The 42,623-nt window shown below is 50.2% G+C and carries 43 protein-coding genes; 4 read left to right on the top strand and 39 right to left on the bottom strand.

The window, feature by feature from the left end; translation table 11 throughout:
* The 27 genes from KBS54_03140 to KBS54_03270 form a co-directional block, all read right to left on the bottom strand.
* The coding region (locus tag KBS54_03140; GenBank protein ID MBQ0055124.1) for an ABC transporter permease at window positions 1–959 on the bottom strand (959 nt) is incomplete at its 3' end.
* A complete protein-coding gene (locus tag KBS54_03145; protein ID MBQ0055125.1) occupies window positions 956–1,948 on the bottom strand; it encodes an ABC transporter ATP-binding protein in 993 nt (330 codons plus the stop codon). The genes KBS54_03140 and KBS54_03145, both read right to left, overlap by 4 nt.
* Entirely contained in the window at window positions 1,945–2,877 is a 933-nt protein-coding gene (locus tag KBS54_03150; GenBank protein MBQ0055126.1) for an ABC transporter ATP-binding protein, read from the bottom strand. The genes KBS54_03145 and KBS54_03150 overlap by 4 nt, the downstream gene beginning before the upstream one ends.
* Window position 2,878: 1 nt before the next feature.
* Window positions 2,879–3,868, bottom strand: a complete 990-nt coding sequence (locus KBS54_03155) for an efflux RND transporter periplasmic adaptor subunit (protein MBQ0055127.1) — start codon at window positions 3,866–3,868, stop codon at window positions 2,879–2,881.
* Between the two features lie 230 nt (window positions 3,869–4,098).
* A complete protein-coding gene (locus tag KBS54_03160; GenBank protein ID MBQ0055128.1) occupies window positions 4,099–5,055 on the bottom strand; it encodes a magnesium transporter CorA family protein in 957 nt (318 codons plus the stop codon).
* 373 nt (window positions 5,056–5,428) lie between these two features.
* Complete coding sequence (locus KBS54_03165; GenBank protein ID MBQ0055129.1) at window positions 5,429–6,115, bottom strand: OmpH family outer membrane protein; 687 nt, start codon at window positions 6,113–6,115, stop codon at window positions 5,429–5,431.
* A 71-nt stretch (window positions 6,116–6,186) separates the two neighbouring features.
* Window positions 6,187–7,446 (bottom strand): nickel-dependent lactate racemase, encoded by a 1,260-nt coding sequence (gene larA, locus KBS54_03170; GenBank protein MBQ0055130.1) that lies wholly within the window; start codon window positions 7,444–7,446, stop codon window positions 6,187–6,189.
* Between the two features lie 97 nt (window positions 7,447–7,543).
* A complete protein-coding gene (locus tag KBS54_03175) occupies window positions 7,544–8,584 on the bottom strand; it encodes a 2-keto-3-deoxygluconate permease (protein MBQ0055131.1) in 1,041 nt (346 codons plus the stop codon).
* An 80-nt stretch (window positions 8,585–8,664) separates the two neighbouring features.
* A complete protein-coding gene (locus tag KBS54_03180) occupies window positions 8,665–9,381 on the bottom strand; it encodes a hypothetical protein (protein ID MBQ0055132.1) in 717 nt (238 codons plus the stop codon).
* Window positions 9,382–9,446: 65 nt separating this feature from the next.
* The gene (locus KBS54_03185) at window positions 9,447–9,902 is read right to left on the bottom strand and encodes a GatB/YqeY domain-containing protein (protein MBQ0055133.1); all 456 of its coding nucleotides are present in this window, start codon (window positions 9,900–9,902) and stop codon (window positions 9,447–9,449) included.
* A 2-nt stretch (window positions 9,903–9,904) separates the two neighbouring features.
* Window positions 9,905–10,093 (bottom strand): 30S ribosomal protein S21, encoded by a 189-nt coding sequence (locus KBS54_03190; GenBank protein MBQ0055134.1) that lies wholly within the window; start codon window positions 10,091–10,093, stop codon window positions 9,905–9,907.
* Window positions 10,094–10,315: 222 nt separating this feature from the next.
* Window positions 10,316–11,632, bottom strand: coding sequence for a MiaB/RimO family radical SAM methylthiotransferase (locus KBS54_03195; protein MBQ0055135.1), 1,317 nt, complete (start codon window positions 11,630–11,632; stop codon window positions 10,316–10,318).
* A gap of 49 nt (window positions 11,633–11,681) precedes the next feature.
* A complete protein-coding gene (locus tag KBS54_03200) occupies window positions 11,682–12,854 on the bottom strand; it encodes a dicarboxylate/amino acid:cation symporter (protein MBQ0055136.1) in 1,173 nt (390 codons plus the stop codon).
* 14 nt (window positions 12,855–12,868) lie between these two features.
* Window positions 12,869–14,149: a serine dehydratase subunit alpha family protein gene (locus KBS54_03205; protein MBQ0055137.1), complete on the bottom strand. Its 1,281-nt coding sequence runs from the start codon at window positions 14,147–14,149 to the stop codon at window positions 12,869–12,871.
* 218 nt (window positions 14,150–14,367) lie between these two features.
* Window positions 14,368–15,144 (bottom strand): 16S rRNA (uracil(1498)-N(3))-methyltransferase, encoded by a 777-nt coding sequence (locus KBS54_03210; protein ID MBQ0055138.1) that lies wholly within the window; start codon window positions 15,142–15,144, stop codon window positions 14,368–14,370.
* Entirely contained in the window at window positions 15,119–15,991 is an 873-nt protein-coding gene (locus KBS54_03215; GenBank protein MBQ0055139.1) for a 50S ribosomal protein L11 methyltransferase, read from the bottom strand. Before KBS54_03215 ends, KBS54_03210 begins: the two co-directional genes overlap by 26 nt.
* Window position 15,992: 1 nt before the next feature.
* The gene (locus KBS54_03220; protein ID MBQ0055140.1) at window positions 15,993–16,484 is read right to left on the bottom strand and encodes a GNAT family N-acetyltransferase; all 492 of its coding nucleotides are present in this window, start codon (window positions 16,482–16,484) and stop codon (window positions 15,993–15,995) included.
* A 329-nt stretch (window positions 16,485–16,813) separates the two neighbouring features.
* A complete protein-coding gene (locus KBS54_03225; GenBank protein MBQ0055141.1) occupies window positions 16,814–17,695 on the bottom strand; it encodes a hypothetical protein in 882 nt (293 codons plus the stop codon).
* A gap of 42 nt (window positions 17,696–17,737) precedes the next feature.
* Entirely contained in the window at window positions 17,738–18,625 is an 888-nt protein-coding gene (locus tag KBS54_03230; GenBank protein MBQ0055142.1) for a hypothetical protein, read from the bottom strand.
* Window positions 18,592–19,089 carry a 2-amino-4-hydroxy-6-hydroxymethyldihydropteridine diphosphokinase gene (gene folK, locus KBS54_03235; protein MBQ0055143.1) on the bottom strand — a complete coding sequence of 166 codons (498 nt, stop codon included), beginning with the start codon at window positions 19,087–19,089 and terminating at the stop codon, window positions 18,592–18,594. The genes KBS54_03230 and folK overlap by 34 nt, the downstream gene beginning before the upstream one ends.
* Window positions 19,082–20,227 carry a dihydropteroate synthase gene (folP, locus tag KBS54_03240; GenBank protein MBQ0055144.1) on the bottom strand — a complete coding sequence of 382 codons (1,146 nt, stop codon included), beginning with the start codon at window positions 20,225–20,227 and terminating at the stop codon, window positions 19,082–19,084. Before folP ends, folK begins: the two co-directional genes overlap by 8 nt.
* On the bottom strand, window positions 20,227–20,871 hold the full coding sequence (locus KBS54_03245) for a histidine phosphatase family protein (protein MBQ0055145.1): 645 nt from the start codon (window positions 20,869–20,871) through the stop codon (window positions 20,227–20,229). The genes folP and KBS54_03245 overlap by 1 nt, the downstream gene beginning before the upstream one ends.
* A gap of 129 nt (window positions 20,872–21,000) precedes the next feature.
* Window positions 21,001–21,732: a hypothetical protein gene (locus KBS54_03250; protein MBQ0055146.1), complete on the bottom strand. Its 732-nt coding sequence runs from the start codon at window positions 21,730–21,732 to the stop codon at window positions 21,001–21,003.
* Between the two features lie 107 nt (window positions 21,733–21,839).
* The gene (locus tag KBS54_03255; protein ID MBQ0055147.1) at window positions 21,840–22,478 is read right to left on the bottom strand and encodes a hypothetical protein; all 639 of its coding nucleotides are present in this window, start codon (window positions 22,476–22,478) and stop codon (window positions 21,840–21,842) included.
* Window positions 22,479–22,526: 48 nt separating this feature from the next.
* Window positions 22,527–23,495: a hypothetical protein gene (locus tag KBS54_03260; protein MBQ0055148.1), complete on the bottom strand. Its 969-nt coding sequence runs from the start codon at window positions 23,493–23,495 to the stop codon at window positions 22,527–22,529.
* 76 nt (window positions 23,496–23,571) lie between these two features.
* The gene (locus KBS54_03265) at window positions 23,572–25,002 is read right to left on the bottom strand and encodes a hypothetical protein (protein ID MBQ0055149.1); all 1,431 of its coding nucleotides are present in this window, start codon (window positions 25,000–25,002) and stop codon (window positions 23,572–23,574) included.
* 71 nt (window positions 25,003–25,073) lie between these two features.
* A complete protein-coding gene (locus tag KBS54_03270) occupies window positions 25,074–26,966 on the bottom strand; it encodes a DUF2207 domain-containing protein (protein MBQ0055150.1) in 1,893 nt (630 codons plus the stop codon).
* Window positions 26,967–27,202: 236 nt separating this feature from the next.
* Between KBS54_03270 and KBS54_03275 the strand changes: the two genes are divergently transcribed.
* Window positions 27,203–28,069: a MurR/RpiR family transcriptional regulator gene (locus KBS54_03275; protein MBQ0055151.1), complete on the top strand. Its 867-nt coding sequence runs from the start codon at window positions 27,203–27,205 to the stop codon at window positions 28,067–28,069.
* A 175-nt stretch (window positions 28,070–28,244) separates the two neighbouring features.
* Here the strand turns inward: KBS54_03275 and rpsI are convergent, their stop codons facing one another.
* From rpsI to KBS54_03330, 11 genes are all read right to left on the bottom strand, one after another.
* Window positions 28,245–28,655 (bottom strand): 30S ribosomal protein S9, encoded by a 411-nt coding sequence (rpsI, locus tag KBS54_03280; GenBank protein MBQ0055152.1) that lies wholly within the window; start codon window positions 28,653–28,655, stop codon window positions 28,245–28,247.
* A gap of 17 nt (window positions 28,656–28,672) precedes the next feature.
* Entirely contained in the window at window positions 28,673–29,107 is a 435-nt protein-coding gene (gene rplM, locus KBS54_03285) for a 50S ribosomal protein L13 (protein ID MBQ0055153.1), read from the bottom strand.
* A 160-nt stretch (window positions 29,108–29,267) separates the two neighbouring features.
* Entirely contained in the window at window positions 29,268–29,498 is a 231-nt protein-coding gene (secG, locus tag KBS54_03290) for a preprotein translocase subunit SecG (GenBank protein MBQ0055154.1), read from the bottom strand.
* Between the two features lie 116 nt (window positions 29,499–29,614).
* On the bottom strand, window positions 29,615–30,241 hold the full coding sequence (rdgB, locus tag KBS54_03295) for an RdgB/HAM1 family non-canonical purine NTP pyrophosphatase (GenBank protein MBQ0055155.1): 627 nt from the start codon (window positions 30,239–30,241) through the stop codon (window positions 29,615–29,617).
* Window positions 30,238–30,984 (bottom strand): ribonuclease PH, encoded by a 747-nt coding sequence (rph, locus tag KBS54_03300; GenBank protein ID MBQ0055156.1) that lies wholly within the window; start codon window positions 30,982–30,984, stop codon window positions 30,238–30,240. The genes rdgB and rph overlap by 4 nt, the downstream gene beginning before the upstream one ends.
* Before the next feature lies 1 nt (window position 30,985).
* Window positions 30,986–31,813, bottom strand: a complete 828-nt coding sequence (locus tag KBS54_03305) for a GerMN domain-containing protein (GenBank protein MBQ0055157.1) — start codon at window positions 31,811–31,813, stop codon at window positions 30,986–30,988.
* Window positions 31,814–31,861: 48 nt separating this feature from the next.
* Window positions 31,862–33,334 (bottom strand): N-acetylmuramoyl-L-alanine amidase, encoded by a 1,473-nt coding sequence (locus KBS54_03310; GenBank protein MBQ0055158.1) that lies wholly within the window; start codon window positions 33,332–33,334, stop codon window positions 31,862–31,864.
* Between the two features lie 14 nt (window positions 33,335–33,348).
* Window positions 33,349–34,716 (bottom strand): TldD/PmbA family protein, encoded by a 1,368-nt coding sequence (locus KBS54_03315; protein ID MBQ0055159.1) that lies wholly within the window; start codon window positions 34,714–34,716, stop codon window positions 33,349–33,351.
* Entirely contained in the window at window positions 34,716–35,543 is an 828-nt protein-coding gene (locus KBS54_03320) for a PHP domain-containing protein (protein MBQ0055160.1), read from the bottom strand. The genes KBS54_03315 and KBS54_03320 overlap by 1 nt, the downstream gene beginning before the upstream one ends.
* Before the next feature lie 73 nt (window positions 35,544–35,616).
* Window positions 35,617–36,429: a hypothetical protein gene (locus KBS54_03325; protein ID MBQ0055161.1), complete on the bottom strand. Its 813-nt coding sequence runs from the start codon at window positions 36,427–36,429 to the stop codon at window positions 35,617–35,619.
* The gene (locus tag KBS54_03330; GenBank protein ID MBQ0055162.1) at window positions 36,413–36,967 is read right to left on the bottom strand and encodes a YfcE family phosphodiesterase; all 555 of its coding nucleotides are present in this window, start codon (window positions 36,965–36,967) and stop codon (window positions 36,413–36,415) included. The genes KBS54_03325 and KBS54_03330 overlap by 17 nt, the downstream gene beginning before the upstream one ends.
* Window positions 36,968–37,149: 182 nt before the next feature.
* Here KBS54_03330 and KBS54_03335 point away from each other — a divergent pair, with 182 nt between their 5' ends.
* Together KBS54_03335 and KBS54_03340 are read left to right on the top strand one after the other, a co-directional pair.
* Window positions 37,150–37,515, top strand: a complete 366-nt coding sequence (locus KBS54_03335; GenBank protein ID MBQ0055163.1) for a hypothetical protein — start codon at window positions 37,150–37,152, stop codon at window positions 37,513–37,515.
* Between the two features lie 202 nt (window positions 37,516–37,717).
* Entirely contained in the window at window positions 37,718–38,512 is a 795-nt protein-coding gene (locus KBS54_03340; GenBank protein MBQ0055164.1) for a TSUP family transporter, read from the top strand.
* Window positions 38,513–38,716: 204 nt separating this feature from the next.
* Here KBS54_03340 and KBS54_03345 read toward each other — a convergent pair whose 3' ends face one another.
* Window positions 38,717–40,354: an acyl--CoA ligase gene (locus tag KBS54_03345; GenBank protein ID MBQ0055165.1), complete on the bottom strand. Its 1,638-nt coding sequence runs from the start codon at window positions 40,352–40,354 to the stop codon at window positions 38,717–38,719.
* A gap of 239 nt (window positions 40,355–40,593) precedes the next feature.
* Between KBS54_03345 and KBS54_03350 the strand changes: the two genes are divergently transcribed.
* Entirely contained in the window at window positions 40,594–41,859 is a 1,266-nt protein-coding gene (locus KBS54_03350) for a radical SAM protein (protein MBQ0055166.1), read from the top strand.
* Window positions 41,860–42,623 lie beyond the last annotated feature (764 nt).

Genomic DNA, 42,623 nt, shown 5'->3' on the forward strand with positions numbered 1-42,623 from the left:
AAAAATTTCGGCATCGATTCAATCGGGAATATAAAGCCGGAGAGCATAACGCTCGGCAGTATGATAAAGGTTGAAAGCTGCAATGCCTGAAGCTGGTTGTCCGAGAAGGTTGAAATCATTATGCCGAAAGCAAGGTCGGAAACGACGTAGAAGAAAGTCAGCAGCATAAAGAGCGGCATACTTCCGACAAAAGGCATGTCAAAAAATATCATTCCTATTGCGAGAGAAAGCACAATCTGAAGATAGCCTATGATAATGTACGGGCATATTTTGGAGAGCAGAAGCTCCCACGCCTGCATAGGCGTTACAAGCAACTGTTCGAGCGTACCTTGTTCCGCCTCGCGGACTATCGCCATTCCCATAAGGGTAATCAGCGAAATGCTCAGCAGAAGCCCCATAATGCCCGGAATCATGTACCATGAGGTCACAAAGTCAGGGTTGTACCACAGCTTTGTTCTCATTTCAACTAACTGCCCGCTGAGGTTAATACCGTGCCGCATTGCCTGCTGCCTCAGCAGTTCGTTTGATTTCAGTATGCCGAGAGTCTGCGCGGCAGCCATTGCGGAATTTGCCGAAAGGCTGTCCGTGGCGTCAACTATCACCTGCAGCTTCGTGTTTCTGCCGCCGTGTATTTTCGACGCGTAGTCAGACGGAATAATCAGTCCTATCTTTGCATAACCTGCCTGCACGGCTTCGTTGACCTCGTTGACGGAGTTCGCGTAAAGCTTTATGTCAAAATAGTTGCTGGAGGTAAAGGAGCGTATCATTTCGCGGCTGTCCTGCGAGCGCGACTGGTCAAAAACAGCCGTCCACACGTGCTTGATGTCCATGTTCACGGCAAAGCCGATAATAAACAGCTCAACAATCGGCATTACAAGAAGTATGGCAAGCGTTATTTTATCGCGCAGCGTCTGTTTGAATTCCTTTACGACGAGCGCTCTCAATCTGCTGTTTTTCATGCTTTTGCCTCCCTGGCGCGGCTTTTTATCTGCGAACTGCCGGCGCCTGAAATTCTTCCGCCTTCCATTGCCTTGCCCGATTCAGACTTGACGAGGTAGGCAAAGACATCCTCCATGGACGGCTCTATTTCTTCAATTTCCGCGCCGGACAGAAGTCCTTCGCGTTTAAGTTCCCTGTCTCCTTCAACAATGACGTGCAGCTTGTCACCGTAGAAATATGAATCTATAAGCGGCATTCCGAGCGCGCCGTCCTGTATCTCCGCAAGCAGTTCCATGCCGTTTGCCGCCTGAATTTCGTACAGTCTGCCCGGGATTTTTTTCTTGAGCGCGGCGGGAACATCGTCTGCAATCAGTTTCCCGAAATATATGAACGCCACCTTGTCACAGTGCTCCGCTTCGTCCATAAAATGCGTTGTGACCATTATTGTTGTTCCGTCTGCGGAAAGTCCGTAGATAATGTCCCAGAAAAGCCTTCTCGCCTTCGGGTCAACACCGCTTGTCGGTTCGTCAAGGAACAGGATTTTCGGTTTGTGGACTATCGCGCAGCCAAGCGCAAGCCTCTGCCGCCAGCCGCCCGTCAGCACCGAAGTCATTGTATCCTCTCTGCCCGTCAGTCCCGCCAGTTCAAGCATTTCAGGAATGCGTACCGCTTTTTCTTCTTCGCTGAGACCGTAAAGCCCGGCGTAAAATTCAAGATTTTCTCTCGCAGTAAGGTCAGGATAAAGACTGAATTTCTGCGACATATAACCTACTTTGTTTTTGATTTCCTGCGACGAGCGGGCGAGGTTCATTCCGAGCACAAGCCCTTCGCCCGAGGTGGCGGCAAGAAGACCGCAAAGCACCTTCATCGTTGTTGTTTTTCCGCTTCCGTTAGGCCCCAGAAAGCCGTAAATCGTTCCTTCCTCAATCTGCATGGAAACATTGTCAACAGCCGTGAAGGAGCCGAATTTTTTCGTCATGTTTTTGGTTTCTATGACTACTCTGCTCATTTCTCGCCGTCTCCTCCGGCAAACGCGACAAACAAATCTTCAAGGGCGGGCGTAAGCTCCGTCATGCCCGGAAACGCAACACCTTTTGCTTCAAAGTGACGTTTTATAGAATTTTGCGCCGCTTCCGCGTCGCTGACCGCAATATGATAATTTGAACCGAACATATTCGCGTCAACAACACCATCGCATGCGAGCAGCGCCGGTTTGGCCCGCCTGTCCGCGTATTCGAGCTTGAAAATACGGTGCGGATAGCGGGAGACAAGTTCTTCCGTCGTTCCTATGTCAAGCAGCTTCCCCTTGCTTAAAAACATTTTTCTCGAACAAAGCGCGGCTTCGTCCATATACGGGGTAGAAACAACTATGGTAAGACCCTCCGAAGCGTTAAGCTCATAAAGCATTGCCCAAAACTCGCGGCGCGCTACTGGGTCAACGCCGGTCGTAGGTTCGTCAAGAAACAGTATTTTCGGAGTGTGAAGCAGTCCCGTGGCAAGGGCAAGCTTCTGTTTCATACCGCCTGAAAGCTTGGCAGCCGGTCTGTCCTTAAACGGAAGCAGTCCGGTACGTCCCAGAATTTCCTCAGCTTTCGCAATGGTCGTTTCGTGCGAAGCACCGTAAAGCGAACCGAACAGAAGCGCGTTCTCAATGACGGTCAAATCAGGATAAAGCCCGAAACGCTGCGACACGTAGCCTGCGTGGCTGCGCGCTTTTTTCCTGTCCGTACTGCCAAGAAGCCTGCACTCGCCTTCGTCAGGATTGATAATTCCCATTGCTATGCGGATAAGCGTCGTTTTGCCTGAGCCGTCAGGACTTATTAAACCGAAGATTTCCCCGCGGTGTATTTCAAAACTTACATCAGACAGCGCTGTAATGCTGCCGAATCTTTTGGTGACGTGTTCGTAACTGAGGGCGGTTTCTTCCGAAAGCGGCATTTTAGTCGTTGTTCAGTCTCACGTCCGCAGGCATTCCGGGCTTCAAAACGCCCTCTTGATTGTCAAGCGTAACCTTAACCCAGAACACCATATTTGAGCGCTCATTCTGCGTAAGCGACAGTCTCGGATTGTATTCTGCCTGGTCGTTGACCTTTGTTACCTTGCCGAGAAAAACACTGTCAGGGTACGCGTCAATCGTTACGTCCGCCGTCTGTCCAACGCGGACAAGACCAAGCTGCGAAGAAGGAATGTAAATCTTGACCCAGCATTTGTCGTTTCTGCCTACGGTCGCAAGCGGTGAACCTGCCGCTATGACGTCGCCCTCCTCGTAATTTTTCGTAAGCACGACACCGTCAACAGGCGAACGAAATTCCTTGTACGAAAGTCCTGTTTTCGCACGCTCAACCTCTGCGGCAAGGCGTTTTACGTTAGCTTCGGCGGCGGCTATATCCTCTGCGCGGTTACCGCGGGCAAGCAGCCTGTACTGCTCTTCGGCGGCATTTGCCGCCTCCCGCGCAGCGTTTGCCTTTTCGGAGGCAAGTTCAGCCTGACGCGCCGCAACGGCGCCCTCCTCTGCCAGCCTGTCAAAACGATTTTTGTCCCGCAGAGCCTGATCGTATTGTATTTTAGCGGCGGAGGCGTTTGCCTTTGCGGCGGAAACCTGCTCTGACCTGAAACCGTTTCTGAGCTGCGCAAGCTGCGCCTGCGCGGCGGCAAGACCTGCCTGTGCGGAGGCAAGAACGTCGTCCGCCCCGTCAAGAGAAAGCTTTGCCACAAGGTCCCCTTTTTTGACGTCCTGTCCCTCGTCAATGTACAGCTTGTCAATGCGTCCGCCTGCCTGAGGCGCAAGCTGAACCTCAAGCACTTCAATCATGCCCGAAGCCCTTACGTATTCGGGAACCCTGCTGCGCTGCTTAAAATAACGGAAACCAAAAGCAATGACCGCAAACAAAATTACCGCAAGAACAATCTTTTGAACGATACCCCTCATGGCACCAACCTCCACCGCAATAAATTTCTGCAAGTATGACAGTATTTTATATCATGGGAACCGGCAAAACAATACGTAATTTGGCGGAGAGCCTGTTTATTTCGTTTGTATGAGCGTCAAAAGAGAACAATATCCCTGCAGGGCAGCGTGTATTTCAAAACAGAAAATCAGGGCAGCATACACAAACGGGGCGCGGAGAAATTCCGTGTCCCGTTTTTTGTTTTACGTTATCAGAAGAAGTTCTTTTTCCAGAGAATTATAACCGTTATGACTGATATGAACAGCGCAAGCAGCAGTGCGTAAAGAAATCCCAGCGGATTTCCCGCCCACGGCACCGGCACGTTCATTCCCCAAAGTCCCGAAATCATTGTCGGTATAGCAAGAACAATAGTTACCGAGGCAAGGAATTTCATAACTATGTTCAGATTGTTTGAAATGACGGAACCGAAAGCGTCCATCATTCCTGTGAGAACGTCCGCCTGTACCTGAGCCATTTCTATGCCCTGGTCGTATTCAATGCGTACGTCGTCAAGCAGATCCTCGTCTTCCTCGCGTATTTTGATTATGTGCGCCAGCTGCGGGTTAGAGCAGACACGCAGCAGACGTTCGATAACGACCTTGTTTGAGCGGAGCGATATTGAATAGTAGGTCAAACCTTTCTGCAGTCCGAGCAGCTGAAACAGCTCCACGTTTTTCATTGAGCGGCGCAGATCTTTTTCAATCTCGTCAGATTTTCTCGTTATCTGGCGCAGGTCTTTCAGAAAAAGCGCTGCCGAACAGTAAAGCAGCTGGAACAGAAAACGAGTGCGTTTGAAGGTTGAAAACGCCCTGTAGCGGTTTCTTGCAAACGGGTCAAATACGGCGTTGTCCTTCTGGCAGATGGTTACAATGTAATCAGGCGTTACGACTATGCCAAGAGGAATAGTGTCGTATTCGTCGCTGCCGGGCTCTCTGTCAACAGGAACGTTGACAAGAACAAGTATCTGGTCGTCTTCGGTTTCAATACGCGACGTTTCTTCAGGGTCAAGAGCGGCGCGTATAAAGTCCGACGGAGCGCCTGTAAGTTTTTCAATCTCACGCAGCTCGTCGTGCGTCGGATGAATGAGATTGACCCATGAACCGGGCTCTATCGTATCCAGCGTCAGCGCTGTGAGCCCTTTTTCCATCGTTTTTAAGATTTCAAGCATGTGATTTCCCCCTGTCTGTACACGTCACAAACGAACGGCTGCACCGCTCATAAATGTATGTACTGAAGATAACGGGGTGAAAGAAAGGGAATTTTTCTTCACGCCCGGCGCCTGCCGGACGTGCGGAACAGTCCGGATCAGGCAGTGAACAATCGGCAAGACAACGGTTCGGAACCGTTACTACAACTGCTTTCCATTACTGCTCCCTTCTCCGGAGACAAACTCCGGCTGAAATTTATAGCCTACAGATTTTAAGCCACACTCACAAATTGGTCAAGTATGGATCATCAAAATTCGCCAATACGTCGTAAAACCATCGCAAAACTAAAAGCGGGATTATTCCCGCTTTTAGTTTTATCGTGTTCAGAAAAAGCTATTTTGTAATAAAATTGCTTATTTTCCGCTGTGTCAACTGCGCCGATATCTGTTTTGCATCTGCTGTGTTTGCTGCAGGAATGCGCGCGCGCCAGATTTTTCTTCCGTTTTTGTCAACACCTTCACAGGTATAAGCATTGGAAAAACCGAGCTTTACGGCTTTGGCAACAAGTGCGTCAACACCGTCTTTATTAGGCGAAGAACCAAACTGAACCTGAACCGCTGAATTATTCTGTATTATCTGAACAGAAACAGGTTTTTGATCCGGCTGACTGCTTTCAGCTTTTCTGACAGGTTTTGCCTGTGCTTTTTGTGATTCTGCGGAATTGAGTTTCGCTATCACGTCATTTGTAATATCAATTCCCTTTTTGCCTGTTGCGACATCATATACGGCCTGAAGATTTTTTTCCTCAGCCACAGCGGCAGTCGCTTTCTGGATTTCAACAGATACAGGGAGAAAAAAGTCAAGTTGCTGTGCTTTGAGCTGTTTGCTACATTCCTCCGTCATCTGCTGTCTGCGGCTTTCATTTTTGGTTTGGCTACATCTTATGGACAGTTCCCGCATCTTTTGCTGCACTATTGCATTCCATGTTTTCTGCGCTTTTTTGTATGCGGAATAACTGCCACATACACGCTTCAAATCAACAACACCGTTTTGCGCAAATGCCGGTGCCGCAAAAAACATAACTGCCAAAATACAGACAAGACAATTCCTAACTGGGCTCAATCTGCTTTCCCCTGCCGTGTCAAAACAGGCTATTTGACTATTACTGAAATTCCGTTGGGGATTACCGTAACCTTTGCGTCCCTGCCTTTTTTGGCAAATGCCATTTCCATTGCCTCGTCAAGCGACGGCGCGAAGCTCATTTTCATATCCGTAAGTTCTTTGCGGAGCGGCTCGCGCGAAACAAAGATTACTTCGTGGTTGATAAGAATTCTTGCGAGCACCTGGCTCTGCCACTGGTCCGGCGGCGTCTGGTCCATAGGCGTTGCCATGAATTCATCGTACAGCGACTGCGCGTCTTTGCAGCCTGCAAGCTGTTTGTAGAAGTTCGCTCCGCCCATGCCGTCGGCACATTCGGCGCAGACAATAATCACCGCGCCTTCGGCGGCGCTGGCTTCGGCTGCCGTCATACTCTTGACGCACTGGTAAATGTTCTGGTCAAGCGGCGCTCCGCCGTTGGTTGTCACGACTATGTCACCGGGTACAGGCGAAACCTTGCAGTAGCTGTCGAGGAAATCGCAGCCTGCGCGGTGCGCCGTAACAGGGTTGCCGGCGAAAGCCGCAACCGTTTTGTGCGCTTCGTCAACTATGACGTTGACTATGTAGGCAAGCTTCGCAAGACGCGCGGCTTCTATCATGTCAATATGAATCGGGTTGTTGTCAAGAATGCCGGTGCGCGAGTATTCGCTGTCGATAAATTTGCTGCAATGGTTTCCGACGACCGTTACCCTGTCGCATACGCCGGGGAGAATTGATTTTCTTCCGCCTGAGAAGCCGGCGAAGAAATGCGGCTCAATAAAGCCTTCCGCCACGAGCAGGTCGGTTTCAACCGCTGCTCTGTCGATTACGAGCGGTGCACCCGAAGGAAGCGTTCCGATGTTCACGCAGTTTTTGTCGCAGTCGTGAACGATTATTTTTTCGTTTTCAAAAATTTCGTCGCCGAGTTTGCCGCGAAGCTCGTCCTTTGTTGTTTCGCGGTGGCAGCCTGTCGCCACAAGAAGCGTGACGTCAATGTCGGGGCTGCCCTGACGGAGTTCGCGGAGCATATTGGGAAGAATGTCTTTGCTCGGAACAGGGCGCGTGTGGTCGGATATGATAATCGTGCAGGTCTTCTTTCCCTTTGCGATTTCATAAAGCGGCGCAGAGTCAATGGGGTTGTCCATTGCTTCCTTAACGAGTTCAAGCCCTGATTTAGTTCCTGCGAGTTTGTCTATGTTTGAGGTTATTACACCTGAATTTTCAGGGAAATCGTATTCAAGTTCCTGATGTCCGTAAGGGAGTTTTATAAGCATGCTTCTGCCTCCTTGTTTTAAGAAAGGAGCGTGCAGGGCATTAAAGCCGCTGCACGCCCTTGGTTGTTAAGCGTTAAATGCTGAGAACAGCAAAGAACTATATCTTGTGTTCTTCTTCCGTGTAGTCAACACCCTTGAGGTCGATTTTGTGACCTGTTGCTTTTTCCTCAAGTTTGAAGAGGAAGTTGCAGAGGATCGGGCAGCAGACTGCGCAGATGAGGATTGCCGCTACAACCTGAATGGTTGCTGATTCAAGAACCGGTGCAAAACGCGGGTCTGCCGAGGCGATTGCCGCCGGGGTCGCGACTGCGTTTCCTGCGATTGAACCGACAGCTGCTCCCGGTACGCATGTAACGCGGTGTTTCTTCGGGATGAAAATCATGTAGAGGAAATAGCCGCCGACACCGGTGATGAGAAGCGTAAGAAGTGCAAGGAGTACGCCGGGGCCGCCTGCAGCGATTGCCTTACCGAAGTTGAGGCCGCAGCCGAGCGGGAATGAGAAGAGGAAGATTGAAATGAAGATACCCGGTTCAAGGAATTTCGCCATTTTCTTGTCAAGGTTGCCAAGAAGCATACCAAAGAGAACCGGTGCGATCGTCGCAAGAAGCATCTGCCAAGGAATAACGGCAACGCCTGCGCCTGCGAGTGAGCACATTTCATAGAACGGGCCGTCGTTTGTCGAGATGATTGCGAGGGCTCCGAGGTCTTCCTTGTCACCGTAATGTGAAACGAGTCCGCCGTAGAGTCCGCCGTTTGAGTTGGACATGTTGACGAGCGCGAGTGCTGAAAGTCCGCAGACTGTTCCCGTAGGTCCGTAGAGACGGCCGACGATCATTGCAGGGACAACGCCGAGGATGACTTTGCTGAAATTAATGACCATTCCTTTGTAGAATGCCATCGGTGAGCTCTTGAAGGAAATCTGCGCTCCGGTGCAGACGAGAAGCATTGCGATAAGGCAGAGCGCGCCTTCTTTGAACCATTTTACCCAAAGTGAGCCGGCTATTGTGGTCGTAACCTTCGGGTCAACGAGTGCCGGGAAGAACGTGTTAATCGTCGCGCCGACGAGGAGCGGGATAAACATGATTCCGCCGGGGATCTTCTTGAGGGTATCAAGAATAGGGACTTCTCCAAGTTTCATAACTGAACATCTCCTTAAGGATTTTATGGTGCTGTTACAGTGTGTATATTGTAGCCATAAATTTTTCTAATGTAAAGTACCTATTTTGTTTTTTTTGCCCTGTCCACGGCAAGCACGTAATCCTTGAAATCAACAGGTTCAATGACTCTCCAGCCACGTTTCCCCAAGGGCTCGAGCTTAAGTCTCAGCACAAAATTCTGATCCAGCTCCGTATTGTAAACCGTAACCGCTACAAGCGCCCCGTTTTTGTCTTTTTGGTGCGTCGCGACTTTTTTAATCTCGCTGTGGTCAAAATCAATAGTTTCCTTCAATAGATTTGCGGGATTGACCTTTTCAATAAGTTCCATTACCCCGTCACCGGCTCTGTCAAGCAGTCTGTCCGCCGCGTCCAGCGCCTTCTCCTTAATACCGCTTTTAAGGGACGGTGTACTCTCCTGTTCCGGCGTTTCCTGTTCCGCACCGTCTCCCGCAATTCTTTCAAGCACGCATTTTTTGGCGTAAGGCACCGCAAGCGGTTTTACCAGCCTGTAAATTCCTGTCATGGCGGCATAGGTTATCAGTTTGGAATTCCCGCTTTCAGAAACAGCTGCTATTCCATCGTCATATACGCGGCTGATAAAGCTGTCAAGCGACACGTATTTCTCAAACGCTTCAACGTCATGTTTTTTCGCCGCTTTCTGAAGCGCCAGGAGCGATTTCAGCGGCGAATTGTGCAGATCCATAAGGTTCAGCGCCTGTGCCTGTACCGTACCGAGCATAAAAATCAATGCCACAAGCAGCGCAATTTTTTTCTTCATTTCAAAACCTCCGGATAAATCCCCGCAAAAAACAAAAACGCCGGTTACCGGCGTTTTTGATACTGTTAAAGCGAGGACAAATATTTCTGAACTGCCTGGCGTACCCTGTTCCCGTCCGCCTGTCCTTTGACGGCAGCCATTGCCTTGCCCATAACCCTGCCCATGTCCTTCGGACCTGAAGCGCCTGCGCTCTGTGCCGCTTCCGCGACAAGCTTTTCAAGCTCTTCGTCTTTGAGCTGTGCCGGCTGATAGACCTCAAGGATTTTTGCTTCCGCAAGTTCCCTTTCAGCCCTGTCGGCCGCACCGCCGCTCTTGTAGAGCTCTGCGGCTTCATTGCGCTGTTTTATGAGCCGTCTGACAATCAAAAGCACGTCGTCATCGGTAAACTCCGCGTCCTTGCCTTTCTCAACCTGTGCGACCTGCACGGCTGATTTCAGCATACGCAGGACAGCAAGTTTGACGTCGTCCTTGTCTTTCATAGCCTGAACAAGGTCAGACTGTATCTGAGACAGCAGAGCCATAATTAGTAGCTCGACCTCCTGCCCTTGCTGCGTGCCATTTCCTGTTTTTTGCGTTTTTTAATTTCGCTGGGTTTTTCGTAATGCTCATGTTTCTTTGCCTCACGAAGCACGCCCACCCTGCGGACCTCACGTTTGAAGCGTTTGAGCGCGTCTTCAATCGATTCGTTGTCACGTCTTGTAATGGTGGTCATCGTACGTTCCCCCCTTTCAGGAAAACCGCCGCAACGATGCAGCAGCATGTATCAAAATTCCGATTTGGTAATTATAGCACACTTTTTCTTTCTGTGTTATAAAATTTTAAATTATATTCCCAGGAGCCGAAAAATTTCACCTTTGCTCTGCAACGCTCTTAATTCCTCTCAAACAAACTTCTCTGAAAGTGAAAACTTCTGTAAGTGAATATTTTATACCTTCTAATCTTCTTCCCCGTTCCAGGAAGCGCTTCCGTCCGTCAAAACACCGTTTGAATATTCAGTTGCCGTAACCTTTACGAAATCGCGTTTCCTGACTTCTTCCGGCGCTTTTGCCGCAACGCGCACGTATTCCGGCGTAAGCCCCGTCATAATTCCGTCCTTTACTTCCTCAACCAGAATTTCAACAGGGCGGTTAAGCCACTGCGAACAGTATTCGCGATGCAGCCTTCCGGCAGTTTCAAGCGTAATTTCCTCGCGCTGCCTGACTTCCGCATCGCCGGCGCGGGGACGCTCCGCCGCTGCAGTTCCGCCGCGCGGAGAATAAGGGAAGACGTGCATTTTGCCGAAGCACATTTCTTCGGCAAAGGCAAGACTGCGTCTGAACGCCGCGTCATCTTCCCCCGGGAAGCCGAGCATAAAATCCGTGCTGACGTGAACGGTTTCTCCGAGCTTGTTTCTTATCCTTTCAACCGCACGGGCAAAATCCGCCGCCGTATAGCCTCGGTTCATCAGTTTAAGCACACCGTCGTCCCCGCTTTGAAGCGGCACGTGCAGATGTCTGCAGAAAGCGGAAGTACCGGCAAGAACGTCAAGCAGCTCGTCCGTTACGGCAAGAGGCTCGATAGAACCGAAACGTATGCGTTTCAGCCCGTCGATTTCGCCAAGCGCGCGTACAAACTCCGGCAGTCTTTCGTAAAGTCCGAGATGAACGCCGGTCAGCACAATTTCGGGACATTTTGCCTTAACAATCCGCTTCGCTTCCTCAAAAGCGTCGTCAAAATCACGCTGAACAGACCTGCCGCGCACAAACGGAACTATGCAATAGCTGCAAAAATGGTCGCAGCCGTCCTGAAGCTTCAGAAAAGCCCTCGTGTGAAGCCGCGGAGCGTCAAGCTGCAGTGCGTCCCAGCTGTCTTCCGTCCGTATATCATCAACATACGCGGCGCTCGGTCTGCCCCCGCACGCAAAATATTCTTCAAGCAGGTCGGGAATAAGATATTTCTGCCTGTTGCCGACGGCAATGTCTATTCCAAGCTCGTCAAGCTGCTCGTCAGTAAGCTGCTGAACGCAGCAGCCGGTCGCGACGATAACTATGTCCGGATGTTCGCGGCGCAGTCTGCGCACCAGCTTGCGGAACTTTCTGTCAGCAGACGCAGTGATTGAACAGCTGACGACAACGGCAAAATCAGGGCGCTGTTCGTAATGATAAGCGCCACGTTTTTCAAGACTGTTAAGAATAGCGTCCGCCTCGTAGAGATTTGTGCGGCAGCCCTGAACCGTTATTGAGAAAAGTTTTTTCCTTAAAAATCCGGACATGTCTTAAAAAAGGCAGGGCGGCACAGCCGCCCTGCCGCTCTCCTTACTCTTATTCTTTCTTCCTGCCGTTGAACATACCGTCAAGCATCATTGCCAAAGCAGCATCGCCTGTGACGTTGCAGGCTGTGCCGAAGCTGTCCTGAAGCGCGAAGATCGTAAGCATTAACGCTGTACCCGTATCATCAAAACCCAGCACGGAGATAATAATTCCAAGAGAAGCCATAACGGTTCCTCCGGGAACTCCCGGGGCGCCGACTGCGAAAATTCCGAGCAGGAATACGAACAGAAGCATTGTTCCAACCGCAGGGATATGACCGTAAAGCACCTGTGAAATCGTCATGACAAAGAAAGTTTCCGTGAGTGCCGAGCCGCAGAGATGAACTGTGGCTCCCATGGGAATCGCAAAGTCTCTGACCTCGTCCGAAAGAGATGTTTTTCTTGCGCAGTCAAGCGCGACAGAAAGCGTCGCGGCTGAGGACATCGTGCCGACTGCCGTCAGGTAGGCGGGACCGTATTCTCTGATGACGTGCCACGGATTTTTCCCTGAAACGGCGCCTCCCGCAAGGTAAAGCACCGTAAGCCAGATATAGTGCATTGCCATAACGATAACGATTATTTTGAGAAATACCGGCGCCTGCTTTGTGATACTGCCTTCGTACGCAAGCGTCGCAAAGGTCGCCGCGATGAAGAACGGCAGAATCGGTATAATAATTTTCTGAACAAGCTGAAGAACTATATCGTTAAACTCGCCGAGAAGTTTCTCAAAATACTCAGCCTTCGCCCAAATTACGCCCATTCCGAGGAACAGCGCAAGCACAAGAGCTGTCATGACAGGGAAAACCGCCGGAATTTCCACCTTGAAAATCAGCTCCGGAATTGCGCGCAGCCCCTCGGGATTTGTAATGATATTGAGCTTCGGAATAAGCACATAACCGGCAATCATAGACATAATGCACGCCAAAACAGTTGAAACGTAGGCAAGAGAAATCATGGCGCCGAGCATTTTGCTCGCGTTTGCCTTAAGCTGGGTAATAGCCGGCGCGATAAAACCAAGCACGATAAGAGGCACCGTAAATGAAATTATCTGACCGAGTATAAATTTAACCGTGTTGATAACGCCGATTGTATTTTCCCCGACGTTCAGACCAATGATTATGCCAAGCGCAACACCCAGCACAAGTTTGAAAATAAGACTGTTGAAAAATCCTTTTTTTTCTGACATTGCCCAATCTCCTTTTATTCTTTCATCATTATGTTTACCGTTACTTCGTCGGTTTCAAGCATTCCCTCCGCGGCAAGCGTTCCGACGTTTTCTATCGTCTTTTCCGCGCTTGCGCCGATTATGCCTTCGCCGGAAAGCAACGCCCTGCCTTTCTTCGCCGCCATATAGCTGTCAAACGCCGATGAAATTCCGGCGGCGATTTTACAGGCGCAGGAGCTCTTTGCCCCGTCGCAGATGATGCCTGAAACGGTTCCAAGCGTGTTGGAAACCGCTGTTTTAATCTTCTCAAGCGGAAGTCCGTCAAGATACGCGAACGCTCCGCTCACTCCCGCGCAGGAAGCCATTGCCCCGCAGTACGCCGACAGTCTGCCTATCAGCGTCTTGATATGAATTGCGGTAAGGTGCGAGAAGAAAAGTCCGCGAATAAGCCTGTCGCGCGGTATGTTCTTCATTTCGCAGAACTTTATTACAGGCAGAGAGCAGGTCATCCCCTGATTTCCGCTGCCGGACGTAGTCATAACGGGCATCGCGCAGCCGTTCATACGCGCGTCGCTTCCGGCGGCGGTAAAAGCGGTGATATTGTTCTTGAGATCGTTTCCGTAGACGCCCTCTTCTATACCTTCCTTTATCGTCTTGCCGATACCGATACCCCACTGATTTTTCAGTCCCTCTTCGGCAATCGCGCTGTTATATTCGATTACCTGCTCAAAAAGAGGCTCTATCAGCGAAAGCTCTATGCTGTTCGCGGTATCGTAAATCAAATCTATCGTAAGAAAAGAATCGTCCGTTATCGTTTCGTCTGAAGAACCGCAGCCCTTCGCAAGCTTCTCGGAAACGCCGTTCTTTTCAAGCCTCGTGATATTCGTGTGGTACTTCTGAATTTCAACAACAGCCCTGTCAGAACCTTTAACACCCTCAAGCCTTATGTAAAGCTTCTCATCGGTATGCTCAAAACAGCTTGTTACCCTTCCGGCTTTCACGTAGGCTTCAACCTCAGGCAGTCTGCTTTGGTCGGCATTTGCTATAACCATCATTTCCTGCTCCGCGTCCCCGAGCAGAACACCCATGGAAACAGCCGCCTCAATACCCACCATACCGCCCGAAGCAGGAATTTTAACGCTCTTAACGTTCTTAATCATATTGCCTGAAAGATACGCCCGAACTTCGTCAGGCACACCGCCAAGCTCCTCCGTCAGCTTTGCTCCCGCATAGGCAATGGCTATCGGCTCGGTACAGCCCTGAGCAGGGACAATTTCCTCAGACAGAATGCTGAGAATCTTCTCCGGCTCATTCATACCGCACTCCCCCCTCTTGCAAGCGCAGCCTGCGCTCAAAACTCAAAAATTTTTCGTAAAGTAAATTTTACACTATTAAAACAAAAAAGTCCCGTGAAAAATTCTCCTCTGCGAAAATATAACGGCGCGGGAGAAAATTCCCAAGCCATTTTTTGTTGTTTATATCCGTACGAAACACGTGTAAAAACTTTAAGAGGTCTTGTAATTGTAATTGCCTTTTATGGTAATTGTATTTTATCGTAATTGTTTTTTAGGTCATTGGTTTTTATGGTCATTGCTTCTTGGTTTTTCGCGTTTCCGAGCCAGCCGCAGGCAACGGCGACTGCTGTTGACGCCCGCAGTATCCTGTTTCCGAGGCTGACAGGCACAAAGCCTTCGGCAAGCAGGCGCCGTGTTTCTTCCGGCGTCCAGTCGCCTTCAGGCCCTATCGCGAGCGCCGTTTTTTCGCCGAAAGCTATCCGCGCAAGAGGCTGCGCGTTTTCAGCCAGCAAAGCGGCGTATTTTTCGGCGCATACCGCAGGGAAGTCAAATTTTTCAAACGGCACCGGTTCGTGCAAAACCGGCGGAGTCGCGGCTCCGCTCTGTTTTGTCGCTTCCGCAAGGATTTTGTTCCATCGTGTCATTTTGCCGCCTAGTCTGTCGGTTATTTTCGGTACGGAGCGTTCGCAGGCAAGCAGATATATTTCGCTGACGCCTGTTTCGGCGGCAAAGCGCAATGCTTCGTCAAATTGGTCGTTTTTCAGCAAAGCAAGCAGCAGTTGTATTTCGCGCGCAGCTTTTTTTTCTTTCGTGCGCGACAGTTCAACGGCACAGATTTCTTCCGTTTCGCAGTTTTCAAGGCGCAGCTCAATTTTTTCGCCGTCAAGCAGCCCTTCAACCACAGACCCGTTGTAACAGCGGCGCACTTTTACAAGATGTTTTGCCTGCTCTGCGTCAATTTTCCAGACGCCGTTTTCAAAGCGGCAGCTTTCAAGCCTTAATCTTGGCTGCGACACCCCACCAGTCTCCTTCTCTTTTTTCGGCAACGGGGACAAGCCCGTTTTCGTCAAGGATTTTCAGGAAGCGTTCCCTTTCGTTTTCCACCATGCCTGAAAATACCGCCGTTCCTTTTTTGCCTATGACTGCCGGAACGTCGCATATCATGGTTGAGAGCGGTTCTATGAGTATGTTTGCGAGAAGCAGGTCGGCCGTGTGGTCAAAGCCTTTCAGCAGGTCGCCTGTCGCGAGGTCGATTTTGCTGAGGTCAAGTCCGTTGAGTTCAAAGTTTTTGCGCACTTCGTCTATTACGGCAGGGTCTATGTCGCGGGCGTAGGCTTTCGCCGCGCCTTTTTTGACAGCGTATATCGTGAGTATGCCCGAACCCGTGCCTATGTCAGCGGTTGTAATGCCCGGCTTCGCGTATTCTTCCATGAAGCGGAGAACTATCTGCGTGCTTTCGTGATAGCCCGTGCCGAAAGCACAGCCAGGGTTGATGTAGAGCGGCATTCTGCCGGCTTCTTCCGTTCCCTTGTGCCACGGGGCGAGCACGACTATGTTTTCGCCTACGTTGAGCGGAGGGAAGGCTTCTTCCGCCTGCACGTTCCACGGCTGATTTTCAAGTTTTCCGAAGTCTTCGATTTTTATCTCCGGAAATTCTTTCATCGCGTCAAGCAGTTTGTTTTTCCAGTATTCAAGAGGTTCGTTGCTGCGATAGTACGCGCGCAGCGTAACCCTGCCCGACGCAAGCTCGTCAAATTCCGTTCCTATGCTTTCCGTGTTGTCCGTAAGCGAGAAGAGAACGTCGTCAAGCTCGCGTTCAGCGCTTAGTGTTACGTACCACCAGAATGAGTCCATCTGCGTCACCTTATTTCCGTTTCAGCTGTTTGTTCGGGCGGACGAACATTATTTCGTCAATGCCTTTTATGAGATAGTCGGGGATTATGCCTATTTTTTTGAAGCCGACGGATTCGTAGAGCTGTTTGGCGCGGATGTTGAAAGTACTTGTCATTATAAACATGTTCGGTGCACCGGACTGTTCTGCGAGGCCGATGAATACGGAGAGAAATTTTTTGCCTATGCCCATGCCGCGGTATTTTTTCTTTACGCCGAGCAGCGCAAGGTACGGAAGCTCCGCAAAACCTTCCATAAGCACAACCATAACTCCGGCGATTTCACCTTCCGCAGTGCGGGCTGTAAGCGTGTTGCCGTTTCTCGTCGCGGGGTCAAGCATAAAGGAGAGCGACTCAGGATGAGGTTTGAAATAGTGGTCATGCAGCGCTGAATCGTCAAATACCGGATACATTTCGGGAAGCATGGCTTCCGTCGCTTTTTCAATCGTTACGTGCAATGCAGTCACTCCTTAAATAAAACAAATTACCGAAATGAATAATGCAGAATGAATAATGAATAATTATTACTTCGCGCCACTCGCTTTTGTCTCTTCGCTCGCTATAAGCTTTAAGCTATAAGCGTTAAGCGTTAGAACCTTTTTTGTCCGTCATTCCGTGCTTGACACGGAATCCAATGTCTTTGGTCTTTTCTTTTCAAAGCCTTAAAAAGCCACTGGTCTGCACTTCCGCTACGCTCCATGCAGAAAGACAAATCTTTTTTTGCTTATCGCTTCCAGCTTACCGCTTATTGCTTATTCTTCACTTTGCATTTTACACTATACATTTTGCACTGGTTCTACAGCATCGTTATTCCGTATCTTTTTGTAAGCTCCGCGTACTGCTTTTCGGCTTCTTCGCGCGGACCTATGCTGCTCGTACAGCCTGTGAGAACAAAAATCTGCGGACTGCGCCCTATTCTTTGAAGTTCTTCGCACAGCTGGCTGATCGTTTCGTACACGCAGTAGTCCATCGCTTCGCCGGCAACAATTATTTTATTAAAACGCGAGACGTATTCAAGCAGTTCGGTGTTGTCCGTCCCGGGCTCGCAGTATTCGGGGCGCAGCGCCCCGTAAAATTCGGAGTAGGGTATCCTGCCTTTGCCAAATTTTTTGAAGTCAGCCCTGCGCACCGCGGAGAAGAAGTTTGCCATGTTTGAAAACTGCGGTTCTATCGCGCCTCCCACACTTGCTTCAAGGCAGTGGTACGGCCAGATGCAGAGCCGTTTTTTGCCCTGTTTTTCAAGCGCTTCAAGATATTCGGCGCTTTTTTCGGGCATCGTGCGCGGTGTCCAGCGTCCGGCGTTGAGGTCTTTTTTTGTTATTATGGTGAAGGGCACCGGTTCGTTTCCGTTTTCGTCCTGCCACCAGCAGGCATGAAATATCTGCATAGGTGAGTGGCAGTCGCAAGTTGCGGCAACCGCCGATATTTTTTCAATGTTGTCGTACATAAAGCGCGTCAGCCGTTCAGCGTCTTTTTTTGCTCCCTTTACGCCGAGCTCCCCGTCGTCCATGAAGTCAAGCTGCAGGTCAACAGCAAGAAGAAGCGTTTTTTCAGCGTCTTGATCGGCAGGCGGCAGGTTTTCCGCCGCGGCAAGCGCGAAAAGCTCCGCGGAGGATACGTGATTTTCCGCTTTGCCTATTGCCTGGACGTCAACTATCTGTTCAAATTTTGTTTTCATTTTTTTGCTCCCTCAGGTCGCGGGAATGTCTCCCCTGTCCGCCTATTTCAGCGGAAGCAGTTCTATGTTATCTATCGTCAGGTTAGTAAAGGTTGCCGCAAGCGGTACCTTGCCTTCTGACAGATTTTTGTATTCCATGAACATTCTGACGTACGCCCTGTGAAACGACTCGTTTTTTTCCGTGCTGATAACGGAGCGCAGTATAGGAAGAAGCTGTTTGTACACGTCCGGAACAGGAATGAACTCAGGTCCCTCAGAGGTAAGTTTTATCGTGTATATGAAAGAATAGCATCTTTTTCCGCTGAGGGTTGTTGCAGGTATGGAGGGCGAAATGTACAGCGCGCAGTTTTTCGGAGTGCGTATTTTTGTCGGCACCGCGTCCCAGCGCGTGTATTCGTACGGCGAGGAACAGACGTATATTTTCGCGAGTCTGCTGAGAACGCCTAGCCAGAGATGAATACCGGCCTTTTCGTTTTCGTTGTTGAAGGAGATACGCCAAAGAAGGTCAGGCGTTTTGTCGCCGTCAACGTCATAGAAAAATTTGCTGTCAGCAATGTACGACAGCCCGTCCAGCTGTCCTATTCTTCTTGATGCCTTCGGCGTACGGATCCAGGCTGAAACTATGTTGCCGTCCGCGTCCTGGTCGTAGGCAAGAGATACTGCCGGATTATTGACGCGCAGTATGTTCGTTTTGACTGCATCTGTGTTGTTGTTCGCGCCCGGAAGCAGTATCACTGTGACCGTCAGCACTATCAGAAAGACGGGAACAACAAGTATCTGAAGCTTTCTCGTGTGTTTCGCTCCCGCAAATCTCTTTGCCGCTTTTCTTGCATCATGCGACATTTTGGAGGAAAATACTTTCAGGCTTCGCGGAGTTTTCGTTTTTTCGCTTTCCGTCAATCCGTATTTTTTCGGATGTATCCCAAACATGTCATTTTCTCCTTTGGCAGTTCGTCAAGCATCTCTTTTACTGTTTTTTTCAGCAGAGGGTGCACAAAGCCGGGCGCTATGTCATTCAGCGGAACCAGCACAAAGGCTCTCTCGTGCATGTATTTGTGCGGAACAGTAAGCTTTTCGCCGGCAATAATTTCGTTCTCAAAGAACACTATGTCTATGTCTATTGTCCGCTGCCCCCAGCGTGTTTTGCGGAGCCTTCCGAGCATAGCTTCAATTTCGTTGATTTTTTCAAGCACTTCGTATGCGCCAAGTTCGGTTTCTATGCCGACGCACATGTTTAGAAATTTCGGCTGGGCGGTTATACCCCACGGTTCTGTTTCGTACACAGGGCTTTCTTCGGTTATTTCAAATACGTCAGCAAGCATTTCAAGCGCCTGCAAAAGCATTTCCGTCCTGTTGCCTTCGTTGGAGCCGAGCGAGAGCCACGCTTTACGCATTTTTCAAGGCCCCGCAAAAATCCGCCGCACGCCTGTTTGCCGCAACGTCGTGCACCCTGACGTATTCAGCGTTCTGCAACACACAGAGCGCCGTGGCTGACAAAGTGGCTTCCAGTCTTTCTTCCGCTTTCAGCTCCGCGCCGAGGAAGCGTTTTCTTGAAACTCCGACGAGCAGCGGAAGCCCGAAGCCGCGGAAAGCACATAAATTTTTCAGCAGATACAGATTTTGCTTTTCGTTTTTGGCAAAACCGAAGCCGGGATCAAGAATTATTTTTTCGCGTTTCAATCCTGTTTTCTCTGCAAGCTCTATCTTCCGTTCAAAAAAACTGTTTATTTCAAGCAGTATATTGTCATATTCACACATTCCGTCCATAGTCACAGACGTTCCGCGGCTGTGCGTGAGAACGTATCCCGATCCATGGTCGCGGCAGGCTTTCACAATGTTTTCGTCTGCAAGCCCCGATACGTCATTGATTATATCAGCACCTTTTTCAAGCGCCGCTTTGGCAACCGAAAAACGGGTTGTGTCAACGGATATTTTGACGTCAGGCAAAGCCGCGCGTATTTCGGGCAGAACTGCGCGTATTTTTTCAAGTTCTTCGCTTTCGTCCGTTCTTTCCGCTCCGGGGCGCGTAGATTCGGCTCCCAAATCAAGAAGGTCCGCACCCTCGGATACAAGCTGCTTTGCGCGGCTTACCGCGTCCGAAACTGCCGTTCTGCTTTCTGCATAAAACGAGTCGTCCGTGAGATTTATTATGCCTGCAATTTTTGTTCTGACACGCACAGCATCGGCAGAGCATTTTTTTATGTCGTCCGCAAGTTCAGGAAAACCCCACCACGGCATCTGTTTCAGCTTTCCGCAGACCGAGGCAAGCTGCTTTTTGTCCGCAAATATCAAAACCCTGCTTGCTTCCGCGCGGCAGTCAACCGCATGAGCGTGCACGGCGGCGTCACCGCCTGCGGAGAGCAGTTCCTGTTTCAGGATGTTTGCCGCGGCGCACGGCATTGAATCTGCGAGAAGTGCCAGAGTTTCGCGCCTGTTTTCAAAAAACGGCAGACTTGCCGGATTTGCACCAATTTTTTTCAGCTCTTCAGCCAGTTCGTCTTTGCTGTTTACAGAAATTCTGCAGACCCGCATCAGTTAAACTCCCTGACAAACGATATGCCCCGCAGATGTTCAACGCTATTTGATTTAATCAGCGTGTAGCCGCGTTCCGGCGTGTGCACGAGACAGGAACAGGAGGCATTGTCAAGATGTATGCGCCACATGTAAGGCTTGGCTATTCCCAGAGCCGCAGCTATAAGCGGTTTCAGCACGCCGCGGTGCGAAACAACCGCAATTCGCGCCCCGCGATGAGAGTTGACTATTCCGTTCAGCGCGGCAAACGCACGCGCCTGCACGTTGTCAACAGTTTCCGCACCCTCTATGTTCAGGCTTTCGGGATTTGTCAGCCAAAGCTTCCACATTTTGGGAAATTCTTTTTCAAGTTCGTCTTTCTTCCTGTTTTCCCAGACACCAAGCCGCATATTGTTAAAGCCTTCCCGTGAAATCACGGAAAGTCTGTGCGGCGGAGCTATAAGCTCCGCCGTTTCCAGCGCTCTTTTAAGCGGACTGGAGTACACGTATTCAAGACGTTCGCAGCAAAGAGCCTTCGCTACCGCTTTCGCCTGCAGACGCCCCGTTTCGTTCAGGGGAAAATCGACACGCCCGCGCAGACGGTTGTCTGCGTTGCCTTCACATTCGCCGTGCCTAACAAGGTATATCACTGTCGGCGTGTCCACAGGGCATCTCCCCTTTCTTTAACTGTCTGACGTTATATTATATAAAATTTGCGTGATATTGACAAAGTTTTTATCTTTTTGAAAAACAAAAAACGGCAGGAGCGATCCTGCCGTTGACAAAGTCTGTGTTTAGTGAAATTTTCCGCCGCGTCCGCCGCTGTCTTCAAATATTTCGTAAAGCAGACCTTTGTCCCTGTCCCAGCCGTATTCGCCAAAGCTTGTTATGCAGCCGTAATTGTCAAGATAGATATATCTGCGGGTTTCAGCTATGCTGTGGGAGAGCTTGCCCTCATATCTCGGAAGGAACGGCAGTTTTCCGCGTATTTTTTTGACCGTCCAGTCTCCGCCGAGTCCGGTTTTCGCAATCACATTGTCTATTATCGCTTTGACTTCCGCCGGCGTTTCTTCAACAAACATTACTTTGCCGTACGCGGATTCGCCGAACTGCTGAAGCAGAAGCGCCGCGCCCCAAATTGTGTTTTCATTTGCTGAAAGCTCCTGAACCGCGGCAAAAAGCGCGTCTATCGCCATAAACTGGCGCGGTCTGCGAAAATCGGGGCCGGTAAGGTCTCTGACCTGCTCCCATTTTCCAGGATTGCCGTCGGGGAACATGGTGTTGACGAGCGTCATGGCTATTTTTGCTCTCTCTGCGCCTTTAGTGGTCCAAAGCTGTTTCCACAGCCCGAATTCCTCTTTTTCGCCCGCTTTGAGATTTGAGTATGCGTGCAGTACTTTCGCACCATCCTGAGCGATTTTAACCCTGTTTGCAGCCCACATAACCGTTGTGTCCCAGCTGTCTGCCGCAAAAGCAAAGGTTGCGAACGAAAGAACTATAAGAAGCGCCGCTAAAATTTTCTTCATATCTGTCACCCTCCGTTTCAGATTTCCTGTCTACGTCAGCATTGTATTGCAAAATCGCTGTTTATGCGTACGTAATTTTACTGATTTCTGCCCAATAAACAGAGTTTTTATTTGCCGTTTACCGTAATTTCTCTTTCCCAGAAGCCACCCTGCCATTCTTTGAATACAGCTTTGTCGCCAAGAATCTTCCAAAATTTCACGGTTTCTCCCGTCTTGCCGAAGATGTTTATTTGAACGCTGCCACCCTTTTTGAACGGCACAAACCACGCAAATTTTCCGGTGCTTACGTCTGCCTTTGTCACCGGCTCTTTGTCGCAGCCGGCAAACGAAATTATTGCCACTCCGCAGCTTTTGTAACCTCTTATGAAGGCTGACACGGCTTTTGCCTGAGCTTCGACTGTTTCACAGCCGTCCAGACAAGTGCGGCAGAATTTCGCAGCTCCGAGCAGAGGGTCTCCTGAATACATTCCGGAAGCCGCCGCGCCTATGCGCTCGAGCACTTCAAATTCCGTCCGTTCCGCATACGGCGCGGTTTCCCTGCGCAGCGCCGCAAGCAGATCGTCCTTGCCGTTTGAAAGCTGCCGGCAGATTTCGTCGTAAGGCTGAGGCAGTTCAGAAATTTTTTCCTGCTGTTCGGCTTCAGGCAGCGCCGAATGTCCGTAGACAGCCGTCTGCACTTCTTCTGCGGCAAAAACCGGCAGGGACAGTGCGCAAATCAGCAGTACAGCAAAAATATTTTTTTTCATCTTTTTTACTTCCTTTTTGGCAGTTATAAAAATTACCCGGTAATTGTCTTATTCCTTTTCTGCCATTTTTTCAACGAGCTGCGCCGTTTCACCGAGCGCGTAGGAGTCAATTTCTTCAAGCTGCGTTTCTTCCGCAGGAAGCGCCTGAATACGCTCTTTTGCCTCACGCACTTCGTCAAGGATTCCGAGCGTTTCGTAGCATTCCTCAAGGGCTTTGATTTCCTTTTTGTCCTCAAGCCGGTCTGTCAGGTAGCAGAAAAGAAACGCCGGCACTGAAATCGTCGTTATCCTGCGCTCGCTTGAACACCAGGGAACTGCAAGATAGTTGGCGTACATTGCCGTAAGTTCCTCGTCTTCGTCAGCGTTATCGTCCTCCGGCATATCCCATATCCCGAGCAGAAGGGTCGGAACGTCAGGCGCCAGCGACATGGCATAAAGCATTGCATCACGCACTTCTCCGGCGTCCGCTCCCGTTTCAAGCATTGCCATGACGCGCGCATGCTCGCCCATTACAGACGGTTCGTCTTCGTCTTCAAGCATGCGGAAAATATCGTTGTACATCTGAAGGTCAAGCATACAGCGGTAAATCAAGTCGCGAGCGGGGAAAAATTCCTCTTTTTTGTCAAGCTGCAGCAGTTCCCTGCCAAGCTCCAAAGCCTGTTCTTCCCTGTCAAGGTCAGGATTTTCGTCGTCAGCCCAGGCAAGCGACAGATAGCTCTGCGCAAGGTTAAGCAGCATTGAGCCGTACACCTGCGCATCCCTGCTGTCGGAAACAGAAGGCATTGCGTCCATCGCCTGCACGTGTGCGCGCTGTTCTTCAAGCGCGTCTTCCAGCAGCTCAAGATTGTCCACAGCCTCATCTATGTCCATTGATTTCCAAAGGGCAAGCCTACCGCAGGCATTCTTCGGGTCAAGTTCAAGAATTTTTTCCGCGGTTTCTCTCAGCTCGTCCTCCGTATCCGCCGTATCAAGGCGTTCGTAAAGCTCCGTAAGCTGCAAAACTTCGTCTTCGGTCATAGCAGTACCCCCGTTCGTTTAACCTGTTTATTATACTCTAAATCCGAAATGTTGGAATATCTCCGGCGCAGTAATTTTATTTCCCGCTGTTTTTCTGAAGCTGCTCCGCAAGCGCTTTCCAGGCATAAGGCTGTTCATGTCCTTTGCGCCAGCAGGCTGCCCCCGCAAGGTTAAATTCTTTAATCAAAGCCGCCCTTTCCGCAAGCGATTTTGCATTCTCAACCCAGACCTTGATTTTCTGTCCTTTTTCGCTGAATTCGTAATAGTCCTGCTTTTTGTCCGCAAGCCACACCGGCACAAGCTTGTGTTTCCGTATGAGTTCGTCCGAATCAGGCATAGTCAGGGTGGAGCCCTTGACCTTTTCTTTTCCGTTAGGAAGCGGGGTGCATACCCAGCGGCGCATATAGAGAGGAACGCCGAGCAGCATTTTTTCCGCAGGAACGCCCTCCTGAAGCGTCAGGTAAAGTGCGTATTTCGTCCACGGCAGGTCAGCTACGGAACCGGCGGTCGGACAGCCTGCCCAGTGCTGGTCATACGTCATGACCATAATGTAGTCAACAATGGAACTGAGCGCTTTTCTGTCGTGGCTTTTTGACATATTGGTATTCGCCGGCTTGTGCACGTCAACCGAGACGACGAGACCCGCTTCTTTCAGGTACGGCGCCGCTTCGCGGAGCAGTTGTGTGAACGCGTCCCTGTCCGCCACATCAATCTTCTCAAAATCAAAGTTGAAGCCGTCAAGCCCGTAGAGTTTTGAAAATGCAAGAAGCTGTGCAGTGAACAGCTTTCTTGCCTGCGCACTGCGCAAAAAAGCCTTTGTCAGCAGCGGTCTGTTAAAGCTGTTTGACACCAGCGCCCATACTTTCATTCCTCTTTTGTGCGCTTCAGCGGTATAAGCCGGAGACGTTATGTTTGAAACAAATCCGTCTGCGCTTTCAAGGTTGAACCATGTCGGAGAGATGACGTCAAGCCCGTTAATTACAGGCTCTGACGCAAGCTCTGGACTGTACGACGTGACGTATTCCCACGCCAAAATTATGGGCTGTTGCAGCCCTGTTGTGCTTTTCGCAGGAAAAGCCGCTATTTCTTTCGGAAGCACGCGGACGCAGGGCTGACCGTTTGACGTTTCAACAAAACAGCCTGTCAGTTTTTCAAGACCGGAAACGTTGATATATTTTATTTTCTGCACTTCGGCAGCCCTGAAATGGAGCCTGAGCGTATTGCCGGCAAGCTGTTCCAAAGATGGAATTCCGAAAACTGCGGCGGGGTTCTGTACCGTAATGACAAAACCTTTTCCGTCAAGAACGCTTTCAAGCACCGTTCCGGTTTTTTGCAGGGCAGCAGCTTCAATCCACAAATCGCCTGATTTGCTGAAAGCCGTCGTATTTATTCTTCCGCCGTCCGCGGTAAGAATATAGGACTGAAAGAGTTTTTCGTCCTTAGCAAAACAGCACGCAGCAGAAAAAATCACAGACAATACCGCCGTAAAAAAAATAAATTTCTTCATTCGTTTTTCCTTCCTAGTGTCCACCTTTACTATACAACCTTCAATTGGTCATTGGTAATTGGTAATTATCTTTACCAGCCGCTTCCGCCGCCGCCTCCGCCGCCCCCGCCGGAGAAACCTCCGCCGCCGAGTCCCGAGCCCCAGCTTCCGCCGAGACTGCCTGCGCTGTCACCCTGCGAAACGGGAACTGCCGCCGAGCGGACGCTGTTTCCGAAGGTGCCCGTAAAATCGCGCGGAATCCAAACTACGCTTCCGCTGTACCACCGCGGTTTATAGGCGGCATCGGCAAGCACACCGCTGAAACGGTCAGCCCACGTTTCCGCAACGCCGAAAGCAAGCGCGTAAGGCAGCAGTTTTTCAAAAAGCTGCGGCGTTTCTTCCGGAGAATTAAGCATTTCAAGTCTGTCTTTTTCTGCCGCCGTCATGTACATTTTCAGACCTTCAGCGGCAGCGTACAGTTCGGCGCCGCGTTCGTTCCTTGCCTGCATGAGCGGACGAAAGACCGAAACTGCGGCGCAGGACGCGCTGAAAACAACAAACGGAAGCGGGTTGTTGCCAAGAGATGAAACAATCAATGCGCCGATTCCGGCAAAAACAATCTGTAACAGAATGCGGCGGAAAAAAGTCCCAAAATTGAGCTGTCCGGGCTTTTTGCCGCGCTGCATTGCTGTCAGGAACATAATAACACCGCCGATGCCGCACGCAAACATATCCAGCGGAAAAAACTCGTCGCTGCGAAAATAAAGCAGCGCGACACCCAAGACATAAATCAGGGCAGCCGCGGAAAACGGGGCAGTGTTGCTTTCGCAAAGCCTGCCAAGCTGCTGTCTGCACGCCATTTTAACGCTGATTTCCGCAGCGTTAAGCGTTTCATACTGTTCGCAGGACAAATCAATCGTATCACAGTTATCAAACAGTCTGCTGTACAGCTGTCTTTCGTCTTCTGTCAGATTTTCGGGCAAAGTATCAGTTTTATGCAGAATATAACTGACCGGAGTTTTAAAAATCAGTTTCCGTTCCCCGCCGGTCCTCTCGATCGTGAGCGCTCCTTTAACCGCAAGGTCTACGATATCCGCGGAAAGCAGCGTCCTGTCGTCAAACTCAAGCTTTTCGGCATAGCTCAGCGCCGCGGGCGATATTCCTTCAGGAGCATGAAACAGCGGTATCACGGGCTTAACAGGATCCCGTCCCCAGCGGTTCCATGCGTAAAAAAGCCAGCCGAGCACCGCAAGGAAAACCAATATTCCGATAACGGAATGTGTTTTCGGATCGTCAAGCTTAGGAAGCGGCGGCTGAGCAACAATTCCCTTTTTCCAGCCGAAAGCAACCGTAAGCCCCTCTCCGGGAAGCAGCGTGCGGACTGTCTGAACGGAATTTTCCGCAGTAAGCTGCGCATCGTTTTTTGCGCCCTTCTCCCCATAGCTTCCGACGTACCATTCAATCGCAGTAAAACCTTTTCCGAAAGCTGTTTCCGGCAGCTGTACCGCACAGGAAGCCCTGCGTATCGGGAAATCCCATTCGTTTCCCGTTACGTTCCAGTAAAGCTCGTCATGGTCATCGAAGAAACCTATTTCACCCCTGACGGTGTAAAACAGAGTAAAAACGTGTACGCCGTGCGGTATAACGGCGTCCGCGCTTCCTATGCGAATCAGGCACTCGCCGCCCGCACGTTCGACAGAGCAGGGTAGCTTTTCCCCGTCCAAAAGCACTCCGTCAAGCGCAAAACCGACAGGACGCCGGCGTCCCAGAGCATCGGTGCGCACGACAGGAAATTTCCTGATTATTCCGTGCGTTACGCTCACGTTTTCAACGTTTATCCTTATGCTTTCCTTAACGCGGATATCGCTGTTTTTCTGAATTGAAACAAGCTGGCTGTAATCAAGAATTTCCTCAGCCGCGAAAACCGGCAGAGGAGAAAGCAGAAACAAAAACAACACGGACAAAACGGCATACAGTTTTTTCACGTTACGATCTCCGGGTATGCTGCGGCTTTTGGCATGCGCTGAACGCCGCGTATTTTCTGCTCTTATTATACATTATCACAGGAAAAATTAGCAGTGTTATTGAGTATTTCTTATTTGTGAAATTTTGAACAATTTTGAACAAAAGTTAAAAATAATCAAACGCAGTTGACAAAAATAAAAATACTGATAAACTTTGGAACTGCTTATCTGCGGATAAGAGAAAGGACAGGATACAGATGGAGAATCTGGAACTTCAGAAACTGCTTACGGAACGTATGCAGACCATGCCGAACAAAGCGCGCAGGGTTACTGAATATCTGCTTTCACATATGCGCGAAGCCTCGTATCTCTCAATAGGGGCAATCGCCGAACAGCTTAACGTGTCAAAAGCGCAGCTCGTCAGAGTTGCGCAGAATCTCGGATTCAAAGGCTACTCAGAGCTTAAGACGGCAATTCAGGACTGCGTACTTGAACAGATCAATCCATCGGCGCTTCTTGCGCGTGCGCAGCATTCCGACAACAGTGTTGAAGAAAGCATATATCACGCCGAACTGGTGAACATTGAAGATACGATGAAACAGATTACGGACAAGGACGTTGACTATTTCTGCGACCTGCTTTCAAAGGCAAACAACATTTACTGCGTTGGCTGGGGAATATCCTCCCTTGTGATGGAAATGCTTCAGCTCAGGCTCACGGTAATGGGCTGCAAGGCAACGCTTTTCCGCAGGGGCGGACTTACTCTCTGGGAACAGATGCGCTGCGTCAGAAAAGGCGACGTAGTCATAACGTGCGAACTTCCAAGCTATACAGTCGAGGTAAGCGAAGCGATAGAGATAGCCGTACAAAACAGCGCAAAAATCGTTACCATAAGCGATTCACCGGCTGCACCCGTGTGCCGCTCCGCAAATCTCAGCTTCTTCGTGTCAGCTTCAAGTCCAACCTTCGGAAGCAGCATTATCGGACCTCTTTTCCTTACGCACATACTTACTTCGGCTCTTGCCATATCGCTTGGCGAAACCGCCAAACAAGCGCTTGACAAACAGGCTGAATTCCTGCATGACGAGCGTATTTTCCACCCTATATTCGGGTTGAAATATTAATTCTGAGAACACGCAAAAACGACTGGCTGATGCCGGTCGTTTTATTTTCACAAACTGTTGAATAAAGTTCTGTCTTTATGGGGAACAAAATAATCTGTTCAATTTTCGTCCGTATCCTAATACCCTCAAAAAAAACAGTCTCCCCTGCGGGAGACTGTAAACGCATACTGCGTAATTAACGTTTTGAGAACTGTTTGTTGGCTCTTGCTTTCGGCTGTCCGACTTTTTTGCGTTCGACCATTCTCGGGTCGCGTCTGAGCAGACCGGCTTTTTTAAGAACCGGACGAAGTTCCGGATTAAATTTTATGATAGCTCTTGCAAGACCAAGCGAAACCGCGCCTGACTGTCCTGTAAGACCGCCGCCGTGCACGTTGACAAATACGTCTATTTTGCCTTCGAGACCTGCAACGGCAAGCGCTTCCTTAGCTTTTGACGCCCAAATCGGACGCGGGAAATAATTTTCTACTTCGCGGTTGTTGATAAGAAACGCACCTGCGCCTTCACGAATGCGAACGCGTGCAATGCCGTTCTTTCTTCTGCCTGTGCCCCAGATAAAGGCCGGAGCCGCCGTTTTCTTTGCTGCCATAACCTTATCCCCCTGTCCTACTTAAGCTCTTCAGGCTGCTGTGCCGTATGCGGATGCTCAGGGCCTGAGTAGACTTTGAGTTTGCGATACATGTCACGACCGAGTTTCGTTTTCGGAAGCATGCCTTTAATAACTCTCTCGATAAGGTGCTCAGGTTTGCGTTCAAGCACTTCTTTGTAGGTCTCTGAACGGAGTCCGCCCATGTAACCCGTATGGTGTTTGAATGTTTCCTGATCAAGCTTTTTGCCGGTAAGACCGATTTTTTCGGCGTTTACGATTACCACGAAGTCGCCCGTGTCAACGTGAGGCGTGTAGGTCGGTTTGTCTTTGCCCATAAGTATGCGGGCTGCCTGTACTGCAAGACGGCCGAGGTGTTTGTCTGTTGCATCTATAACGTACCATTTGCGTTTAACTTCTTCACCTTTGGCCATGTAAGAACGTGTTCCCAACATGTTGTTTCCTCCTAAATGAAGCTGCTTTTTTCTGTTTTATTTCCAAATCTTCTTTCTCCTTCCTTTACATGGCGATTGCGAAGGTTCGCCACCGGGAAGGCGCCTGCCGTTAACGTGGGAAAAACGGCTGACGGAAGGAAGTTTTTTGGCTTTTTATCTGCTAACGGATAATCAGCTGGAGTATCGAAAGAACCATGAATGCCGCAATGAGTCCGGCTGTTGCTTTGTGAAGCCCGCTCATGCGCTGCCATGTTCCGTTGCCGCTCATATCAGCCTGCGTACCGCTGCCGAACGCGCCTGTAAAACCGCCGCTTTTTCTGTGCTGCATAAGCACGACCGCAATAAGAGCTATGCAAACTATGACGTGAATCACTGTCAATACTGCTTTCATACGTAGCACCTCCAAGAATGCAAACCGCCCGGACTGCCTCCAAGCGATAATACTCCAAGTTACATACAAGGGAATATTATACACTTTTTTGTGCATCGCGCAAGAACTTTTTTTATTTATTTTCCTGCTCTGAAAATCTGGACACCGCTTCTGGTTTCAGTACGGTTAAACCGCATAAAAAGCTGTCTGAGTGCCGCAAGTGCCTTTGCCCTGTGAGATATTTTTTCCTTTACCCCAGCGCCGAGTTCGGCAAAACTTTTATCATAGCCGTCCGGAATAAAAACAGGGTCATAACCGAAGCCGGAATCCCCCCGCGGTTCCTCTGCGATTTTTCCGCCGCAGTAGCCCGTAACCGACAAAGGCTGTGCGCTGCCCGTAAAGACCACCGTCAGACACGCCACAAAACGCGCGTTTCTGTTTTCTCTGCCCTTAAGTTCGCCAAGCAGCCAGTCTGTCCTGTCAGCGTCGCTGCCTGAAACTATTCTTGCGGAATTTATTCCCGGCAGTCCGTCCAGCGCTTCAACTTCAAGTCCGCTGTCATCGGCAAGTGCGGCCATTCCTGTCGCCTCTGCCCAGGCTTTTGCCTTGAGCAGCGAATTTTCGGCATAGGTTGAACCCGTTTCCTCAACGTCAAGCTCTGGAATAAGCTCTTTCCCGAACACAAGCTCAATACCGGCAGGCGCCAGAGCTTCTTTCATTTCTTTGTATTTGTTTGCGTTTCCGCTGGCAAGCACTACTTTCATGCAAACAGTTTCTCCTCGTATTCCGTCAGTTCAAGCGCTTCACGCTGGAGTCTCTGAAGCTCGGACACTCCCTTGCCCGCAAGTTCCGTGAGCCGGTGCAGTTCGTCCGGGGAGAACACCCTTCCTTCGCCCGTGCCCTGAATTTCTACAAAATCACCGTGACCCGTGATGACAAAATTTGAATCCACTTCTGCCGAAGAGTCCTCCGCATAGCAGAGGTCAAGCATCGGGACACCGAGCACCATACCGCAGCTTACGGCGGCAATCTGCTCTTTAAGCGGTATTTTTACAAGTTTTTTTTCTCTTTCCATTGTGCGAAGCGCGTCAAAAAGCGCTACAAAACCGCCGGTTACCGATGCGGTGCGCGTACCGCCGTCAGCCTGCAGGACGTCGCAGTCTATCGTTATCGTGTATTCGCCAAGCTCGTCAAGCTTGACAGCCGCACGGAGAGAGCGCCCTATAAGCCTCTGAATTTCCGTACCGCGGGAATTCGGCCTGCCCTTGCTGATTTCACGGCTGTTTCTTTCCTTTGTGGCGCGCGGAAGCATTGAATATTCCGCTGTCACCCAGCCCTGTCCCATACCGCGGAGAAAAGGAGGCACCTTTTCTTCCACCGAAGCCGTACAAAGCACTCTTGTATTCCCGCACTCTATGAGACAGGACCCTTCCGCGTACATATTGCAGTTTCTTTCAAGCTTTACTCTGCGCAGTTCGTCCGCCGCGCGTCCGTCAATTCTCTTCATGTTAAAGCTCCCACTGTTCGGACAGGTCAACAGGCTGCGTTACACCAGGCTGGCGGCTGTTCACATAAAATTTTATCTTTTTAACGGAGAAATTTTCCTTCAGTATGGAAAGCATACCCGTTATCAACGCCGCCGCCTGTTTTTCACCCAATTTGGACATATTGTTTTCAAAATCTCCGCCAAGATTGAGGTACAGCAGATTGTCGCTCTTAAACAGATTCAGGATTGTCACGTCCGAAGAGATAATTCCGGCTTCTTTCAGGTTTGCGAAATACATTTCAAGCAGTTTTTTCATATCCTGTTCGACAGTTCCGCGGGAAATTTCAACGCTGCGGACGGAAAAATCCTTCCCGTTCGGAATAAACAGCTTGTATTTTGCGGTTCCGTCACTTTTTGAAACAGGCGTCTGTTTTTTCTCCTGTTCCTTTCCGCTTTTCTGAAACTGAGCAGTTCCTTTTTCCGCAGCAGGCCTGTCTTCATGCCCCATAACACCGGCAAGGTAACCTGTCCCGTAATATCCCGCGGCGAATATAGCCGCAAGGAAAACGAGCATTGCCAGAATACGGACAGCCAGCGGCGTACGCGGAGGTTCGCTGTCTTCGTCGTAATCGTCCTCCGTGCCGTCTTCAAAGAGCCTGCCTTCGGTTTCTTCAAAGGCAGCTTTTTTCTTTTTCTTTCTTCCGCCGAACAGGCTTCCCTTGTCAGCGTCTTCAAAACGGCTGCGCGGCGCTTCCCCGTATTCGTCGTCCGTATCGTCAAAATCGTCGAACAATCCGCCGTTCTGCTCGCTGTATTCCGGATCGAAACGGCTGTATCGTCTTTCAGGCATTTTCTATCCCTCCCGTTGTTTTAAAACCGCTGTACGTTTCCAGCCGGTTTAAAGTTTAACGTGCGTCTGTATATAATCAACTATACCCTGCGCAAGACTGCTGACAAGGCGTTCCCTGTAGGACGCGCTGTTAAGCCTTGCCGCGTCTTCAGCGCTGCTGAGATAACCCATTTCCACCAGCACGGCAGGCATTCCCGCTCCGCGGAGAACAAAGAACGGCGCCTGGCTGACTTTTCTCATCTGCAGTCTGTTTGCTTTAATTTTCTTGTTCATTGATTCTATCAGCTGCGTGCTCTCGTTTATTTTGTTGTTCTGCTGCATGTCTCCGAGAATTTTAAGCAGCAGTCTTGTTTTTTTGTCAGCGTTTTCCAGAGCGGCGACAGAGCTGACATCCTTACTGACTTCCTTGTTTTCTTCAATGGCAAGGCGCAGAGAATCTTTGTCGCGCGGCGAAGCCATGAGGTATATTTCTATGCCTTTCGTGCTGTCACTCGGCTTTGGAAGCGAATTGCAGTGGAGAGAAACAAAGACGTCAGCGTTGTGTTTGTTCGCAAACGCCGTACGCTCCTGAAGCTTGAGGAAAACGTCCGTACTGCGCGTGTACATAACGCTGGCACCGTAATCTTTGAGAACTTTTCCAAGCTCGGTTGCAGCCTTCAGGTTTATGTCCTTCTCGCGGACACCGTGTCCCAGAGCCCCCGGGTCATGCGCTCCGTGTCCGGCGTCAATGACTATAACCGGACGGCGTTTTTTTGTAAAAACAGTTTTGGCGGTGCCGGCGGAAGCTGCCTGAACTTTTTCGGCGTTTTTTTCAACAGGCTGTTCTGCTGTCTTTTCGGGCTCCTCTGTTGTCTGTTTCTCCGGCTTCGGTGCGGCGGTTTCTTTCGCCGCTGCCTTTTTTTCGGCAGCTTTATCAGGAACGGTTTTTGTACCGGCGCCGGCAGTTTCTTTCACCGCCGGTTTCGTAAGTTTGCTTTCTGTTTCGTCGGAACGTTTTGCGTCTTTAGTCCCGCCGGCAAGCGAAATACCGGTTTCCAATGCTGTAGTTATCTCAGCCTTAACTGAAGATTTTGCCGTACTGCCGGAAATATTTTTCTTTTCTTTCTTTTCGGAAAACGAAACTGACGCGTCAATTCCCGCACTGCGGCACAAATTGTTGAAAAAATTTTCCGCAGATTTATATTCTGCCCACCAGTGCCCGTCCGCAAAACGGGCAGGAGCGCCGAACATGCTTACAACACCGTTGACGCGCGCAATTTCAGACTTGTCCCACACCTCGGCTTTTTTGCCGTTCAGAATAAATGCAGTCCCCTCCGATATATCTTTCCTTTCACAGCCAAGCAGCTGTGCCACTGTGTCAAGGGCGGCATACGTCCGGTTCGCCTCAGTCTTTGCCGGAACCTCGCCTTTGTTTACACCCTTCACAAACAGAGCTATTTCCGAAGCACAGCATGCGGAAGCCAAAACCAGCAGCAGAAACACCACCGCGAATATTCTTGTAAAAAAAGCCGTTTTCTTCATCGCTTCAACCTCTTTTACTTTCCGGCAACCGTTATGTTTTCAACAACGAGGGCGGCTGCCGAAACGGCGTCAAAAAACTGCACGTCGGAGCCCACCGCAGTTATGTTTTTCAGAAAATCAAACAAATTCGAGGCAATGGTTATGCCGCTCACGGGGCGTGTTTTCTCACCGTTTTCAATCAGCAGTCCCTTAGCACCGACGGAAAAATCTCCGCTGACAGGGTCAATTGTATGCAATCCCATAAACTCCGTGAGGTATATGCCTTTTTTAAGCGACGCTACAAGCGCCTGCTCCGTCTCGCCGCCGCCTTTCAGCACAAGATTTGAGCAGCCCGTGTTCGGCAGCGTTGAAAGTCCGCGGACACAGTTCCCTGTCGATTTTACCCCGTCCTTGTACGCGCTCTGAAGATTGTACAGATAATTCTTCGCTATGCCGTTTTCTATAAGCACGGTTTCGCCGGTCGGAACACCTTCGGAATCCCAGCAGGAGGTTCCTGCCTTCCATGGAATCCGCCCGTTGTCTGAAAGGGTAAAGCATGCCGAAGCAACGGCTTCTCCAAGCTTGCTTTTCATCATGGATCTGTTCTTCTGAATATCCGTCGCACAGAACAAATCGCCGGTAATTTCAATAAGCGATGCCGCTGCTTCCGGTTCCAGTACTATCGTGTAATTTCCCGTCTTCACAGGAGAGCCCCCGAGAGCCGAAACAGCGTCCGAAACGGCGCGGAGCGCCGTTTTTTCAACGTCAAGCTCGCAGAGCCTGTGCGAATCCATGCCGTAGCCGCCCATCTCCGTACAGCCGTTCTGCTGTGCGAGGACTACAGCCTCGCAGCTTGCGGAACTGCCTCTCTCCCAGCCCGAAAGCCCCTCTGTCGAAGCGTAAAAATCGCTGCCCCGTCCGTCCTGCCAGACAACTGCGCGTACGGAAATTATCCTGCTGTCCGCGCTGCCTGCCAAAGCCGTAAGCTGCCTGCAGCTTTCCATTCTCTGCTGCGCTGTTATTCTGTCTATTTCAGGGTCAATCCGCAAGATTTCGGGGTCGGCAAAAAGAGGTTCGCCGCTATAAAGAAAAACGCCTTCTTCCGGCTCGGCTGACCCTGCGTTTGAAAGACTCCAGTCAAGCAGTTCGGAAACGGAAGCCTTGTCAAACTTGTCGCCGCTTGCGGCACCCTGCCGTCCGCCACCGAGCAGCACGCGGACGCCGAGCGCTGAACTTGCGCCCGAAATGCACTCCTCAACCTCTCCGTCTTTAAGCGAAAGACTGTTTCCCTCACCCTCGGAATACGCAACCTCGGCGCCTTCTGCGCCCCTGCGCTTTGCCTCGGTAAGCAGCCAGTCGGCAAGAGCCTCTATATTTTCCCTGTCCGCCGGTTTCCAGTTCATTATATCGAAAGACCGAGCCTCGCCCACGGCAGTAAATTTTCGTCAACGTCTATGCCAAGCTGAATAGTCTGCCCGGGGTGTCCGTGGAAATCAGATCCGGCAGTCGGGTACAGGCCAAACCGTTTGGCTTCCTGCATGTAATCGTAATTCTGATACACGCTGTTCTTGGAATATTTTGCCTCAATTCCCCAAAGACCGTAGTCCTTGAGCCTGCAAATCAAATCTTCAAAATCCCTGCCAGTCAGCTTCGTCTGCGCAGGGTGGGCAAGCACCGGAAGCCCTCCGGCTTCAATGATGAGCTCTATGCACTCGCGCGGCGTCAGTCTTTCTCTCTGCACGTAACCGGGGGTCCCCACGCTCAGATATTTTGCAAAAGCCTCGCCGATTGAGCTGACGTAACCCTTTTTCATAAGTGCGCGGGCAATATGCGGACGCGCGATGACAAAACCGTGCGCCTCGGCGGCAACGTCGGCATAAACTATATCCAGTCCGTGCTCGCGAAGCTTGCGGCATATTTCAAGATTGCGCTGGTTTCTGTGTTCGCGGATAAACTCAAGTCTGCGCTCAAGCGCACGCGTTCCAGGCTTCAGTCTGTAACCGAGAATATGCAGCGTATAAGGAGCTTCCGCCGAAAGTTCTACACCGTTCAGCGACTGAACTCCGTGTCTGCGGCAGGCTATGTCAAAATCAAGCAGACCGTCCGTAGTATCGTGGTCAGTCAGCGTAATAAACGTCAGTCCTCTTGCTTTCGCTGCGCAGGCAAGCGCATCCGGCGTATAGGTGCCGTCCGAATATATACTGTGTACGTGCATGTCAATTCGTATCATATCTGCCTCCGTCAGCCGTTCCGTTTCGTTCGCTTAAATTACCAATTTACAAATTACCAACTGCAACTCGTAATTATTCTTTCGCTCTCAGCGCGTAAACCGCCTGTGCGGTTAAAGCCGCAAGCAGGGAAAGTTTGTCCCTGTCCTCCGTCGAAAAAAACGACGGTATGCGTGAATCTATTTCAATTACGCCAAGCACCTCGCCGCAGACAGTCATAGGCGCGGCTATCAGCGAACGCGCCTCCCTGTAAAGCGGCAGGTCCTTCTCAAAAACAACCGAAACGCGCCGATAAGGAATCATTCCGGCATAGCATTTCCAGACAATTCCGCCTGCCCTGTTCAGCTTCCGCATCGCTTTGCCATCGTGTTCCGGAAGATACAAAAGCCCGGAACCATCAGCAAGAAGCACAAAAACTTTGCATGAAGGCAGCATCCTCTGAAGAAGCGCATGGGCTTTCCATGCAGCCTCCGCATCGCTCGCGCAATAGGATAAAACGTCCGCGAAAGCGCTCATTTCGGGGAACACGGCGCGCATCATATCGCGGTAATACCGCACAAAACCACAGGCAACGCACATAACCACCAAAAGCAGGACAACGTCCGTCCAACTGAAAATATCCGTCAATGAACCGGTCAGCGCAACCGCCGAGCATATCACAAGATTGGTTCTGTGTGCCCATCTGCCGAACGCTGTCAGTCCGAGAAATGACGAAACAAGCACCAGCGCAAACAGGGAAACGGAACTGCACGCCGCCGCCGCATAACTTCCGGCAAGCAGAAAAGCAATCCACGCAACCTGCGCCCAAAAACCTTTGTGTATGAAAATAACAGACTTTCGCGCTGACGGCCTTTCAGTCTGCTTCTTTTTTCTAAATCCAAGCCTCATCAAACAAATGTTTCCCATCCAGTGTTAAAATCGAAATCCCCTCAGCGTCAGCCACCGCCACGGACGCCGGCTGTGTTCCCAAAGGACGCGACGCAGAACCGGGGTTGACAAAAATCACGTCTCCGAGTCTCTCAAGCTTTGCAACGTGCGTATGGCCGGAAATCACAAGAGACGCGCCGGCGTTTGCGGCATCGCGCCTGAGCAGCGCCGGATTATTCCCGTGCGCCATGGCGACAATTCTGCCGTTCCAGTCCACCGAAACAAACGGCTGAAGAACAGGCAGAAGCAGCTCCTGATCGCTGAAACGGTCACAATTGCCCATCGCGGCAAAAATTTCGCAGGAACAGGCGTTTATCTCATTTGCCAGACTGTCCGTCACAAAAGCTCCGTCGTAATTGTGCATCAGCACGTCACCGGCATGAAAAATCGCTCCGCAGTCGGAAAAAAGCTCAACAGCCTTTCTCCATGCCGCAGTATCGCCGTGTGTATCAGAGATAATACCTATCTTCCCGCATTCGAGCCTAAGCACGCCAACCATCCTTTTGCCACAATCAGCCGAGGTATATTATAACGCAGATTGCGCATTTTTGCTCCCGTCAAAAGTTTTGCCGCCGGCATAATTACGGGACAGAACGGCTTGGAATTTTTTCTTTTTCTTTGTGCGGCAGTGCGCGGATTGTAATATAATATTCCCAACAACAGACAACGGAGGCAGGAAGAATGGAGCTTGACATAAAAAATTTGCAGCAGCAGGACGCGGCAGGACTTGTAAAATCTCTCGAACTGGTTTCAGCAAGACTTATTGAGTGCATTACAAAAACATCGCAGACAGCCTGTTCCGCCACACCGGAAACGCAGCAGCTTTTTAATCAGTGGCTTGAGCTTGTAGGGGATCAGATTCTTGACGCCGCTGAAAACGGCGTTCTCAAACCCGGCGAACTGGCGCTTGAAATCGGCGTTACCCCCGACACGGTTATCTCTCTTGCCGTAGCGCTTCACAGACAGGGAAAGCTTCGTATCACTTCGCTCAGTGTCAGCGGCGGAAACGGATCAAATCACGACATCTGCGGATGCTTGAAAAATTAATTACCAATTACCAATGACCAATTGAGGTGTTGCAGCAAGCTGCAACGTTTTAACTTAGAACCTTAATAGAGTTAACAGACTTACAAGATTTTTTGTTTTACGCTTTTAATTTCAATGAAGGCTTGCTTGTGCCCTATGGGTACGAAGCAAGCCCGCCACAATGAATTGATAATTGGTAATTGCTTTTACAGAGGTGCTTTTAATGTTCACTCTTTCGTCTGATTTTGCGGTTTCTTATCCTATGCTTGTTCTGGTATCTTTTCTTGTGGGGCTCGGCAGTTTTGTTGACGCCTCGGCAGGCGGCGGCGGACTGATTACCGTTCCGGCGTATCTCCTCACGGGTATGCCTGCGCATTTCGCTTACGGGACAAACAAGGTTTCCGCAGCCTGCGGCACGTTCCTTGCCGCCGTTAAATTCTGGAGAAGCGGCGCAATGAATATTTTTGCGGCGTTTTGGGCAATGCTCGGTTCGCTGACAGGCTCGTACATCCTCGCGCGCGCCGCGCTTATGCTTTCCGACATGACGCTCCGCACGCTTCAGCTTGTGGTTATTCCTTTCGTGGCAGTCGTTATCCTTGCCCGCAAAAATTTCAGCGACGAGGACCGTTCGGGTATTTTTTCAGGCAGAAAACTGGGCCTTATGTCCTTCGTTATCGGCTTCTGCATAGGCGGTTACGATGCCATTATCGGTCCCGGAACGGGAACCTTCGCAATCATCGCTTTTGCCCTTGTCACAAAATTTGACCTCAAAACCGCTGCCGGAAACGCCAAAGTGCTGAACTGCGCCTCAGGCGCCGCCTCGCTTGCCGCTTTCGCCATGGCGGGAACCGTCTACTGGAAGCTCGCGGTTCCAACAACGATATGCAGTCTGCTCGGCAATCAGCTCGGCGCAAGGCTGGCGCTCAAAAACGGCGCAAAATACATCCGCCCGATGCTTATCTGCGTGCTTTCGCTGCTGCTTATCAAGCTCGCCTGCGACGTAATCGGAAGAATATAACAGCCGCCCGTTTCACTAAGCTTGAACAGCGGACGCAGAACAACGAACTGAAATCAAAAAGCGTTAACGCATATGCCGTTAACGCTTTTTCAAAACTATACTAAATTAAATAATTTTCAGTTATGACCGCATCCTAAAAGGTATGCCCCGTCTGTGTTTCGTTTTTTTGTTCTTCGTTCTTCGTTTGCCGTTCTTCGTTCTTTCCTACGCCATATTTTCTTCTTCTACAATTTTATCCGCGTTGTACATTTTGCGCAGCTTCGGTTTTTCAATTTTTCCCGTAGGGTTGCGCGGAACGTCGGCGAAGATGATTTTTACCGGGCGTTTGTAGCGCGGAAGCTGCATACAGAATTCGCGCACCGCGTCTTCCGTAAGCGTATGCCCCTGCTTAATTTCAATAATCGCCGCCGTTATTTCACCGAGGCGCTTGTCGGGAAGTCCGATGACCGCAACGTCCTTGATGTCGTCCTGTTTGTGCAGGAAATCTTCAATCTGAACAGGGTAGATGTTTTCGCCGCCTGATATTATGACGTCCTTTTTGCGGTCAACAAGGTAGTAGAAGCCTTCCTCGTCCTGTTTCGCCATGTCGCCCGTGTAGAGCCAGCCCTCAGCGTCAAGCACTTCTTTGGTCGCTTTCGGGTCGTTATAGTAGCAGAACATTACGCCGGGACCCTTTACGGCGAGTTCACCTACTTCGCCCTGCTTCACTTTCTGACGTCTGCCGTTGACTATTTTGCATTCCCAGCCGTAGCCCGGCACGCCTATTGCACCGACCTTGCGGACGTTTCTCAGTCCGAGGTGGACACAGCCCGGTCCTATGGACTCGGACAGTCCGTAGTTCGTGTCGTACTGGTGCTTCGGGAAGTAGTCTTTCCAGTGCTGTATGAGACTGCGCGGCACAGGCTGGGCGCCGATATGCATAAGCCGCCACTGGCTGAGTTCGTAGGCTTCTTTTTTCAGGTCGCCGCGGTCAAGCGCGTCAAGAATGTCCTGAGCCCACGGAACAAGCAGCCATACTATCGTGCAGTGTTCCGAGGATACTGCCTGCAGTATTGCCTCAGGCTTCGTACCCTTCAGCAGCACCGCGCGGCTTCCGCTTACAAGGCTTCCGAACCAGTGCATTTTCGCGCCTGTGTGATAGAGCGGCGGTATGCAGAGGAACACGTCGTTTTTCTTCTGTCCGTGGTGCTTTGCTTCAACCTTAGCCGCGTGCACAAGCGAACGGTGCTTGTGCAGTATCGCTTTCGGGAAGCCTGTCGTGCCGCTTGAGAAGTATATAGCGCCGAAATCGTCGTCAGTAAGCTTTATGCCCGGGCGTCTGCTTGAGTAATTCTGAACCTGCAGCGTGTAGCTTTCCGCAAAGGTCGGACAGGCGTCGCCTACGAAGAAAAGCAGACGGTTTTTGGATATTTTTTCCGCTATTTCTTCAACCCTGCCGATAAATTCAGGTCCGAAAATAAGTACGTCAGCCTCCGAAAGGTTTAGACAGTACTCTATTTCGTCCGACGAGTAGCGGAAATTAAGAGGCACCGCAAGAGCGCCGGTTTTAAGCACGCCGAAGTATATCGGCAGCCATTCAAGACAGTTCATAAGCAGAATGGCGACCTTGTCGCCTTTCTTGATTCCGCGCGCAAGCAGCATATTGGCAAAACGGTTCGCCTTTTCGTCAAAAATCTGCCAGTTTATTTCACGGCGGTACGGCTCGGGGCTTGTGGACTGTATGAGATCGTATTCCCGCCACGTTCTGCGCAGATTGTCCTGCACTGCCGGATTGAGCTCGACAAGAGCAATGTCTTCCGGATACTTGTCCGCGTTTCTTTCAAGAAGTTTTGTGATTGGCATTCATATCTCCCCCTTTAGTGTTCCGCCGCGGATGCACTTTAGCACTGTAAAGTGTTTTAGTGCGAAACAGGCATTATTATACGCGGCAAAAAGCTTTTGTCAAGACAGTTGGCACTTTCACGCCGTTGGGCTATAATCTTGCCGGTCGGCACCTGTAAAAGCGATTGCCGGTGACGAATTATCAATTACGAACGGTCGTATCGTAATTGGTTTTTAGGTACTTATAACGGAGGATTCTTATGACTACTTCCGAACTTCTGACTTTATCAGGCAAAAAAATTCTGGCGGTAAATCCTCCCGTTGAGGATTTTGCCTTTTTTGATCTGTGGTCCAAACCGCTCGGACTTCTCTATCTGCTTGAAAAACTGAAGGGAAAAAACGAGGTTGTCTTTATCGACTGCATACATGAGGGTGCTGTAAAAGAAAAAAGCTTCGGGCGCGAAAAAATCGCCGAAACCGAAATTGAAAAACCGCAGGTCTACGCTGAAGTAAAAAGAAAATACCGCCGTTTCGGCATGTCTGACACGGCTTTTCAGGCACGGCTTGAAAGCTGCGGAGAGCCTGACCTGATACTTGTCACGTCGGTTATGACCTACTGGTACGGCGGAGTAAAACACGCGATTGAAATACTGAAACGGCATTTTCCGAACACGCCCCTTTATCTCGGCGGCATCTACGCACGCCTCTGCCCCGAACACGCGGCGACACTCGGCGCCGATGAGGTACTGACCGACTTCTGGCTGCCGGACGCGCCTCATCCCGCGTTTGAGCTGTACGAAAAACCGCCCTACGGAATAACCATGACCTCTTTCGGCTGCCCGATGCGCTGTCAGTACTGCGCTTCGTCGCTGCTCTGGCCCGTTCACGTTCACCGCACAGCGGAAGAAATCCTTGCGGAAATTGAATTTGAAGCGTCACTCGGCATTGAAAATATCGCTTTTTACGACGACGCTCTGCTGATTCAGAAAGAAAAATATTTCTACCCGCTCGCAAACGCCGTTAAAACGCGCTTTAACGGAAACCTTGCGCTTCACACGCCGAACGGCCTGCACGTGAGGGAGATAGACTCAGAATGTGCGGAAACGTTAAACTCGGCGAATTTTCAGACGCTCCGCCTGTCGCTTGAAAGCATTGACCCTGACATTGCGCGCGCAAGCTCGGGAAAAGTTGAAAGACAGCAGTACAAAACAGCCGTTAAAAATCTGCTCGCCGCCGGCTACACGCCGAAAGACTGCGAAACCTACATTCTTCTCGGACTTCCCAGACAGAGCCTGCAGTCAGTAAAGGAAACGATAGACTTCGCACGGGACTGCGGAGGCACGCCGAAGCTCGCCGAATTTTCGCCAATTCCGGGCACTCCGCTCTTTGAGGAAGCGGCGAAAAAAATTCCCGCCCTCCGCAGCGAACCGCTGCTTCAAAACAACAGCGTTTATTCAAGCTTCGTCTCGCACATGATGAGCGAAGAAATCCTGCAGGAACTCAAAGATTATTCAAGAAGAAAATAAACCGCCAAAAATACGCAGTGGCGCGGATATTTGTTCCGGGTCATTTTTCGTTGTCCAATAACAGGCAGAAATCTGTAAAATATTGTTCGCTATTTTTCGCAGAATAAATTTGGATAATTTTGACTAAAACACCTAAGCACAGTATTTACAACGCTTTACGGCTTATTGACACACTTTTTGCAATAAAAAAGCAAAAAAATAATTTCTTTTGCATTTCTTTTTCATTTTTTTGTTTTTTTATTTCCGAATAAGTTCCGAACGCAGTTTCTAACTGACTTTTTCGTTATCCTGTTACAAATTTCTTTTAGTGTATCATTTCAGTAAATATGACATAAAGCCTTGATATTACTATGTTTTTCAGCAGTTCTTCGTTCTGCGTTCGCGGCATGTTACAAATTTCTTATTCCATGAACATTACAGTACAGAAGGGAATGAGATTTGCCGCTGGTTTTATTTACGGCTTTTCTTCCCGATTAACGTCAGAAATACGCGGTGGGTTTGCCGGAACTTTCTTTGCCGCCTGTTTCCCGGAGGACGTTTTGAGGGTACCTTCTACGCATTACGTAGTGCGGGAGTTCACGCAACACCTGATAAGCACATTCTAGTTGGGTCAAGCAAGGCGCTGAAATACTTCGGTAACGGTCGCGGTTCGCGCCGGATTTCAGGGCTGCGACATGTGCCCCTTTCAGGAGAACTTCCGAAATGTCTGCAGACGGGCGAATAACAATAAAGTGTGTTATCCGTTAATGTTGTTGTACCAAAAT

It is taken from the genome of Candidatus Equadaptatus faecalis (assembly GCA_018065065.1).
In the GTDB taxonomy this organism is placed as follows: domain Bacteria; phylum Synergistota; class Synergistia; order Synergistales; family Synergistaceae; genus Equadaptatus; species Equadaptatus faecalis.

What these genes read in the sequence shown, in the direction of transcription:
- KBS54_03340 (MBQ0055164.1), top strand. Translation starts at nt 37,718, where the DNA reads ATGTTCACTCTTTCGTCTGATTTTGCGGTTTCTTATCCTATGCTTGTT.
- KBS54_03180 (MBQ0055132.1), bottom strand. Translation starts at nt 9,381, where the DNA reads ATGAAGAAAAAAATTGCGCTGCTTGTGGCATTGATTTTTATGCTCGGT.
- KBS54_03330 (MBQ0055162.1), bottom strand. Translation starts at nt 36,967, where the DNA reads ATGGTTGGCGTGCTTAGGCTCGAATGCGGGAAGATAGGTATTATCTCT.
- KBS54_03225 (MBQ0055141.1), bottom strand. Translation starts at nt 17,695, where the DNA reads ATGAAAACAAAATTTGAACAGATAGTTGACGTCCAGGCAATAGGCAAA.
- KBS54_03155 (MBQ0055127.1), bottom strand. Translation starts at nt 3,868, where the DNA reads ATGAGGGGTATCGTTCAAAAGATTGTTCTTGCGGTAATTTTGTTTGCG.
- KBS54_03175 (MBQ0055131.1), bottom strand. Translation starts at nt 8,584, where the DNA reads ATGAAACTTGGAGAAGTCCCTATTCTTGATACCCTCAAGAAGATCCCC.
- KBS54_03305 (MBQ0055157.1), bottom strand. Translation starts at nt 31,813, where the DNA reads ATGCCTGAAAGACGATACAGCCGTTTCGATCCGGAATACAGCGAGCAG.
- secG (MBQ0055154.1), bottom strand. Translation starts at nt 29,498, where the DNA reads ATGAAAGCAGTATTGACAGTGATTCACGTCATAGTTTGCATAGCTCTT.
- KBS54_03260 (MBQ0055148.1), bottom strand. Translation starts at nt 23,495, where the DNA reads ATGACCGAAGACGAAGTTTTGCAGCTTACGGAGCTTTACGAACGCCTT.
- folP (MBQ0055144.1), bottom strand. Translation starts at nt 20,227, where the DNA reads ATGCGGGTCTGCAGAATTTCTGTAAACAGCAAAGACGAACTGGCTGAA.
- KBS54_03205 (MBQ0055137.1), bottom strand. Translation starts at nt 14,149, where the DNA reads ATGAATGAGCCGGAGAAGATTCTCAGCATTCTGTCTGAGGAAATTGTC.
- KBS54_03335 (MBQ0055163.1), top strand. Translation starts at nt 37,150, where the DNA reads ATGGAGCTTGACATAAAAAATTTGCAGCAGCAGGACGCGGCAGGACTT.
- KBS54_03320 (MBQ0055160.1), bottom strand. Translation starts at nt 35,543, where the DNA reads ATGATACGAATTGACATGCACGTACACAGTATATATTCGGACGGCACC.
- KBS54_03145 (MBQ0055125.1), bottom strand. Translation starts at nt 1,948, where the DNA reads ATGAGCAGAGTAGTCATAGAAACCAAAAACATGACGAAAAAATTCGGC.
- KBS54_03160 (MBQ0055128.1), bottom strand. Translation starts at nt 5,055, where the DNA reads ATGCTTGAAATCTTAAAAACGATGGAAAAAGGGCTCACAGCGCTGACG.
- KBS54_03195 (MBQ0055135.1), bottom strand. Translation starts at nt 11,632, where the DNA reads ATGTCCGGATTTTTAAGGAAAAAACTTTTCTCAATAACGGTTCAGGGC.
- larA (MBQ0055130.1), bottom strand. Translation starts at nt 7,446, where the DNA reads ATGCTTATAAAACTCCCTTACGGACATCAGGAACTTGAATACGATTTC.
- KBS54_03275 (MBQ0055151.1), top strand. Translation starts at nt 27,203, where the DNA reads ATGGAGAATCTGGAACTTCAGAAACTGCTTACGGAACGTATGCAGACC.
- KBS54_03190 (MBQ0055134.1), bottom strand. Translation starts at nt 10,093, where the DNA reads ATGACCACCATTACAAGACGTGACAACGAATCGATTGAAGACGCGCTC.
- KBS54_03200 (MBQ0055136.1), bottom strand. Translation starts at nt 12,854, where the DNA reads ATGTCAGAAAAAAAAGGATTTTTCAACAGTCTTATTTTCAAACTTGTG.
- rdgB (MBQ0055155.1), bottom strand. Translation starts at nt 30,241, where the DNA reads ATGAAAGTAGTGCTTGCCAGCGGAAACGCAAACAAATACAAAGAAATG.
- rplM (MBQ0055153.1), bottom strand. Translation starts at nt 29,107, where the DNA reads ATGTTGGGAACACGTTCTTACATGGCCAAAGGTGAAGAAGTTAAACGC.
- KBS54_03250 (MBQ0055146.1), bottom strand. Translation starts at nt 21,732, where the DNA reads ATGAAGAAAATTTTAGCGGCGCTTCTTATAGTTCTTTCGTTCGCAACC.
- KBS54_03150 (MBQ0055126.1), bottom strand. Translation starts at nt 2,877, where the DNA reads ATGCCGCTTTCGGAAGAAACCGCCCTCAGTTACGAACACGTCACCAAA.
- KBS54_03165 (MBQ0055129.1), bottom strand. Translation starts at nt 6,115, where the DNA reads ATGTTTTTTGCGGCACCGGCATTTGCGCAAAACGGTGTTGTTGATTTG.
- KBS54_03345 (MBQ0055165.1), bottom strand. Translation starts at nt 40,354, where the DNA reads ATGCCAATCACAAAACTTCTTGAAAGAAACGCGGACAAGTATCCGGAA.
- KBS54_03185 (MBQ0055133.1), bottom strand. Translation starts at nt 9,902, where the DNA reads ATGGCTCTGCTGTCTCAGATACAGTCTGACCTTGTTCAGGCTATGAAA.
- rph (MBQ0055156.1), bottom strand. Translation starts at nt 30,984, where the DNA reads ATGAAGAGAATTGACGGACGCGCGGCGGACGAACTGCGCAGAGTAAAG.
- folK (MBQ0055143.1), bottom strand. Translation starts at nt 19,089, where the DNA reads ATGCGTAAAGCGTGGCTCTCGCTCGGCTCCAACGAAGGCAACAGGACG.
- rpsI (MBQ0055152.1), bottom strand. Translation starts at nt 28,655, where the DNA reads ATGGCAGCAAAGAAAACGGCGGCTCCGGCCTTTATCTGGGGCACAGGC.
- KBS54_03255 (MBQ0055147.1), bottom strand. Translation starts at nt 22,478, where the DNA reads ATGAAAAAAAATATTTTTGCTGTACTGCTGATTTGCGCACTGTCCCTG.
- KBS54_03310 (MBQ0055158.1), bottom strand. Translation starts at nt 33,334, where the DNA reads ATGAAGAAAACGGCTTTTTTTACAAGAATATTCGCGGTGGTGTTTCTG.
- KBS54_03230 (MBQ0055142.1), bottom strand. Translation starts at nt 18,625, where the DNA reads ATGTTTGGGATACATCCGAAAAAATACGGATTGACGGAAAGCGAAAAA.
- KBS54_03325 (MBQ0055161.1), bottom strand. Translation starts at nt 36,429, where the DNA reads ATGAGGCTTGGATTTAGAAAAAAGAAGCAGACTGAAAGGCCGTCAGCG.
- KBS54_03265 (MBQ0055149.1), bottom strand. Translation starts at nt 25,002, where the DNA reads ATGAAGAAATTTATTTTTTTTACGGCGGTATTGTCTGTGATTTTTTCT.
- KBS54_03315 (MBQ0055159.1), bottom strand. Translation starts at nt 34,716, where the DNA reads ATGAACTGGAAACCGGCGGACAGGGAAAATATAGAGGCTCTTGCCGAC.
- KBS54_03350 (MBQ0055166.1), top strand. Translation starts at nt 40,594, where the DNA reads ATGACTACTTCCGAACTTCTGACTTTATCAGGCAAAAAAATTCTGGCG.